The organism is Streptomyces sp. NPDC029041 (assembly GCF_040637515.1).
Classification (GTDB): Bacteria; Actinomycetota; Actinomycetes; order Streptomycetales; family Streptomycetaceae; genus Streptomyces.
Genome location: NZ_JBEZWO010000004.1, coordinates 524,259 through 579,649, shown reverse-complemented (window position 1 = coordinate 579,649; position 55,391 = coordinate 524,259). Strand labels below are relative to the sequence as shown.

54 protein-coding genes and 1 pseudogene (2 of these 55 cut by a window edge) are annotated in these 55,391 nt (G+C 71.8%); 28 read left to right on the top strand and 27 right to left on the bottom strand.

The features are described from left to right. On the bottom strand, window positions 1-124 hold the 5' end (the start) of the coding sequence (locus tag AB0F04_RS13020) for an alpha-2,8-polysialyltransferase family protein (protein ID WP_362040699.1). It extends 1,208 nt beyond the left edge of the window; 124 of the gene's 1,332 nt are visible here — the first part of the coding sequence; it begins with the start codon at window positions 122-124; its stop codon lies off the left edge, out of view. Beyond that, window positions 124-1,110 carry a glycosyltransferase family 2 protein gene (locus AB0F04_RS13015; RefSeq protein ID WP_362040698.1) on the bottom strand — a complete coding sequence of 329 codons (987 nt, stop codon included), beginning with the start codon at window positions 1,108-1,110 and terminating at the stop codon, window positions 124-126. Before AB0F04_RS13015 ends, AB0F04_RS13020 begins: the two co-directional genes overlap by 1 nt. Before the next feature lie 198 nt (window positions 1,111-1,308). On the opposite strand from AB0F04_RS13015, the gene AB0F04_RS13010 reads away from it, so the two are divergent. From AB0F04_RS13010 to AB0F04_RS12995, 4 genes are read left to right on the top strand one after another with little or no spacing between them, the layout of a single operon-like run. Further along, entirely contained in the window at window positions 1,309-2,655 is a 1,347-nt protein-coding gene (locus AB0F04_RS13010) for a DUF6716 putative glycosyltransferase (RefSeq protein WP_362040696.1), read from the top strand. Window positions 2,656-2,690: 35 nt separating this feature from the next. Further along, window positions 2,691-3,935, top strand: coding sequence for an N-acylneuraminate cytidylyltransferase (locus AB0F04_RS13005; protein ID WP_362040694.1), 1,245 nt, complete (start codon window positions 2,691-2,693; stop codon window positions 3,933-3,935). 13 nt (window positions 3,936-3,948) lie between these two features. Continuing rightward, a complete protein-coding gene (locus tag AB0F04_RS13000; RefSeq protein WP_362040692.1) occupies window positions 3,949-4,887 on the top strand; it encodes an N-acetylneuraminate synthase family protein in 939 nt (312 codons plus the stop codon). Between the two features lie 47 nt (window positions 4,888-4,934). Then, window positions 4,935-6,140, top strand: coding sequence for a hypothetical protein (locus tag AB0F04_RS12995; RefSeq protein ID WP_362040691.1), 1,206 nt, complete (start codon window positions 4,935-4,937; stop codon window positions 6,138-6,140). A gap of 30 nt (window positions 6,141-6,170) precedes the next feature. Here the strand turns inward: AB0F04_RS12995 and AB0F04_RS12990 are convergent, their stop codons facing one another. After that, the gene (locus AB0F04_RS12990) at window positions 6,171-6,860 is read right to left on the bottom strand and encodes a class I SAM-dependent methyltransferase (RefSeq protein ID WP_362040689.1); all 690 of its coding nucleotides are present in this window, start codon (window positions 6,858-6,860) and stop codon (window positions 6,171-6,173) included. A 299-nt stretch (window positions 6,861-7,159) separates the two neighbouring features. On the opposite strand from AB0F04_RS12990, the gene AB0F04_RS12985 reads away from it, so the two are divergent. From AB0F04_RS12985 to AB0F04_RS12945, 9 genes are all read left to right on the top strand, one after another. Continuing rightward, entirely contained in the window at window positions 7,160-8,392 is a 1,233-nt protein-coding gene (locus AB0F04_RS12985; protein ID WP_362040832.1) for a M20 family metallopeptidase, read from the top strand. 682 nt (window positions 8,393-9,074) lie between these two features. After that, the gene (locus AB0F04_RS12980; RefSeq protein ID WP_362040688.1) at window positions 9,075-10,118 is read left to right on the top strand and encodes a BMP family ABC transporter substrate-binding protein; all 1,044 of its coding nucleotides are present in this window, start codon (window positions 9,075-9,077) and stop codon (window positions 10,116-10,118) included. Window positions 10,119-10,399: 281 nt separating this feature from the next. Further along, entirely contained in the window at window positions 10,400-11,449 is a 1,050-nt protein-coding gene (locus AB0F04_RS12975) for a BMP family ABC transporter substrate-binding protein (RefSeq protein WP_362040686.1), read from the top strand. 210 nt (window positions 11,450-11,659) lie between these two features. Beyond that, complete coding sequence (locus AB0F04_RS12970) at window positions 11,660-13,231, top strand: ABC transporter ATP-binding protein (protein WP_362040684.1); 1,572 nt, start codon at window positions 11,660-11,662, stop codon at window positions 13,229-13,231. After that, a complete protein-coding gene (locus AB0F04_RS12965; protein WP_362040681.1) occupies window positions 13,231-14,349 on the top strand; it encodes an ABC transporter permease in 1,119 nt (372 codons plus the stop codon). The genes AB0F04_RS12970 and AB0F04_RS12965 overlap by 1 nt, the downstream gene beginning before the upstream one ends. Continuing rightward, window positions 14,346-15,611, top strand: a complete 1,266-nt coding sequence (locus AB0F04_RS12960; RefSeq protein ID WP_362040680.1) for an ABC transporter permease — start codon at window positions 14,346-14,348, stop codon at window positions 15,609-15,611. The genes AB0F04_RS12965 and AB0F04_RS12960 overlap by 4 nt, the downstream gene beginning before the upstream one ends. Beyond that, on the top strand, window positions 15,608-16,012 hold the full coding sequence (locus AB0F04_RS12955; RefSeq protein ID WP_362040678.1) for a cytidine deaminase: 405 nt from the start codon (window positions 15,608-15,610) through the stop codon (window positions 16,010-16,012). Before AB0F04_RS12960 ends, AB0F04_RS12955 begins: the two co-directional genes overlap by 4 nt. Before the next feature lie 85 nt (window positions 16,013-16,097). Beyond that, window positions 16,098-17,381 (top strand): thymidine phosphorylase, encoded by a 1,284-nt coding sequence (locus AB0F04_RS12950; RefSeq protein ID WP_362040677.1) that lies wholly within the window; start codon window positions 16,098-16,100, stop codon window positions 17,379-17,381. A 96-nt stretch (window positions 17,382-17,477) separates the two neighbouring features. Continuing rightward, window positions 17,478-18,062 (top strand): Uma2 family endonuclease, encoded by a 585-nt coding sequence (locus AB0F04_RS12945; RefSeq protein ID WP_362040674.1) that lies wholly within the window; start codon window positions 17,478-17,480, stop codon window positions 18,060-18,062. A 1-nt stretch (window position 18,063) separates the two neighbouring features. On the opposite strand, the gene AB0F04_RS12940 is transcribed toward AB0F04_RS12945, so the two are convergent. After that, the gene (locus tag AB0F04_RS12940) at window positions 18,064-18,984 is read right to left on the bottom strand and encodes an AEC family transporter (protein WP_362040672.1); all 921 of its coding nucleotides are present in this window, start codon (window positions 18,982-18,984) and stop codon (window positions 18,064-18,066) included. A gap of 155 nt (window positions 18,985-19,139) precedes the next feature. Between AB0F04_RS12940 and AB0F04_RS12935 the strand changes: the two genes are divergently transcribed. Further along, window positions 19,140-19,526 carry an STAS domain-containing protein gene (locus AB0F04_RS12935; protein ID WP_362040669.1) on the top strand — a complete coding sequence of 129 codons (387 nt, stop codon included), beginning with the start codon at window positions 19,140-19,142 and terminating at the stop codon, window positions 19,524-19,526. Here the strand turns inward: AB0F04_RS12935 and AB0F04_RS12930 are convergent. The 3 genes from AB0F04_RS12930 to AB0F04_RS12920 all read right to left on the bottom strand — a co-directional run bounded on the left by AB0F04_RS12930 (window position 19,410) and on the right by AB0F04_RS12920 (window position 23,108). After that, window positions 19,410-20,426, bottom strand: a complete 1,017-nt coding sequence (locus AB0F04_RS12930; protein WP_362040668.1) for a sigma-70 family RNA polymerase sigma factor — start codon at window positions 20,424-20,426, stop codon at window positions 19,410-19,412. The genes AB0F04_RS12935 and AB0F04_RS12930 overlap by 117 nt on opposite strands. A gap of 151 nt (window positions 20,427-20,577) precedes the next feature. Then, a complete protein-coding gene (dnaN, locus tag AB0F04_RS12925) occupies window positions 20,578-21,738 on the bottom strand; it encodes a DNA polymerase III subunit beta (RefSeq protein WP_362040665.1) in 1,161 nt (386 codons plus the stop codon). 95 nt (window positions 21,739-21,833) lie between these two features. Beyond that, entirely contained in the window at window positions 21,834-23,108 is a 1,275-nt protein-coding gene (locus AB0F04_RS12920; RefSeq protein ID WP_362040662.1) for an MFS transporter, read from the bottom strand. A 63-nt stretch (window positions 23,109-23,171) separates the two neighbouring features. Here AB0F04_RS12920 and AB0F04_RS12915 point away from each other — a divergent pair, with 63 nt between their 5' ends. After that, window positions 23,172-24,134, top strand: a complete 963-nt coding sequence (locus AB0F04_RS12915; RefSeq protein ID WP_362040660.1) for a LysR family transcriptional regulator — start codon at window positions 23,172-23,174, stop codon at window positions 24,132-24,134. Between the two features lie 86 nt (window positions 24,135-24,220). On the opposite strand, the gene AB0F04_RS12910 is transcribed toward AB0F04_RS12915, so the two are convergent. Beyond that, a complete protein-coding gene (locus tag AB0F04_RS12910; protein WP_362040658.1) occupies window positions 24,221-24,976 on the bottom strand; it encodes an alpha/beta hydrolase in 756 nt (251 codons plus the stop codon). Window positions 24,977-25,099: 123 nt separating this feature from the next. Between AB0F04_RS12910 and AB0F04_RS12905 the strand changes: the two genes are divergently transcribed. Together AB0F04_RS12905 and AB0F04_RS12900 are read left to right on the top strand one after the other, a co-directional pair. Next, a complete protein-coding gene (locus AB0F04_RS12905; RefSeq protein WP_362040657.1) occupies window positions 25,100-26,251 on the top strand; it encodes an adenosine deaminase in 1,152 nt (383 codons plus the stop codon). Window positions 26,252-26,396: 145 nt separating this feature from the next. After that, the gene (locus AB0F04_RS12900; protein ID WP_362040655.1) at window positions 26,397-26,738 is read left to right on the top strand and encodes an ATP-binding protein; all 342 of its coding nucleotides are present in this window, start codon (window positions 26,397-26,399) and stop codon (window positions 26,736-26,738) included. A gap of 80 nt (window positions 26,739-26,818) precedes the next feature. On the opposite strand, the gene AB0F04_RS12895 is transcribed toward AB0F04_RS12900, so the two are convergent. The 5 genes from AB0F04_RS12895 to afsQ1 all read right to left on the bottom strand — a co-directional run bounded on the left by AB0F04_RS12895 (window position 26,819) and on the right by afsQ1 (window position 30,668). Further along, entirely contained in the window at window positions 26,819-27,040 is a 222-nt protein-coding gene (locus AB0F04_RS12895) for a PspC domain-containing protein (protein ID WP_362040654.1), read from the bottom strand. A 62-nt stretch (window positions 27,041-27,102) separates the two neighbouring features. Beyond that, window positions 27,103-27,687, bottom strand: a complete 585-nt coding sequence (locus AB0F04_RS12890) for a VanZ family protein (protein ID WP_362040651.1) — start codon at window positions 27,685-27,687, stop codon at window positions 27,103-27,105. An 85-nt stretch (window positions 27,688-27,772) separates the two neighbouring features. After that, the gene (locus AB0F04_RS12885) at window positions 27,773-28,393 is read right to left on the bottom strand and encodes a hypothetical protein (RefSeq protein ID WP_362040649.1); all 621 of its coding nucleotides are present in this window, start codon (window positions 28,391-28,393) and stop codon (window positions 27,773-27,775) included. After that, complete coding sequence (locus AB0F04_RS12880; protein ID WP_362040648.1) at window positions 28,390-29,994, bottom strand: HAMP domain-containing sensor histidine kinase; 1,605 nt, start codon at window positions 29,992-29,994, stop codon at window positions 28,390-28,392. The genes AB0F04_RS12885 and AB0F04_RS12880 overlap by 4 nt, the downstream gene beginning before the upstream one ends. Beyond that, window positions 29,991-30,668, bottom strand: a complete 678-nt coding sequence (afsQ1, locus tag AB0F04_RS12875) for a two-component system response regulator AfsQ1 (RefSeq protein ID WP_362040646.1) — start codon at window positions 30,666-30,668, stop codon at window positions 29,991-29,993. The genes AB0F04_RS12880 and afsQ1 overlap by 4 nt, the downstream gene beginning before the upstream one ends. A 239-nt stretch (window positions 30,669-30,907) precedes the next feature. Between afsQ1 and AB0F04_RS12870 the strand changes: the two genes are divergently transcribed. Continuing rightward, window positions 30,908-31,702 (top strand): SigE family RNA polymerase sigma factor, encoded by a 795-nt coding sequence (locus AB0F04_RS12870; RefSeq protein WP_362040644.1) that lies wholly within the window; start codon window positions 30,908-30,910, stop codon window positions 31,700-31,702. 232 nt (window positions 31,703-31,934) lie between these two features. Here AB0F04_RS12870 and AB0F04_RS12865 read toward each other — a convergent pair whose 3' ends face one another. Next, on the bottom strand, window positions 31,935-32,639 hold the full coding sequence (locus tag AB0F04_RS12865) for a uridine kinase (protein WP_362040643.1): 705 nt from the start codon (window positions 32,637-32,639) through the stop codon (window positions 31,935-31,937). A gap of 56 nt (window positions 32,640-32,695) precedes the next feature. Here AB0F04_RS12865 and AB0F04_RS12860 point away from each other — a divergent pair, with 56 nt between their 5' ends. Further along, window positions 32,696-33,091 (top strand): hypothetical protein, encoded by a 396-nt coding sequence (locus AB0F04_RS12860; protein WP_362040642.1) that lies wholly within the window; start codon window positions 32,696-32,698, stop codon window positions 33,089-33,091. A gap of 1 nt (window position 33,092) precedes the next feature. Here the strand turns inward: AB0F04_RS12860 and AB0F04_RS12855 are convergent, their stop codons facing one another. The 4 genes from AB0F04_RS12855 to deoC form a co-directional block, all read right to left on the bottom strand. Then, on the bottom strand, window positions 33,093-33,290 hold the full coding sequence (locus tag AB0F04_RS12855) for a hypothetical protein (protein WP_362040640.1): 198 nt from the start codon (window positions 33,288-33,290) through the stop codon (window positions 33,093-33,095). 95 nt (window positions 33,291-33,385) lie between these two features. After that, window positions 33,386-34,273 carry an aldehyde dehydrogenase family protein gene (locus tag AB0F04_RS12850; RefSeq protein ID WP_362040639.1) on the bottom strand — a complete coding sequence of 296 codons (888 nt, stop codon included), beginning with the start codon at window positions 34,271-34,273 and terminating at the stop codon, window positions 33,386-33,388. Beyond that, window positions 34,266-35,702, bottom strand: coding sequence for an aldehyde dehydrogenase family protein (locus AB0F04_RS12845; RefSeq protein ID WP_362040637.1), 1,437 nt, complete (start codon window positions 35,700-35,702; stop codon window positions 34,266-34,268). Before AB0F04_RS12845 ends, AB0F04_RS12850 begins: the two co-directional genes overlap by 8 nt. Window positions 35,703-35,707: 5 nt before the next feature. After that, entirely contained in the window at window positions 35,708-36,670 is a 963-nt protein-coding gene (deoC, locus tag AB0F04_RS12840) for a deoxyribose-phosphate aldolase (RefSeq protein WP_053675502.1), read from the bottom strand. 135 nt (window positions 36,671-36,805) lie between these two features. Between deoC and AB0F04_RS12835 the strand changes: the two genes are divergently transcribed. Both AB0F04_RS12835 and AB0F04_RS12830 read left to right on the top strand, forming a co-directional pair. Continuing rightward, the gene (locus AB0F04_RS12835; RefSeq protein ID WP_362040635.1) at window positions 36,806-37,504 is read left to right on the top strand and encodes a PH domain-containing protein; all 699 of its coding nucleotides are present in this window, start codon (window positions 36,806-36,808) and stop codon (window positions 37,502-37,504) included. A 227-nt stretch (window positions 37,505-37,731) separates the two neighbouring features. Next, window positions 37,732-38,019, top strand: a complete 288-nt coding sequence (locus AB0F04_RS12830) for a DUF6204 family protein (RefSeq protein ID WP_362040633.1) — start codon at window positions 37,732-37,734, stop codon at window positions 38,017-38,019. A 45-nt stretch (window positions 38,020-38,064) separates the two neighbouring features. On the opposite strand, the gene AB0F04_RS12825 is transcribed toward AB0F04_RS12830, so the two are convergent. The 3 genes from AB0F04_RS12825 to AB0F04_RS12815 all read right to left on the bottom strand — a co-directional run bounded on the left by AB0F04_RS12825 (window position 38,065) and on the right by AB0F04_RS12815 (window position 41,514). Next, window positions 38,065-39,744 carry a phospho-sugar mutase gene (locus AB0F04_RS12825; RefSeq protein ID WP_362040631.1) on the bottom strand — a complete coding sequence of 560 codons (1,680 nt, stop codon included), beginning with the start codon at window positions 39,742-39,744 and terminating at the stop codon, window positions 38,065-38,067. Between the two features lie 401 nt (window positions 39,745-40,145). Then, complete coding sequence (locus AB0F04_RS12820; RefSeq protein WP_362040629.1) at window positions 40,146-40,970, bottom strand: purine-nucleoside phosphorylase; 825 nt, start codon at window positions 40,968-40,970, stop codon at window positions 40,146-40,148. A 106-nt stretch (window positions 40,971-41,076) separates the two neighbouring features. After that, entirely contained in the window at window positions 41,077-41,514 is a 438-nt protein-coding gene (locus tag AB0F04_RS12815) for a gamma-glutamylcyclotransferase (RefSeq protein ID WP_033311347.1), read from the bottom strand. Between the two features lie 86 nt (window positions 41,515-41,600). Here AB0F04_RS12815 and AB0F04_RS12810 point away from each other — a divergent pair. Together AB0F04_RS12810 and AB0F04_RS12805 are read left to right on the top strand one after the other, a co-directional pair. Then, window positions 41,601-43,058, top strand: a pseudogene (locus AB0F04_RS12810) (NAD(P)H-quinone dehydrogenase); the annotation flags it as partial. A 166-nt stretch (window positions 43,059-43,224) separates the two neighbouring features. Next, the gene (locus tag AB0F04_RS12805; RefSeq protein WP_362040627.1) at window positions 43,225-44,223 is read left to right on the top strand and encodes a DeoR/GlpR family DNA-binding transcription regulator; all 999 of its coding nucleotides are present in this window, start codon (window positions 43,225-43,227) and stop codon (window positions 44,221-44,223) included. A gap of 489 nt (window positions 44,224-44,712) precedes the next feature. Here AB0F04_RS12805 and AB0F04_RS12800 read toward each other — a convergent pair whose 3' ends face one another. Then, on the bottom strand, window positions 44,713-46,485 hold the full coding sequence (locus AB0F04_RS12800; RefSeq protein WP_362040625.1) for a biotin carboxylase N-terminal domain-containing protein: 1,773 nt from the start codon (window positions 46,483-46,485) through the stop codon (window positions 44,713-44,715). Window positions 46,486-46,822: 337 nt separating this feature from the next. Here AB0F04_RS12800 and AB0F04_RS12795 point away from each other — a divergent pair, with 337 nt between their 5' ends. Next, window positions 46,823-47,299: a hypothetical protein gene (locus AB0F04_RS12795; RefSeq protein ID WP_362040624.1), complete on the top strand. Its 477-nt coding sequence runs from the start codon at window positions 46,823-46,825 to the stop codon at window positions 47,297-47,299. Here the strand turns inward: AB0F04_RS12795 and AB0F04_RS12790 are convergent. The 4 genes from AB0F04_RS12790 to AB0F04_RS12775 form a co-directional block, all read right to left on the bottom strand. Further along, window positions 47,268-47,888 (bottom strand): nucleoside triphosphate pyrophosphatase, encoded by a 621-nt coding sequence (locus tag AB0F04_RS12790; protein ID WP_362040623.1) that lies wholly within the window; start codon window positions 47,886-47,888, stop codon window positions 47,268-47,270. The two genes, AB0F04_RS12795 and AB0F04_RS12790, sit on opposite strands and share 32 nt — an antisense overlap. A 32-nt stretch (window positions 47,889-47,920) precedes the next feature. Then, entirely contained in the window at window positions 47,921-48,049 is a 129-nt protein-coding gene (locus tag AB0F04_RS12785; RefSeq protein WP_107092457.1) for a hypothetical protein, read from the bottom strand. A gap of 111 nt (window positions 48,050-48,160) precedes the next feature. After that, complete coding sequence (locus AB0F04_RS12780) at window positions 48,161-48,370, bottom strand: acyl-CoA carboxylase epsilon subunit (RefSeq protein WP_344458318.1); 210 nt, start codon at window positions 48,368-48,370, stop codon at window positions 48,161-48,163. 25 nt (window positions 48,371-48,395) lie between these two features. Beyond that, window positions 48,396-50,000 (bottom strand): acyl-CoA carboxylase subunit beta, encoded by a 1,605-nt coding sequence (locus AB0F04_RS12775; protein ID WP_362040622.1) that lies wholly within the window; start codon window positions 49,998-50,000, stop codon window positions 48,396-48,398. Window positions 50,001-50,110: 110 nt separating this feature from the next. Between AB0F04_RS12775 and AB0F04_RS12770 the strand changes: the two genes are divergently transcribed. After that, entirely contained in the window at window positions 50,111-50,977 is an 867-nt protein-coding gene (locus tag AB0F04_RS12770) for a biotin--[acetyl-CoA-carboxylase] ligase (protein ID WP_362040620.1), read from the top strand. Window positions 50,978-51,235: 258 nt separating this feature from the next. Beyond that, window positions 51,236-52,342 carry an adenylate/guanylate cyclase domain-containing protein gene (locus AB0F04_RS12765; RefSeq protein ID WP_190902276.1) on the top strand — a complete coding sequence of 369 codons (1,107 nt, stop codon included), beginning with the start codon at window positions 51,236-51,238 and terminating at the stop codon, window positions 52,340-52,342. A gap of 41 nt (window positions 52,343-52,383) precedes the next feature. Here the strand turns inward: AB0F04_RS12765 and AB0F04_RS12760 are convergent, their stop codons facing one another. After that, on the bottom strand, window positions 52,384-53,346 hold the full coding sequence (locus AB0F04_RS12760; protein WP_362040619.1) for a hypothetical protein: 963 nt from the start codon (window positions 53,344-53,346) through the stop codon (window positions 52,384-52,386). A gap of 346 nt (window positions 53,347-53,692) precedes the next feature. Between AB0F04_RS12760 and AB0F04_RS12755 the strand changes: the two genes are divergently transcribed. After that, window positions 53,693-54,493 (top strand): enoyl-CoA hydratase-related protein, encoded by an 801-nt coding sequence (locus tag AB0F04_RS12755; protein ID WP_362040617.1) that lies wholly within the window; start codon window positions 53,693-53,695, stop codon window positions 54,491-54,493. A 236-nt stretch (window positions 54,494-54,729) separates the two neighbouring features. Next, a protein-coding gene (locus AB0F04_RS12750; protein ID WP_362040615.1) for a GGDEF domain-containing protein crosses the window boundary here: on the top strand, window positions 54,730-55,391 show its 5' portion. Its footprint extends 487 nt past the window's final position; 662 of the gene's 1,149 nt are visible here — the first part of the coding sequence; it begins with the start codon at window positions 54,730-54,732; its stop codon lies beyond the right edge, outside the window.

Genomic DNA, 55,391 nt, shown 5'->3' with positions numbered 1-55,391 from the left:
AGTTGTTGAACACCAGCAGCACCCGGCGGTCCGGCTCCTCGAACAGGCCGGAGTCGATCGCGGCGGCCAGGGTGGCGACGCCGTACAGCGTCGAGGCGCAGAAGATCTGAGTGGTCCGGGGCATCAGGCGGCCGCTCCCGTCGTGGTCACCCGGCGCCGCAGCCGCCGCAGTTTGGACGAGCGGTCCATGTCCATGGCCTCCAGTGCGTCGGCGAGCGCGTCCTGCGGCATGCGCTTGATGGCCGCCGCGCTCATCGACCGCAGCTGCCTGGCCACGGCCGGTTCGAACCTCTCTTCGTTGGAGAGGTGGTGGGCGATGATCGCGCAGTACGTGCGTACCGCCTTCGGCAGCAGCCGGTCGGCGTCGCGGTCGGCGGCCGTCTCCTCGATCACCTGGTCGAAGGCGCGGATGAAGTCGAGCTGGCGCACATCGCCGATCTGCGTGAGGGACGAGGCGACCCCGCGCCGGTAGAAGACGCCCAGCAGGCTCACCACGGCGAACGACTCCGCCTCGCGGTGCAGCTTCCAGATCCACGGCCGGTCCTCGGCCGTGCGCAGCCCGTCGGTGAAGTGGAGCAGGCCCTTGTCGACGAGCCGGCGGTGGTATGCGCCGGCCCAGGCGTAGGCGTAGTCCACCGAGGTCGAGCGGTGGGCGGGCAGGATCGCGTCGCGCGGGCTGAACACCTCCCAGCGCCTGCCGATCGGCACCCTGCTCACGGAACGGGCCCGGGCGGTGGCCTGCACATGGTCCGTGCGCACGAAGTCGCACCCCAAGTCGTCCATCGCGGACACCAGTTCAGCGAGGTAGCCGGGGGCCAGCCAGTCGTCGCCGTCCAGGAACGTCAGGTACTCGCCCTGCGCCGCGTCCAGGCCGGTGTTGCGGGCGGTGGCGAGCCCGCCGTTGCGCTCGTGACGGATGTACCGCACCTGGGCGACATCCGAAAGCTCCTCGGCCGCTCGTTCGAGAATGGCCGGAGTTTCGTCCTTGGAATGGTCGTCGACCAGGATGAACTCGAAATCCCGGTCGGCGTTCAATCGAAGGCTTCTGAGGGTGTCCGGGGCATATTGCTGCACGTTGTAGAACGGCACGATCACGGAAAGCTTAGGCACCCGCAAAACGTTAGGAGGCCGCCCGGCAGCGGAACTTTCCGATGAACGTACACCGGGTGAACTGAATGTGTCAGAACGGTGCACCGCGTGTACTTCCCGCCTGCCGACAGGCCAGTTCGGCTCTCGGTGGGCTGTTGTTAACTTTTCGTTGAGTCCCGGTTCCGCCATACCTAGGATTCGCTTCCTAGCGTCTTGGACGTGCCAGCAAGTACACCGAAGCGCCCGCGAATCGCCGTCCTCGCGGACAGCGACACCCGATGGAAATGGGGTGCGCTGACCGCGGACCGCATCGCCCCGGGACCGTCCATGGAAACCGCGCCGCGCGAAACCGCGCAAGCGGGCCCCCTCCTCGACGGATTCCTGCTGCGCGGCCGGGCGACGCCCACCCCGCGCCAGCTCAGGGAAGTGGGCGTGCGCGCCGACTCGCTGCGGGAGGTCACCGCCGTCGAGTTCCTGCGCGCCATGGCCGAGGGGTCCTACGACGTCCTGGTCCTCTCCCTGGTCGGCGGCGGCGTGCAGGCGATGCTGCACGGCCTGGCACGCGTCTGGGAGCACCGCCCCTCCCGGCCCGTCGTCGTCACCGGCTACGTCGGTGTCGTCTACGAGAAGCTCGCCGACGGTCTGCTGCTGCGGCACGGCGCGGACCTGGTCCTCGCCAACTCCCGCCAGGACGCGGACCGTTTCCGGGCCGTCTACGAAGGAGTGGGTGCCGACGCCTCCGCGGTGACCGAGGTGGCCCTGCCGTTCCTGGGAGGCGCGGCCTACGAAGGCGAGCACACGCCCTACACGGTCGTCTTCGCCGCCCAGCCCTCCGTCCCGGACAGCCGCAAGGACCGTACGTACCTGCTGAACCGGCTGGTGCAGCACGCCCGCAGGCACCCCGAACGGCAGGTGCTGCTGAAGCTGCGCTCCAAGCCGGGCGAACACACCACCCACATCGAGGAGTTGCCGTACCAGAAGCTGGTGCAGCGTCTCGATCCGCCCGCCAACTTCAGCCTCGTCTACGGCAACATGGGCGAGGTCCTCGACCGGACCGACCTGCTGGTGACGGTCAGCTCCACGGCCGCCCTGGAGTCGCTGCACCGCCGCATCCCGACCGTCGTCCTGACCGACCTCGGCATCCGCGAGTCGCTCGGCAACCACCACTTCGTGGGCTCCGGCTGCCTCGCCTCCTGGGACCAGCTCGACGCCGGGCACCGGCCCGTGCCCGACGAGGAGTGGGTCTCCCGGCAGGGCGTCGCGGCCGACGGCTCCTACGACTCCGCCTTCGACGCGGCCCGGGGGCGCATCGCCGGGCTGCTCGACCGGCCCGGCGGCCTGCCCCCGCTGACCCCGTACTACACCCCCGTCACCGCCCCCGGCTATCTGCCCGGGATCCTCGCCCGCCACCACCTCGGCCCGGACGGCACCCCGCTGCCCGGCGCGCCCGCCGCCGACAAGGACCCCGGACCGGTCCGGCAGATCGTGCGCCGGGCGGCGCGCGGCGCCTACCGCCACGGCGTGCAGCGCGTGGCGCCCGTCATCCGGCGGATGGGCGAGCTGTGAGCCGCCCCGAGACCCCTGCCCAAGGAGTAGACCCCATGTCCCACCCGGAAGCGGGCCGAGGCCCCTCGGTGCGCCGCGTGCTCGCGGTGATCCCCGCGCGCGGCGGATCCAAGGGCGTACCCGCGAAGAACCTCCTGCCCGTCGGCGGTGTTCCGCTGGTGGCGCGGGCGGTACGAGAGTGCCGGTCGGCCCGGCTGGTGACGGACGTCGTGGTCTCCACCGACGACCAGGCCATCGCGGCCGCCGCCCGCGAGGCCGGTGCCGAGGTCGTGCTGCGACCCGCCGCCATCGCCGGCGACACCGCGACCTCCGAGGCCGCCGTCCTGCACGCCATGGACGCCCACGAGGCCCTGCACGGGGCGCCGGTGGACGTGGTCCTGCTCGTGCAGTGCACCAGCCCGTTCCTCGTCCGCGAGGACATCGACGGGGTGGCGGGCGCGATCGCCGAGAACGGCGCCGACACCGCGGTGACCGTGGCCCCGTTCCACGGGTTCATCTGGCGGGACGCCGACACCGAGGCCACCTCCGGGGAGGTGACCGGCGGATACGGCGTCAACCACGACAAGTCCTTCCGGCCCCGCCGCCAGGACCGCCCCCAGGACCTGCTGGAGACCGGCGCCGCCTACGCCATGGACGCGGCGGGCTTCCGCGAGCACCGGCACCGCTTCTTCGGACACACCGAACTCGTCCGGACCGACCCGGCCCGCGTGCTGGAGATCGACGACCCGCACGACCTCGCCCGCGCCCGGGCCCTCGCGCCGCTCTTCGACGCGAACCGGCCCGGCGCCCTCCCGGCCGCCGACGACATCGACGCGGTCGTCCTCGACTTCGACGGCACCCAGACCGACGACCGGGTGCTCGTCGACTCCGAGGGACGGGAGTTCGTCTCCGTGCACCGCGGGGACGGACTCGGCATCGCGGCCCTGCGCAACAGCGGCCTGAAGATGCTGATCCTGTCCACGGAACAGAACCCCGTGGTCGCCGCCCGGGCCCGGAAGCTCAAGCTCCCGGTGCTGCACGGCATCGACCGCAAGGACCTCGCCCTCAAGCAGTGGTGCGAGGAGCAGGGCATCGCGCCGGAGCGCGTGCTCTACGTCGGCAACGACGTCAATGACCTCCCGTGCTTCGCCCTCGTGGGCTGGCCCGTGGCGGTCGCGAGCGCCCACGACGTCGTGCGCGGCGCCGCACGCGCGGTCACCACCGTCCCCGGCGGTGACGGCGCGATCCGGGAGATCGCCAGCTGGATCCTCGGCCCCTCTCTCGATTCCCTCACCAAGTAAGGAACTCTTCGCCATGAGCAACAACTCCCGCATCCGCACGTTCGGTACGCGCGAGGCCGGCCCCGGCCGTCCCGTCTACGTCACCGGCGAGATCGGCATCAACCACAACGGCGACATCGAGAACGCCTTCAAGCTCATCGACGCCGCCGCCGAGGCCGGCTGCGACGCGGTCAAGTTCCAGAAGCGCACCCCGGAGATCTGCACCCCGCGCGACCAGTGGGACATCGAGCGCGACACCCCCTGGGGCCGCATGACGTACATCGACTACCGCCACCGCGTGGAGTTCGGCGAGGAGGAGTACGGCCAGATCGACGCCTACTGCAAGAAGAAGGGCATCGACTGGTTCGCCTCCCCGTGGGACACCGAGGCCGTCGCCTTCCTGGAGAAGTTCGACGTCCCCGCCCACAAGGTCGCCTCCGCCTCCCTCACGGACGACGAGCTGCTGCGCGCCCTGCGCGCGACCGGCCGCACGATCATCCTGTCCTCCGGCATGTCGACCCCGAAGCAGATCCGCCACGCGGTCGAGGTCCTGGGCAGCGAGAACATCCTTCTCTGCCACGCCACTTCGACCTACCCGGCGAAGGCCGAGGAGCTCAACCTCCGTGTGATCAACACCCTGCAGGAGGAGTACCCGAACGTCCCGATCGGCTACTCCGGCCACGAAACCGGCCTGCAGACCACCCTCGCCGCGGTCGCCCTGGGCGCCACCTTCGTCGAGCGCCACATCACCCTCGACCGCGCCATGTGGGGCTCGGACCAGGCCGCCTCCGTCGAGCCGCAGGGCCTGACCCGCCTCGTCCGCGACATCCGCACCATCGAGGCCTCCCTCGGCGACGGCGTCAAGAAGGTCTACGAGTCCGAGCTGGGCCCGATGAAGAAGCTGCGCCGCGTCGCCGGTGTGGTCGCCGAGGCGGAGATCGCCACGGCGGCGGGCGAGCCGGTCGGCGTCTGAACGCACCACCCCCACCCCCCCCCTTACGACGGGACGGTCGTACGTCGATGAGCCCCCGCGCCGGGAACGCCGGCCCCCACACTCTCGCCTTCGTCGAGAGCCCGGTACAGCTGCTGAACGTGCTGGAGTGGGCGCACGCGCACGCCCCCGGCGTGGGGCTCACCCTCGTGGTGCTGTCGCCCGTCGACCCGATGACGCGCGGCCAGTTGCGGCGGATGTCCGACCTGGCCCGCGACGAAGGGCACCAGGTCCGCTGGGAGGAAGCGCGTGGCGGGCCCCTCGCGCCCTTCCAGACCATCGGCGGCCTGACCGGCCCGCTGCGCAGGGCACGCCGGGTCGTGCTGGGGGACCCGTTCTCCCGCTATGTCCAGCTGCTGCTGACGATCACCCGCGCCCGTGACCTGGTCGTCGTCGACGACGGCACGGCGACGATGGAGTTCGTCGGGCAGCTGGCCCGCGGCGAACGGCTGGTGCGCTGGCACCGCAAGGGCGGCCGCCCCGGCCCGCGGGACGTGGTCTTCGCCCCGGTGTCGGCCTCGGCCCGCCGCCGGCTGACCCCCGGCGACCGCCGCCGCATCGAGATCTTCTCCTCCATGCCGATGGAGGAGACACCGGCGGGCGTCACGGTCAGCGCCAACGCCTTCGCCTGGACCCGGGCCCGCTTCGGCCCGCCCCGGATCACCAAGGGCGCCGACCTGGTCGGCACGTCCCTGGTGGAGACCGGCGTGGTGGACGACGGCCGCTATCTGGAGGCCGTCCACGCCCTGGCCAGGGCCCATGGCGCCACCCGCTACTTCGCCCACCGCCGCGAGAGCACGGACAAGCTCCGCCGCCTCGCGGTCGAGACCGGCCTGGAGATCGTCCGCCCCGAGCTCCCGCTCGAACTGATCGCCCGCCGTGGCCCCATCGGCCGGACGATCCTCAGCTTCCCGTCCACGGTCGTCCACACCCTCCCCCTCGCCCTGTCCGGCACGGAGGTACGCGTCGCGGTCTGCGACATCGACCCCTCCTGGCTGACCGAGAACGCCTCCCCGCGCGCCCAGGGCTTCCTGTCCGGGGTGACGGGAACGGCCCGGGACGTGCACCGGCTCTCGCCGACAGCCCCGGAGCCCGCGCCGGAGCCGCCGCACCAGGGCACGGCGGAGCCGGCCGACCCCACGGGACCGGCGCACACGGCTCGTCTCACCGCCCCCTCACCCCCGTCGGGCCTGTCCGGCCAGGCAGGGACACCGGGAGCGGTGGCGGCCGGCTAGGAACGGGAGCCGGCCCGGCGACAGGCCGCTTCAGTCGTCCGCCGCGGACGCCCCGTCCACCGGCGGCCTGCGCGCCAGCAGGAAGGCGCGCGGCAGCTTCTCCCCGGCCTCCGGCTCGCGCAGGACGCGCGCGTGGAGGTCCAGGCCCGCCCTGGTGAGGTGCCCGGCGACCGTGTCGGGCGTGCGCCAGTAGTAGTCGAGCGAGATCTCCTGCCCGAAGCGCTCGGTCAGGCGCTGGTGCCCGTCCTCGTCCCCGGACTGGAAGCCGAGCAGCACCGGCGCCCCCGGCAGCAGGACACGGCGGAACCCGGCGAAGACGGACGGCAGGTGATCGTCCGGCACATGGATGATCGAGTAGAGCGCGACGATCCCGCCGAGTGTCGCCTCCGGCAGGTCCAGGGACGTCATCGAACCGACGTGGAAGCGCAGCTCCGGGTGGGCCCTACGGGCCAGGGCCACCATGCGGGGCGACGCGTCGACCCCGAACACCGGCAGCCCGGCCTCGTGCAGCCGCGCCGTCACGTACCCCGGCCCGCTGCCGATGTCCGCGACCGGCGGCCGCCCGGGCACCCCCGGCGCCCGGACCAGCTCCACGAAGGCCGACAGAAGCGCCCGCTCCAGCGGTCTTCCGGCCAGGCTGTCCGGATGCTCGGCAGCGTAGGCCTCGGCGATGGCGTCGTACGAGACCTGCGTGGACTCGACGAAATCGGGGGCGCGCACGAGGCGCACACTAGCGGGGGCGCGCGTCCGGCAGATGAACACGCCGGTGTTCGCCGCGCACGGCGTGGTATCCGTGGAGAGGATGGATGGATACCGGAGTCGTGACGCCGATGTGGTCGAAGTCACACTCTGGGGGGTGGGCGGCCCGGTCAGGCCCAAAAGGCAGGCGAGTTTACCCATCCCACTTGATAGCTATGCGCCGGGCGATCATATTTTCTTCCCCTATCGGGTTGAAGTTTTGTTGATCCAGGGTCGATCGAGCGCCCGGGCGCCCTACCCTTCAAAGGGTGAAGCCACTGATGTCACTGGAGTCCGAGGTCGATCTTCCCGGCGGAGCCGTGCTTCCCGGTGCCCTGCCCGACGCTCTGCGGGCCGAGCTCATCGCGTTCCGGCGCGACCTCCACATGCACCCGGAGCTCGGCAACCAGGAGTTCCGCACGACCGCCGCGATCAAGGAGCGGCTCGAGCGGGCCGGCCTCAAGCCGCGCGTCCTCGCCGTGGGGACCGGACTCGTCTGTGACATCGGCGTGGAGGGCGAGCAGTGGGACGGCGGTCCCAGCATGCTCGCCCTGCGGGCCGACATCGACGGCCTGCCCATCCCGGACACCAAGGCGGAGTGCCCCTACCGCTCGACCGTGCCCGACCGCGCGCACGCCTGCGGTCACGACGTGCACACCACCGTCGTCCTCGGCGCCGGTCTCGTCCTCGCCGTACTGCACCGGCAGGGCGCCCTGCCCCGCCCCGTCCGGCTGATCTTCCAGCCCGCCGAGGAGGTGCTGCCCGGCGGCGCGGCCGACGCCATCAAGTGCGGGGCGCTGGAAGGCGTCGGCGCGATCATCGCCGTGCACTGCGACCCGCGGGTGGACGCCGGCAAGATCGGACTCCGCGAGGGCCCCATCACCTCCGCCTGCGACCGGCTGGAGATCGGCCTCGACGGCCCGGGCGGCCACACCGCCCGCCCCCACCTCACGACCGACCTGGTCACCGCCGCCGCCCGCGTCGTCACCGACGTACCCGCCCTGGTCGGCCGCCGCTTCGACAGCCGCAGCGGACTCGCCATCACCTGGGGCCGCGTCGAGTCGGGGCACGCGCCGAACGTGATCCCGCAGCACGCCGAGCTCTCCGGCACCGTGCGCTGCCTCGACCTGGAGGCGTGGCGGCAGGCCCCCGACGTCGTGGTCGCCGCCATCGACGAGGTCGCCAACCTGCACCGCGCCAAGTCGGAGATCAACTACGTCCGCGGTGTGCCGCCCGTCGTCAACGAGCCCGGCGTCACCGAGCTGCTGCGCGACGCGATGATCGCCCGGCGCGGGGTCGAGTCCGTCGAGGGCACCGAGCAGAGCCTCGGCGGCGAGGACTTCTCCTGGTACCTGGAACACGTCCCCGGCGCGATGGCCCGCCTGGGCGTGCGCACCCCCGGCGAACGCCACATCCGCGACCTCCACCAGGGCGACTTCGACGTGGACGAGTCGGCCATCACGGTAGGAGTGGAACTCTTCACGGCCGCGGCCCTGGTCAACGGCCTCCGCTAGATCGTCCCTCTCGGGCTGCGGCGCCCCGCTCTTCTCTCGAGCGGGGCCGGTCGCGCCTGCTTCAGGGGCGCGGGGAACTGCGCAAAAAGCCACGACGGCGCTGCACGGTATCTCAGGCAGGGGCGCGGGGAACTGCGCAGAAAGCCACGACGCCGCCGCACGGCCACTCAGGGGCGCGGGGAACTGCGCGAAAGTCCACGATGCCGTCGCACGGTCACTCAGGGGCGCGGGGAACTGCGCAAAAACCACGACGGCGCTGCACGGAATCTCAGGGGCGCGGGGAACTGCGCAACAAGCCACGACGCCGCCGCACGGTCACTCAGGGGCGCGGGGAACTGCGCGAAAACCACGACGCCGCCCCACGGGCCCGACGACCTCGACCCCCACGGCCCCGGCCCGGCCCACGCCCGGGCAGCCACACCCCCGGGCCCGACGGCCGACCCTCCGGTTGCGAGCGGCGCAGCCGCACGGCAGCCTGGTGCGCGTCACGAGGTAGGCACGCGCCGTGTTCCCGACTACACCTTTCGACCCCGTTCGATCCCGTGGTTCACAAGGGCGTAACCGGCCATCGGCACGAATGGATAACGGCCCCGCGGCGAACCGTTCCCAGGAGTGTCTACGCGCGTTAATGTGCGCCGAACCGAGCACCCACTGCGGGGCTTTGGAGAATGGGGAACTTCAGATGCGTCGGATTTCCAAACTGACCCGTGTCGCGGTGGGGGTCGCGTCGCTCGGGCTCGTCGCCACGGCCTGCGGCGGAACCAGCAGTGACAGCGGCGACAGCGACAGCAGCGACCGCGGCGTCGCCATCGCGTACGACGTCGGCGGCAAGGGCGACCAGTCCTTCAACGACGCCGCCTACGCCGGCCTGACGAAGGCCAAGGACGAGTTCGGCTACAAGACGGCCGACATCGAGCCCACCGAGGGCGAGACGAACGCCGACAAGGAGCAGCGTCTGGCGTCGCTGGCCAAGCAGGGCTACAACCCGGTCATCGGTGTCGGCTTCGCCTACGGCCCGGCGATGAAGGCCGTGGCCGCCAAGTACCCGAAGACGACCTTCGGCATCGTGGACTCCGTCGTCCCGGGCAAGAACGTCGCCTCCCTCGTCTTCGCCGAGGAGCAGGCCTCGTACCTCGCCGGTGTCGCCGCCGCCAAGGCCACGAAGAGCGACGTCGTCGGCTTCGTGGGCGGTGTGGACATCCCGCTGATCCACAAGTTCGAGGCCGGCTACAAGCAAGGTGTCGAGGACACCAAGCCCGGGGTGAAGGTCCTGTCGCAGTACCTCACCCAGACGGCCGAGGAGGGCGGCTTCTCCAGCCCCGACAAGGGCAAGGCCGCCGCCGAGGGCCAGATCGAGAAGAAGGCCGACGTGCTCTACGCGGCCGCCGGTCTGTCCGGCCAGGGTGTCATCGAGGCCGCCGCCAAGGCGAAGGCCTGGGCGATCGGCGTCGACTCCGACCAGTACAAGCAGGCCGCTCTCGCGCCGTACAAGAACTACATCCTCACCTCCGCGCTCAAGGACGTCGGCGGCGCGGTCTACGCCCTGTCCAAGTCGGTCCAGGACGACAAGCCGCTGTCCGGCACCCGGACCTTCGACCTGAAGGTCAACGGCGTGGGCCTGTCGGAGTCCAACCCGGCGTACGCGAAGGTCGCGGGGCTCCAGGACGCGGTGAACAAGGCCAAGCAGGAGATCATCGACGGCAAGATCAAGGTCAACACCGAGTGATCCGGCCGGTCTGACCAGCCGGAGCGGGCGGGCACCCCCTGGGTGCCCGCCCGCTTCGCGTTCCCCGGCCGCCCCGGAAACGGATCACCCAGCGCCACGCCCCGTTTGCGGTCGGCAACGCCCCGGCCAAGCCCGGGTGATGGCTTGGCCACGGGCGCATAACAAGGTGGACAGAAGGGGTTTTCAGGCAGGTCTACGCGCGTTAATCTGCGGCGAAGCCAGCGCTGAAGCTGAACCGTCCGGCGCTGTGCACCTCGGTTGTACGACAGGAGCACCCACACATGCGCCGGATTTCCCGGATCACGGTCGCAGGCGCAGCGACCGCCTCCCTGGCCCTCGCGCTCTCCGCCTGCGGCGGCACCTCGACCTCTGCCGGGTCGTCGGACTCGAAGGGCGACAAGGGCCTCGCCATCGCCTACGACGTCGGCGGCAAGGGCGACCAGTCCTTCAACGACGCCGCTTACGCGGGTCTGGAGCAGGCGAAGAAGGAGTTCGGGTACCAGACGGCCGACGTGGAGCCCACCGAGGGCGAGACGAACGCCGACAAGGAGCAGCGCCTGGTCTCCCTGGCCAAGCAGGGCTACAACCCGGTCATCGGTGTCGGCTACGCGTACGCCGCCGCCGTGAAGGGTGCCGCGGAGAAGTTCCCGAAGACCACCTTCGGCATCGTCGACGACGCCACGATCAACACCAAGAACGTGGCCGACCTGGTCTTCAACGAGGAGCAGGCCTCCTACCTGGCCGGCGTCGCCGCCGCCAAGACCAGCAAGACCAAGGTCGTCGGCTTCGTCGGCGGCGTGGACATCCCGCTGATCCACAAGTTCCAGGCGGGCTTCGCGCAGGGCGTCAAGGACACCGACCCCAAGGTCAAGGTGCTCTCGCAGTACCTGACGCAGACCGCCGAGGAGGGCGGTTTCGCCAGCCCCGACAAGGGCAAGACGGCTGCCGAGGGCCAGATCGAGAAGAAGGCCGACGTCGTCTACGCGGCCGCCGGTCTGTCCGGTCAGGGTGTCATCGAGGCCGCCGCCGCCAAGAAGGTGTGGGCCATCGGCGTCGACTCCGACCAGTACCAGCAGGAAGCCCTTGCCAAGTACAAGGACTCCATCCTGACGTCGGCGATGAAGGACGTCGCCAAGGCGGTGTACAACCTGGCGAAGTCGGTCGAGGACGGCAAGCCCGAGACCGGTATCGTTCGTGGCGATCTGAAGTCCGGCGAGGTGAGCCTGTCGAACTCCAACCCGAAGTTCGCGGACGACGCCGAGCTCCAGGCAGCCATCAAGACGGCCAAGGAGAAGATCATCAGCGGCGAGATCAAGGTCAAGAGCAGCTGACGAGCGACTGCCTCGAAGCAGGCGGTAACCCCCGGGGTTACGTCCGCTCGACGGGGTACGGGGAGCTGCTCCTCGTGCCCCGTTGCCGCGGGGCGTCGGCCCCTTTGTATGCCGTAGGGGCGCTACGCGCGTAGACGGCCCCCGTCCCCAGGAGAGTGCGCCATCAACGCGTCCAGCAGCCCTCCGGCCGGAGCGGCGGTCAACGAATCGGTGACCGCCGTCGAACTCGCCGGGATCACCAAGCGTTTCCCCGGAGTCGTGGCCAACCACGACATCCACCTCACCGTCCGCAAGGGCACCGTGCACGCCCTGGTCGGCGAGAACGGCGCCGGCAAGTCCACGCTGATGAAGATCCTCTACGGCATGCAGAAGCCGGACGAGGGCACCATCGCCGTGGGCGGCGAGCAGGTCGCCTTCTCGTCGCCGGCCGACGCCATCGTCCGCGGCATCGGCATGGTCCACCAGCACTTCATGCTCGCCGACAACCTCACGGTCCTCGAGAACGTGGTGCTCGGCAGCGAGAAGCTCTACGGCATCGGCGCCAAGGCCCGCCGCAAGATCAAGGAGCTCTCCGAGCGCTACGGCCTCGGCGTCGAGCCCGACCTCCTCGTCGAGGAGCTCGGTGTCGCCGCCCGCCAGCGCGTGGAGATCCTCAAGGTCCTCTACCGCGGCGCCACCACCCTCATCCTCGACGAGCCGACCGCCGTGCTCGTGCCGCAGGAAGTGGACGCGCTCTTCGCCAACCTGCGGGAACTGCGCTCCGAGGGCCTGTCGGTCATCTTCATCTCCCACAAGCTCGGCGAGGTGCTCTCCGTCGCCGACGAGATCACCGTCATCCGCCGCGGCACCACCGTCGGCACCGCCGTCCCCTCCGAGACGACGCCCCGTCAGCTCGCCGAGATGATGGTCGGCAGCGAGCTGCCCACGCCCGAGACGGCCGAGTCCACGGTCACCGACCGCCCGGTCATCAGCGTCGACAAGCTCCGCCTCGCGGCTCCCGGCGGCAAGGCCCTCCTGGACGACATCAGCTTCACCATCCACGCGGGCGAGATTCTCGGCATCGCCGGTGTCGAGGGCAACGGCCAGACCGAACTCGTCGACGCCCTCATCGGGCTCCGCGCCGCCGACACCGGCACCATCCGGCTCGCCGACGAGGAGATCACCGCCTGGCCCACCCGCAGGCGCCGCGAGCAGGGCATCGGCTACATCCCCGAGGACCGGCACCGCCACGGTCTGCTGCTGGAGGCACCCCTCTGGGAGAACCGCATCCTCGGCCACGTCACCGAGAAGCCCCTCGCCAAGGGCGTCTGGCTGGACCCGAAGGCGGCCCAGGAGGACACCCGCCGGATCGTGACGGAGTACGACGTCCGCACCCCCGGCATCGACGTCACCGCGGCCTCCCTGTCGGGCGGCAACCAGCAGAAGCTGATCGTCGGCCGCGAGATGAGCCACAAGCCGCGCTTCCTCATCGCCGCGCACCCCACCCGGGGCGTGGACGTCGGCGCCCAGGCCGCCATCTGGGACCACATCCGCGAGGCGCGCCGCGAGGGCCTGGCCGTGCTGCTGATCTCCGCCGACCTGGACGAGCTGATCGGGCTGTCCGACACGTTGCGCGTGATCTACAACGGCAAGCTGGTCGCGGACGCCGACCCGGCGACCATCACCCCCGAGGAGCTCGGCTCGGCCATGACCGGTGCCGCCACCGGCCACCTCGAGCACGACGACACCCCCGAGACCTCGAAGGCCGACGCCCCCGAGTCTCCGGAAGACGAGGCCCGCTGATGAAGAAGTTCGACAAGGAGCGCCTGCTCCTCGCGGTGGCCGGTCCGGTCATCGCGCTGGCCGTGGCCTTCGTCCTGAGCGCGATCGTGCTGCTCGCCTCGGGCAAGAGCCCCTTCGAGCCGTTCGCCCTGATGTTCGAGCAGCTGGGCTTCTCCGACATCCAGGTCCTGATCATCAACCAGGCCTCGATGTACTACATCGCGGCCCTCGCGGTGGCCATCGGCTTCCGCATGAACCTGTTCAACATCGGCGTCGACGGCCAGTACCAGCTCGGCGCCATGATGGCCGCCATCGTCGGTGCCCATGTGGCCCTGCCGGCCGCACTGCAGGTCCCGCTGCTGCTCCTGACCGCCGTCCTCACCGGCGCCTTCTGGTCCGGCATCGCCGGTGTCCTCAAGGTCACCCGTGGCGTCAGCGAGGTGGTCGCCACGATCATGCTCAACGCGATCGCCACCTCCGTGATCGCCTACATGTGGCTGCCGAACGTCTTCGGCGTCAAGGCCGGCAACAACAACACCACCGGCGAGATGTCCGAGTCCGGCTGGATCCCCGGTATCAGCCTGGGCGACGCCGGTGAGATCTACGGCCTGGTGCTGCTCGCCGTCCTGCTCGGCATCGGCTACTGGGTCGTCCTCAACCGCACCCGCTTCGGCTTCGACCTGCGCGCCTCCGGCGCCTCGTCGACCGCCGCCGCGGCCAGTGGCGTCGACCCCAAGCGCATGGTGCTGACCGCCATGCTGATCTCCGGCGGCATCGCGGGCCTGGCCGGCCTGCCGATCCTGCTCGGCGACAGCCACACCTACGACCTCAACTTCCCCACCGGCATCGGTTTCCTCGGCATCGGCATCGCCCTGCTCGGCCGCAACAGCCCGGTCGGCATCGCCTTCGCCGCCCTGCTGTGGGCCTGGCTCGACAAGGCCTCGCCCGAGCTGGACTTCCACGGCTACGACAAGGAGATCGCGGTCATCATGCAGGGCCTGATCGTCCTCTCGGTCGTCGTCTCCTACGAGGCCGTCCGCGAATGGGGTCTGCGCCGCCAGCAGCGTCGCGTCGGCGCCGAACTCGCCGCCGGACACGTCCTCGGCGCTCAGAACACGAAGGAGGTGGCTGGCCGATGACCACCGCGACCGACGTCAACCAGCCCACGCTGCAGCCCGCGGCGCCGACCGGCCGCCGCCTGTCGTGGCCCGTCCTGCTGCTGATCATCGCCGGCGGACTGGCGCTCACCTCGATCGTCCGCCTCATCACCGGCGCCGACGGCATCACCAACGTCAGCCAGATGTCCACCGCCCTGCAGCTCGCCGTGCCGATCGGCCTCGCCGGTCTCGGCGGTCTGTGGGCCGAGCGCGCGGGCGTGGTCAACATCGGCCTCGAGGGCATGATGATCCTCGGCACCTGGTTCGGCGCCTGGGCCGGCTTCCAGTGGGGCCCGTGGACCGGTGTCCTGGTCGGCATCCTCGGCGGCGCGATCGGCGGTCTGCTGCACGCCTTCGTGACCGTCACCTTCAACGTCAACCACATCGTCTCCGGTGTGGCCATCAACATCCTCGCCCTCGGCGCCACCCGCTACCTCGCGCCCCTCGCCTTCGAGGGCCACACGGGCGGCTCCGCCAAGCAGTCCCCGGCGGTGGAATCCCTCGGCAACTTCACGGTGCCCGGCCTGTCCGACGGCCTCAGGGAGCTCAACGACAAGGGCTGGTTCCTGATCTCGGACATCTCCGGCCTGCTCGGCGGCCTGGTCACCAACGTGTCCTGGCTGACCCTCATCGCCATCGCGCTGATCCCCGGCACCTGGTGGGTCCTGTGGCGCACCGCGTTCGGCCTGCGGCTGCGCTCCTGCGGCGAGAACCCGGTCGCCGCCGAGTCCCTCGGCGTCAACGTCTACAAGTACAAGTACATCGCGGTCGTCATCTCCGGTGGTCTGGCCGGCCTCGGCGGTGCCTTCCTGTCGCTCGTCGCCAACCCCTTCTACCTGGAGGGCCAGGTCAGCGGGCGCGGCTTCATCGGCCTCGCGGCGATGATCTTCGGCAACTGGATGCCGGGCGGTCTCGCCCTCGGCGCGGGCCTGTTCGGCTACACCGACAGCCTCAACCTGCGCGGCGGCTCGGCCAACGTGCACGCCCTGCTGCTGCTCGGCGCGCTGCTGCTGATCATCGGGGCGATCTTCCTGGTGGTCCGCAAGAAGTACGTCCCGTCGATGATCACCGCGGTCGTCGCCGCCCTGGTGTTCGCCTGGTACGCGACCACCGACGAGGTCCCGAACCAGGTCGTCTCCGCCACGCCGTACGTCATCACCCTGGTGGTCCTCGCCATGTCCGCGCAGCGGCTGCGCATGCCGAAGGCGGACGGGCTGCCGTACCGGAAGGGACAGGGCAAGTGACCGGCACCGGCCCGGACGTCGACTGGGAGAAGCTGCGTGCGGTGGCCCGGGACGCCATGTCCCGGGCGTACGCCCCGTACTCCGGCTATCCGGTCGGCGTGGCGGCCCTGGTCGACGACGGCCGGATCGTCTCCGGCTGCAACGTCGAGAACGCCTCGTACGGACTCGGCCTGTGCGCCGAGTGCGGCCTGGTGTCCGAGCTGCACAACACCGGCGGCGGCCGGCTGACGCATTTCACCTGCGTCGACCGCGACGGCGACACGCTCGTCCCGTGCGGCCGTTGCCGCCAGCTGCTCCACGAGTTCGGCGGCCCGGACCTCCTCCTGGAGACCCCGGCGGGGATCCTGCCGCTCTCGGAGATGCTGCCCCAGGCCTTCGGCCCGGAGCACCTCAGCAAGTAATTTCCGTGCGGCCCCTCTGAGTTGCTCACGCGACCGGCTCAGAGGGGCCGTACGGCTTCTGGAAACCTCGGAAGGAAGCCAAGCCATGGCCATGGACGTCATCTCCGTCATCCGCACCAAGCGGGACCGCGGTGAGCTCAGCGACGCGCAGATCGACTGGGTCATCGACGCGTACACCCGCGGGGAGGTCGCCGACGAGCAGATGTCCGCTCTCGCCATGGCGATCCTGCTGAACGGCATGAACCGCCGCGAGATCGCCCGCTGGACGGCCGCGATGATCGCCTCCGGCGAGCGCATGGACTTCTCGTCCCTGTCCCGCCCGACCGCCGACAAGCACTCCACCGGCGGCGTCGGCGACAAGATCACGCTGCCGCTGGCCCCCCTGGTCGCCGCCTGCGGCGCGGCCGTCCCGCAGCTGTCGGGCCGCGGCCTCGGCCACACCGGCGGCACCCTCGACAAGCTGGAGTCCATCCCCGGCTGGCGTGCGCTGCTGTCCAACGAGGAGATGCTGAACGTCCTCGACACCACCGGCGCGGTGATCTGCGCCGCCGGTGACGGCCTCGCCCCCGCCGACAAGAAGCTCTACGCGCTGCGGGACGTCACCGGCACGGTCGAGGCGATCCCGCTGATCGCGTCCTCGATCATGTCCAAGAAGATCGCCGAGGGCACGGGCTCGCTGGTCCTGGACGTCAAGGTCGGCACCGGCGCCTTCATGCGGACGCTCGATGACGCCCGCGAACTGGCCTCCACGATGGTCGGCCTCGGCACCGACCACGGCGTGAAGACGGTCGCGCTGCTGACGGACATGTCCACCCCGCTGGGGCTGACGGCCGGCAACGCGCTGGAGGTCCGCGAGTCGGTCGAGGTCCTTGCGGGCGGCGGCCCCTCGGACGTCGTCGAGCTGACGATCGCCCTCGCCCGCGAGATGCTCGACGCGGCCGGCATCAAGGACGCCGACCCGGCGAAGGCCCTGGCCGACGGCTCGGCGATGGACGTCTGGCGCCGCATGATCGCGGCGCAGGGCGGCGACCCGGACGCGGCCCTGCCGGTCGCCCGCGAGCAGCACGTGATCAAGGCCCCGTCCTCCGGCGTCCTGAGCCGCCTCGACGCCTACGACATCGGCGTCGCCGCCTGGCGCCTCGGCGCGGGCCGGGCCCGCAAGGAGGACCCGGTGCAGGCGGGCGCGGGCGTCGAACTGCACGCCAAGCCCGGCGACCGGGTGACCGAGGGCCAGCCCCTCCTGACCCTCCACACCGACACCCCCGAACGCTTCGAGTACGCCCTGACGTCGATCGAGGGCTCCTACGACATCGCGGCCGAGGGCACGGACGTCACGGCGTCGCCGGTGGTGCTGGAACGTATCGCCTGAGCTGGGGTTTCCCCTTACGGGTGAACGGGATCGGTGGACCGCCGCCGGTCCCGTTCGGCATGCTGGGATCGGTGACGCACCGATGGGAGACCCGCCATGAGCGCACTCACCGTGAGCCAGGACCCCGAGCAGAGCTGGGACGACCTCGTCCGGTTCTGGGAGGAGATGGATTGGCCCGAGGGCAGCAAGGTGGAGATCATCGAGGGGATCATCACCGTGTCACCTGCTCCCGCTTACCGCCACAATGTGATCGCGGCCCGCATCCAGCGTCGCCTCTACTCCGTGATCCCCGAGAACTGGGAGATTTTCCAGACACTGGCGATCGCCGTGCCGTCACGTCTCGGCATGCTCATCCCAGATCTCGTGGTGGCCCCCGTGCGGGAGGACGCAGACACGGACACCCACATCCCGGCCGCCCTCGCCGAACTCGTAGTCGAGGTCACGTCCAAGTCCAACGCTCGCCACGACCGGGTCAGCAAGCCGGCCGCCTATGCCACTGCCGGTATTCCGCTCTACCTCCTCGTGGACCGCTGGGCTGCCGACGGCCCCACCGTGACGCTCTACGGCGAGCCCAAGGGCGATGTCTACCGCCCCCTGGGCACCGCGAAGTTCGGCGAGTCGATCAAGCTGCCGGCTCCCTTCGACCTTGTCATCGACACCGGCGAGTTCCCGGAGAACTGAGTCACCCCAGCACCGCCGCCACCACCACCAGAACCGGCACGGCAAGCACCGTCGACAGCAGGATCGCCTCCCTCGCCAGCACCTCGCCCACCCGGTAGCTGCTCGCGTAGGTGAACAGGTTCTGGGCGGCCGGCAGGGCCGACGTCACCACCACGTCGAGCAGAGACGCCCCGCGCAGGCCGAAGAGGCCCGCTGCGAAGGTCCAGGCTGCCAGAGGCTGGACCACGGATTTCAGGGACACGGCGAGGAGCACCGGGGCCCGCTCCGCGCCCCGCAGCGGAAGCGTGCTGCCGCGCAGGGAGATGCCGAAGGCCAGCAGGACCGCCGGGACCGACATGTTGCCGATCAGGGTGAGGGGGTCCAGCAGAGGTCCGGGCACCCTGAGGCCCGACGCCGAGACCGCCACCCCGGCCAGGGAACCCAGGGCGATCGGATTGCGCAGCGGCGTGAGCAGCCGCTGCCACAGCGGCCGCTTCTCCCCACCGCTCGCCAGGTCCAGGACCGTCAGCGCCACCGGCGTCACCCCGACGAGCTGGAACAGCAGCACCGGCGCGACCAGCGACGCGTCGCCCAGCACGTACACGGCGATCGGGATGCCCAGGTTCCCGGAGTTGACGTAACTGGAGCACAGCGCGCCGATCGTCGTCCGCCCCACGCCCCAGCCCCGCGCCGCACCGACCGTCACGAAGACACCCGCGGCCGCAGCCGTGCTCATCGCCGTGACCAGCAGCCGGTCGGAGAAGATCACCGACAGGTCGGCCTGCGCGAGGGTCGTGAAGAGCAGCGCCGGGGACGCCACGTGGAAGGCGAGCTTGGTGAGGACCTCGCGGCCGCCGCCGCCCAGATACCCCCGGCGGCCGATCAGATAGCCGACGCCGATGACGACGGCGATGACCGCGAACCCGCTCAGCACCCCCCGCACGGCACCTCCCCACCGGCGAGGAAGGCATCGGGCAGCGCGGCGGGGGCAGATGGTTGGGGCATACAGCCAACCCTCCGGGGAAGGCGCTGCCCCGGTCAATGTGATCTTCCCGGCGCCGATCGCCGCACGGCGGCCCGGCAGGACGGACAGCCGCGATGAGTTACAGCCGCCCGCCCGGTCTACCGATCGTGGACGCCATGACACCGCCCGTGCTCGTACTGCCCGGCCCTGTTACCCGGGACGAGGTGAGAGGGCTCAGCGAGGATGTGCGGGCACTGCTGCACCGCAGCGGTGCCCGGGTCGTGGTGTGCGATGTCGGAGGCCTGGGGCCGCCGGGCCTCACCGCCGTCGACGTCCTGGCGAGGCTCCAGCTGGCCGCCCGTCGCGCCGGGGGCCGGATCCGGCTGCGCGACCCCGACCCGGCCCTAAGCGCCCTGCTCGACCTGGTCGGTCTCCGCTTCGAGGTGGAGGGGGAGGTCGAAGAGCGGGAACCAGCGCTGGGTGTCGAGGAAGCAGTGGAACCCGGTGATCCGGCCGTCTGAGATCTCCAGCACCTGGACCGCCCACGGCACGAAGCCGCCCTTCTCGGGGTCCGGCTTGTACTGCGCGAACCCCGGCAGGCCGTTGACCTGGACGGGCACCAGCCGGGAGCCCGCGCAGGGAGCGCCCAGGGTGGTCATGAAGCCGGTGATGTCCCGCGTGCCGGTCAGCCACAGGTCGAACGGCGGCATCGTCATGACCGCGTCCTCGTGCAGCAGGGCCGTCAGGGCCGTCATGTCGTAGCCCTCGAAGGCCGCCACATAGCGGTCCAGCAGCTTCTTCTGGTCCTCGTCCAGCGGGTCGGAGACGGCCGCGTCGGCGCCCGGCTCCTGCCGGTCGGCCAGCGTGGCGCGGGCCCGCTGGAGGGCGCTGTTCACCGACGCCACCGAGGTGTCCAGCAATTCGGCGACCTCGCTGGCCTTCCAGGCCAGGACCTCGCGCAGGATCAGCACGGCCCGCTGCTTGGCCGGGAGCTGCTGCAGGGCGGCCATGAAGGCGAGCCGCACGGACTCCTTGGCGACCGCCGCCTCCGCCGGGTCACCGGTCGTGGGCAGCACGCGGGCGTCCGGCATGGGCTCCAGCCAGGTGTTGTCCGGGCGGGGGGAGAGGGCGGCCTGGGCGAGCGGGGTGGAATCGGTCAGGTCCATGGGCCGGGCCCGCTTGTTGCCCGCGGTCAGCATGTCCAGGCACACGTTGGTCGCGATCCGGTAGAGCCAGGAGCGCAGGCTGGAGCGGCCCTCGAACTTGTCGTAGCTGCGCCAGGCGCGGACCATCGTGTCCTGCACCGCGTCCTCGGCCTCGAAGGACGAGCCGAGCATCCGGTAGCAGTACCCCGTCAGCTCCGTCCGGTGTGCCTCCAGCCTGGTGTCCAGGTCCGTCGGTGCCGCCGTGCCGTTCGCCATCTCCACCCACCCCTGTGGACGTTCTGTTCACGCGCCGTTGCGCCCCAGCACTTCGGAAGCTACCGCAGCCCACTGACAACGGCCCCCCGAGTGCACGAAAGCGCAGGTGGAAGCGGGTGATCGAGACCGGCCGCCACGGGCCGTCCGGTCTTCACAGGAGCTCCTTGACCGACATGAGCAGATGCCGGTGGTGCGCCCCGGCCCCCGCCCCCGTGCCCGTCTCCCCGTCGTCCGGGGCGTCCGGCACGGCGTGCAGCAGCGCCCGCTGCCCCGCGCCCAGCAGCTCCAGCCGGATCCGCGGGCTCTCGAAGGACGTCAGCGCGTCCAGCAGGTAGGCCGGGTTGAACGCCACCGGCACCTCGTCGGCGCCGCTCAGCGTGGCGGGCAGCCGCTGGGCCGCCACGTCGTCCCCGAAGCCCGCGCGCAGCCGTACGGAGCCGTCGCCCGAGAAGTCCAGCCGCACCGGACTGTTCGCCTCCGCCACCACGGCGACCCGGCGCACCGCCTCCGCGAGCCCCTCGCGCTCCACCTCGGCGACCGCGGCCCCCGTCATGTCGAACAGCGACGCGTATCCGGGCAGCCGCCCGTCCAGCAGGCGCAGCGCGGTCCGGGTCCGCCCGCCCTCGAAGCCGACCAGCCCGCCGCCCCCGCCCGGCTCCCACCCGATCCGCACGTCCCCGCACCGTCCCAGCGACCGCGCCAGGTCCAGCAGCCGCCGCGCCGGCAGCAGGGCCCGCACGGCCCCGTCGGCGCCAAAGGCCTCCGGCTTCCACTCCAGCCGGCGCACCGCGTACCGGTAGCGGTCCGAGGCGGCCAGGGTCATGTCCCCGCCGTCGAGGGACAGCTGGACGCCCGTCAGCAGCGGCAGGGTGTCGTCGCGTCCGGCGGCGACCGCGACCTGGGCGACGGCGGTCGCGAACGCGGCCGCGTCCACGGTGCCGTAGGGCGCGGGCGGCGCAGGCGGGGACGGGTACTCGGCGAGCGGCAGCGTCGACAGCCCGAAGCGGGTGCCGTCCGCCTCCACCGTGAACCGCGAGGCCTCCAGCGCGCAGCTCACCGGCCCGTCCGGCAGCACCCGGCAGACGTCCAGCAGCCGCCGCCCCGGGACGAGCACCCGCCCGGGCCCGGCTGTCTCCGCGTCGGCCTCGACCCGGACCGCCGCCTCGAAGTCGAACCCCGTCACGGCCAGCCGCCCCGCGTCCGCCTCCAGCAGCAGCCCGCCCAGCACCGGCACCGGTGTCCGCCCGGGCAGCGCGCGTGCCGCCCGGCCCACGGCGTCGGCGAACTGCGTACGGTCGATCCGGAACTCCATGAGAAATCCCCCTGCTCGGTCCGGTGGTCAGCCGACGCGGACGGTATCCGCACCCACTGACAACCGGCCCCGGGCAGGGGGATCGGCGGCGGTGCTCAGGCAGCCGCGGCCAGGTGGCGGCGCCGCAGCCGGGCCGCCCGGGTTCCGAAGACGGTGATCGTCACGACGCCCAGGACCGCCAGCAGCCCGACCCCGACCGTCCCGGCCCAGCCGCCCGCGTGGAAGGCGATCGCGCCGACCGTGCTGCCCGCGCTGGAGCCGATGTAGTACGCGGACTGGTACAGCGCCGAGGCCTGGGCGCGGCCGTGCGTGGCCGTCTTGCTGACCGCCGAGGAGGCCACCGCGTGGCCCGCGAAGAAGCCCGCCGTGATCAGGACCAGGCCCAGCAGGACCAGCGGGAGGGTGCCCGCCAGGGACAGCAGCAGGCCCGCCGTGGTCGTACCGCCCGCCGCGTACAGGGCGCCCCGGCGGCCCAGCCGGCCGACCAGCCGGCCCGCGGTCGACGCCGACGCCGTGCCCACCAGGTACACCAGGAAGATGGAGCCGATGATGCCCTGCGGCAGGGAGAACGGGGCCTCGGTCAGCCGGTAGCCGATGACCGTGTACACGCCGCCGAACACCGTCATGAACAGCGCGCCGATCGCGTACAGCCGGCACAGCAGAGGGTTGGAGAGGTGGTCGCGGACGGTCCGGGCCAGGACGCCCGGTCGCAGCGAGCCGGCCCGGAAGTGCCGCGGGGCGGGCAGCAGCAGCCGGAAGGCCACCGCGCACGCCACCGCGATCACACCGATGACCCCGACGGCGGCCCGCCAGCCCCACTCCTGCGCGACCCAGCCGGTGATGACGCGGCCGCTCATCCCGCCGACGCTGTTGCCGGCGACGAACAGGCCGATCGCGGTGACCAGAGCCTTGGGGGTGACCTCCTCCGCGAGGTACGCGGTCGCCGACGCCGGCAGTCCGGCCAGGGCGGCGCCCTGCAGGGCCCGCAGCGCGATCAGCACGCCGAGGGAGGGGGCGAAGGGCACCAGCAGCCCGAGCGTGACGGCCACGGCCAGCGACGCGGTCATGACCGCCCGGCGTCCGAAGCGCTCCGACAGGGCGCTCATCGGCAGGACGAACAGCGCCAGTCCGCCCGTCGCGGCGGCCACCGTCCAGCTCGCGTCGCTCGCCGCCACCCCGAACTCGCCGGAGATCAGCGGGAGCAGTGCCTGGGTGGAGTACAGCAGCGCGAAGGTCGCGACACCCGCGAGGAAGAGGGCGAAACTCATCCGGCGGTAGCCGGGGCCGCCCGGGGAGACGCGTGAGTCGACGGCAGGGACAGAGGCATCGGCGCCCACGACGGTGGACGCCCCGGTACTGGCGGGAGACATGCCTCGAACCTACGGACGCCCCCACTCATCCGTCCAATGCATGGAACGTTCATAATCGTTCCCATGGTGCATCAACAGAGCTCACAGGGTCGCCTGCCACCGAGTAGTGACACAGAAGACATGGCGGAGATGTCGAAGCTGCTGGCTCCGCGCCTCGCGTACTTCGCGGGCGTCGCCCGCACCGAGCACGTCACCCGCGCCGCCCAGGAGATGAACGTCCCCCAGTCGACCCTCTCCCGCTCCATGGCCCGCCTGGAGCAGGACCTGGGTGTCGACCTGTTCGCCCGGCACGGCCGCACGGTCTCCCTCACCCCGGCCGGCCGCACCTTCCTCGCCTCCGTGGAGCGCGCCCTGGCCGAGATCGAGCGCGCCGCCGAGGAGGTGCGCGCCGACGCCGACCCGACCACCGGCAAGGTCGCCTTCGGCTTCCTGCACACCATGGGCGCCGAGACCGTCCCGGGCCTCCTGCACGCCTTCCGCGCCGACCACCCGCGCGTCCGCTTCAGCCTCGTCCAGAACTACGGCGAGGCCATGCTGGAGCGCCTGCGCGCCGGCGAGCTCGACCTGTGCCTGACGTCCCCGGTGCCGGACGCCCCCGACCTGGTGGCCCGCCGCCTGGACGAGCAGAAGCTGCGCCTGGTCGTCCCCGCCGACCACTCCCTCGCCGGGCGCCGCCGTATCCGCCTCGCCGAGGCGTCCGACGAAATGTTCGTCACCCTGGAACCCGGCTACGGCCTGCGGCGCATCACCGACGACCTCTGCAAGGAGGCCGGCTTCAAGCCCCGCATCGCGTTCGAGGGCGAGGAGGCGGAAACGCTGAGGGGCCTGGTGGCGGCGGGCCTCGGGGTGGCCCTCCTGCCGCCGCCGGCCGTGCCCCGCCCGGGCGTGGTGGAACTGACGGTGACGGCCCCCAGGGCGGTCCGCGAAATCGGCGTGGCCTGGCTGGAAGGCCACCCGGACACACCCCCGGTGGCAGCCTTCAAGAGGTTCCTGCTCTCGAGAAGGGGCAGCTTGCTGCCCACCTGAACGGCAGCGGACCTCAGGGGCGCGGGGAACTGCGCGACAAGCCACGCACAACCTGCACCCCGAAGACACGCTCAACCCCTACGGCGCTATCGTCTCCGCCCAAAGCCGGAGGCCAACGGCATCCGCAACCCCAACGGCGGCGGCGCCGCGAACGCGTCCCGCACGGGCCGCGACACCGCCCGCCCGAACAACGCCCCCAGCACGAAATCCTCGGCCAGAGCCAGCACTTCGTCCCGGTACTGGTGCAACCCGTGCCCGTCCGCGTGCACTTCGAACCGGCACACGTCCCGGTTCGCCTTCTTCGCCCGTGCCGCCAGCCGGAACGACAGCTCCGGATCCGTCCGCCCGTCGTTCGTGCCGTGCACGATCAGCACCTGGCGCCCGACCAGCTGCTTCACCGGTTCGGGTGGCGCGGTGACGTCCTCCTCCGGCAGCCAGGGGGCGAGTGCCAGCACGGAGTTGACGGCTTCGTGGCCCCCCGCCCGCAGCCCGGCCCGGCCGCCCATGCCGAGACCGACGAGGCAGACCGGGACGTCCCCGTACCGCCGGACGACCTCGTCGGCCGCCCAGGTCGCGTCCCGTGCGAGATTGGCCTCGCCGCCGTTCCAGCCGCGGCAGCGGTAGTGCACGAAGTGCGCGGCGAGACCCTCGTCCCGGCCCGCGCGGGCCAGGCGGCGCCCGACGGCACGCACCGACGCGGCCGCCAGCAGGGGCGAGGGTCTGCGGCCGGAGACCTCGTCGCCGCCGGGGAGCAGCAGCACCGCGCCGCTCACCGCCGTCGGCTGCGGACCGAGTGCCCTGCCCAGCCGGGCCCTGCGAACCGGCGTCGCTTGGAGTGCCATGACAGAACAGTGTCAGAAGCGCGGGTGTACTCGACCCGTCCTCGGGGTCACCGTTACGTATCGACGAAAACGCCAAGCGTCCGGAAAGGCGCCGTCTACGCGCGTAGGCGTTACAGTGCGGAAATGACGAGCCAGACCATTGCGAACACCCCGACACCGGACCAGATCCGCCGGGCGCCCAAGGTTCTGCTGCACGACCACCTCGACGGCGGTCTGCGCCCCGGCACGATCGTCGAACTCGCCCGCACCTGCGGCTACTCCCAGCTTCCCGACAGCGACCCCGAGAAACTCGGCGTCTGGTTCCGCGAGGCCGCCGACTCCGGTTCCCTGGAACGGTACTTGGAGACGTTCTCGCACACCGTCGGCGTCATGCAGACCCGTGACGCCCTGGTCCGGGTCGCCGCCGAGTGCGCCGAGGACCTGGCCGCCGACGGCGTCGTCTACGCCGAGGTGCGCTACGCCCCCGAGCAGCACCTGGAGGGCGGCCTGACGCTGGAAGAGGTCGTCGAGGCCGTCAACGAGGGCTTCCGGGAGGGGGAGCGGCGCGCCCGGGAGAGCGGTCTGCGCATCCGCGTGGGCGCGCTGCTCACCGCCATGCGGCACGCGGCCCGCGCCCTGGAGATCGCCGAACTCGCCAACCGCTACCGCGATCTGGGAGTCGTCGGCTTCGACATCGCAGGTGCCGAGGCCGGCTACCCGCCCACCCGGCACCTCGACGCCTTCGAATACCTCAAGCGCGAGAACAACCACTTCACCATCCACGCCGGTGAGGCCTTCGGGCTGCCCTCCATCTGGCAGGCCCTGCAGTGGTGCGGCGCCGACCGGCTCGGTCACGGCGTGCGGATCATCGACGACATCCAGGTCCACGAGGACGGCCGGGTCGAACTCGGGCGGCTCGCCTCCTACGTCCGGGACAAGCGCATCCCGCTGGAGCTGTGCCCGAGCTCCAACCTCCAGACCGGGGCCGCGTCCTCGTACGCCGAGCACCCCATCGGTCTGCTGCGCAGGCTGCACTTCCGGGCCACGGTCAACACGGACAACCGCCTGATGTCCCACACCAGCATGAGCCGGGAATTCGAGCACCTTGTCGAGGCGTTCGGTTACACGCTCGACGACATGCAATGGTTCTCCGTCAATGCGATGAAATCATCTTTCATTCCTTTCGATGAACGACTCGCCATGATCAATGACGTGATCAAGCCCGGATATGCCGAGCTGAAATCCGAATGGCTGTTCCGGCAGACCGCTTCCACCAGCGGTTCCGGCGCCTCGTAGAGCTGATCGAGGGGTAATCGGCGCACAGCGAATGCGGGCGGTGTTCACCAACCGTCCGCATTTCGATGTTTGCGGCGGACGGGGCCGCCTGAATACGGTCGCCGAACCGCTCACACCCGACATCCCGTTACGAGGACGCATTCACATGAAGCAGTCTGCTGCCAAGACCCTCGGTGTCGCCGCTCTCGGTGCCGCCTTCGCCGCCGCCGGTGCGGGCGCCGCCAACGCCGCCCCGGCCCTCCCGGACACCGCCCAGACGCTGGAGACCGTCACCGCGGCGGCCCCGGCCGAGCAGCTCTCCCGGACGCTTCCGGCGGGCGCGGGTGAGGCGCTGGGACAGGGGCAGACCCTGGCCGGCACCGGTCTCGCCGCCGCGCAGCCGGTCGCCGGGCAGCTGCTCGCCCAGGGCCCGACCGGCCCGGCCGCCAAGCTGCTCGGCGGGCTCCCGACGAAGGGCCTGCCGGTGAACGGCCTGCCGGCCGTCTGACCCTCCCGTCGAGGCGGACCCACACGCCGATGGGGCGCACCCGCGCGGGTGCGCCCCATCGGCGTTCTCACCTACCGGCGTCACCAGGCCGTCCGGGCCTTGCCGTGCGTCCTGTCCTCCGCGGGCAGCAGGATCCACAGCGCGATGTACAGCAGGAACTGCGGGCCGGGCAGCAGGCACGAGACCAGGAAGATCACCCGCATCGTCGTCGCGGAGGTGCCGAAGCGCCGTGCCAGTGCGGCGCACACTCCGCCGATCATGCGGCCGTGGGTGGGGTGGGCGAGGCGGGCGAGGCGGGACATGTGCGACTCCTTCGCGTCGGTGCGTGAGGCCTCTCGTCCGAGTACCCCATCTGCACTCCACGCTACGGAGACGAAGGGGGCAAAGCGTCGCTCCACGGGGCGATCCCGACCCTGGGAATCGTCGGGGTCCGACCCTGAGCCGGCTCCTCCGCGGGGAGGGGCGTGCGCAGCGGCCGGGCGGCGGCGCGGCGGCGCAGCCAGGAGCGGCCCGCCGGGACCAGCGCGAGGTGCGCGAGGGCCACGCCCACGGCGTTCAGGAACAGCGAGTCGACGTCGACGACCTGACCGGGCACGCCGGTCTGCAGCAGTTCGATGCCCCAGGAGAGCAGCGCCCCGGCCGCGACGGTGCGCAGCAGGGACGCCAGCGGCGAAACGTCCAGTCTGCCGCCCGCCAGCGGCAGGAGGACACCCAGCGGGGCGAGCAGGGCCAGCCCCTCCCCGATCCGGCGGGCCGCCTCGGGCCAGCCCAGGGCCAGATCGGCCCGGATACCGGCGAACGGCCGGAGATTGGCGGGCATCACCCAGGGAACGTCCAGCGGTCGCAGCGTGAGCCAGGCGACGAACGCCAGGTGTGCGACGAGGAGGACACCTCCTGTCACACGGATACGGAACGCGGCGCTGCCGCCGATGGAGCCTTGACGCTGCACGACCCCCAAGACGCCGCCTCCGGCACCTTCGGTTCCGGGAGGGGCCCCGTCGGCCCTGTGAGGCATACGCCACAGCCCCGGCGGATCACTCCGCGGCCGCGTCCTTCGACGGCGGTTCCGTGCTGCCCGGCCGGGCCCGCACCTCGTCGGTGCACTCGTAGCGGCGCGGGCTCTCGGCCCCGGGACCGCCCAGGACCACCGAGCCGTCGCCCTCGGCCGCGGCCGAGTCGGAGAAGGTGCACACGATCTGCGCCAGGGCGTACGAGGTGAGGCCGGCCGGTGCCGTGCTCAGCCGCAGCGTGTCCTCCGGGTCGCCCGGGCGCGGCCGGCCGGCCGTGATGCCGCCGCGGACGTCCGTGCTGTAGCCGGCTTCCTTCTCGGCGGTCGACGGCGGGGTGGCGAGCTGGTCCAGCAGGCCCTGCGCGACGAGCATGCGCCGCTCGGAGTCGGCCGCGCCCTCCGGGACCCGCACCGTCCGGTCGACGGTCACCAGCGAGGACCCGCACAGCAGGAACACCTGCACCGGCAGCCCCTGGGCCGCCTGGGTGGAGACGTCCGACTCGGAGAGGGAGCACTGCACCCGCGAGGGCGCGGGGCCGAAGTTCGTCGGCACTTCCGTGGCCCGGATCCCGCAGCCGGCCAGCAGCACGGCCAGCGCCGGAACGGCGAGCAGCCGGGAGGCGGCCGTCAGACGCGTGGTCGTCATGCGTTCCCCCTCGAGTCCTCGCCCTGCGGCCGGTCGGCGCCGCTCTCCTGCCCCGGCTCGTCCCCGGCCGGCTGCTCCTCCTCGGGGGAGGTGCCGCGCGGCAGCCGCAGGGTGAACACCGCACCCGAGTCGGGCGAGTTGGCCGCGGTGATCTCACCGCCGTGGATGTGGGCGTTCTCCAGCGCGATGGACAGCCCGAGGCCACTGCCCTCGGAGCGCGGCCGGGAGGCGCTGGCCTTGTAGAACCGGTCGAAGACGTGCGGCAGGACGTCCTCCGGAATGCCGGGCCCGTGGTCCTGCACCTCGATGACGATCGAATCGTCCGCCTCCCGCACGGACACCCGCACCGGGGAGCCGCCGTGCTTGAGCGCGTTGCCGATGAGGTTGGCCAGGATGACGTCCAGGCGGCGCGGATCCAGCCGGGCGTGCAGACCGCGCTCGGCGTCCAGCTCGACCGCGTCCAGCCAGGCCCGGGCGTCGATGCAGGCGGTGATCTGGTCGGCGATGTCCACGTCGTCCAGGACCAGCCGGGCGGTGCCCGCGTCGAAGCGGGTGACCTCCATCAGGTTCTCCACCAGGTCGTTCAGCCGCCGCGTCTCGCTGACCACCAGCCGCACGGCCGGCTCGATCATCGGATCCATGCTGCCGGTCTCCGCCTCCAGCTCCTCCTCGAGCACCTCCGTCACGGCGGTGATCGCGGTGAGCGGCGTGCGCAGCTCATGGCTCATGTCCGCCACGAACCGCCGGGACGCCTCGTCGCGCGCGGCCATCTCGGCCACCCGCTTCTCCAGCGCCTCGGCCGCGTTGTTGAACGTCCGCGACAGATCGGCGAGTTCATCGGTCCCCGACACCCGCAGCCGGGTGTCCAGCTTGCCCTCGCCGAGCCGCCGCGCGGCCGTCCCGAGCCGCTGCACCGGCTTCAGCACGGTCGTCGCCGCGGCCTGCGCCAGCAGCGCCGAGCCGATCAGCGCCAGTCCCGTGGCGATACCCAGCGACCAGGCCAGCGAGTTGAGGTCCTTGGCCTCCGGCTCCAGCGACTTGAGCATGTAACCGGTCGGACCGCCGCCGATCACCCGCGTGCCGGCCACCAGATACGGGGTGTCGTGGTCGACTATCCGCTGCCAGTACAGGTGGTACGGGTGCTTGTCGGCACCGTCGACCTTCTGCGTCTTGTTCACCGCTGTGCGCAGCGACTTCGGCACGTCCTGCAGCGAGAAGCCGTTCAGCCCGCCGGAGCTGCCGTAGACCGTCCTGCCCGCGGCGTCGCGGCCGACCAGCAGCACGCTGAAGCGCTGGTCGCTGCCCGCCATCTGGCCCGCGGTGTGCTGCAGCTCGTCCTGCGTGGGACGCTCGGGCAGCGCGCCCGCCCGGTTCTGCATCTCCTGCTCGAAGTCGCGCAGCACGGCGTCCTGGGTGCGGGTGAGCACGGCCTCGCGGTTGAGCCAGTACGCGATGGCGGACGCGGACACGGCGGCCGTCAGCGCCACCAGTCCGAAGACGACGACCAGCCGCAGCCGCAGGCTGGTGAAGCGCAGCCCCGACAGAACTCCCTTGCGCGTCCCGGTCCAGCCCCGGGCCCCCCCTTGGTGCGCCTGTGTCACTGAGGCGCGTCCAGCCGGTAGCCGACACCCCGCACGGTACGGATCAGCGTCGGGGACGACGGCACGTCCTCGACCTTGGCACGCAGCCGCTGGACACACGCGTCCACGAGACGCGAGTCGCCCAGGTAGTCGTGCTCCCACACCAGCCGCAGCAGCTGCTGCCGGGACAGCGCCTGGCCGGGCCGCCGGCTCAGCTCCAGCAGCAACCGCAGCTCGGTCGGCGTGAGCTGGAGGTCCTCGCCGTTCTTCGTCACGGTCATCGCCGAGCGGTCGATGACGAGGCTGCCGAAGCTCGCCGCGTCGTTCGACTCCCGCTCGCCGCGCCGCAGCACGGCCCGGATCCGGGCGTCGAGCACCCGCCCCTGCACCGGTTTGACGACATAGTCGTCGGCGCCGGACTCCAGCCCGACCACCACGTCGATGTCGTCGCTGCGCGCGGTCAGCAGGATGATCGGCAACTGGTCCGTGCGCCGGATGCGCCGGCACACCTCGAACCCGTCGATGCCGGGCAGCATCACGTCCAGCACGATCAGATCCGGCCGCTGCTCGCGGAGCAGCATCAGACCGTCCTCACCGCTGGCAGCGGTCGCCACACGGTGGCCCTGGCGCGTCAGTGAGAGCTCCAGGGCCGTCCGGATGGCGTCGTCGTCCTCGATCAGCAACAGGGAAGGCACGCGCTCATTCTGGCGTATGGAGGGGCCGGGGTTCGACCGCTGGGGCCCAGTCGATGCGGGCCGGTACCGCCTACGCGTGTGCACGGCCCGTGGCCCGCCGGTGGCCGACCCCTGTGACAGGTCTGTGACAGTCGGCGGACACGGCCATGAAAGTGCCGCGGCAAGCTTTTCGGCACAGGCAAGGAAGCCCGCCCCGAAAGGCGGGCCGCACATCGGAAGTCCACGACGGGGGGCGCGAGATGAACACGCTGCACGGCATCAGCACCAGCGCAGTTGTCACGCGTCTGCACGACGTGCACCGGGGTTCCGAGAAGTCCGGTGCCGGTGGGGGCACCTCCCTGCTCGAGCGCAGCCGAGAGCTTGGGGGAATGCGGGGGTGCGCTCACGGCACCGGGCGTCAGCACATCGGGTTCATGACGGTGGTTGACGCGCACACGGGGGAGAACACGGGGACGGGGGAGGCTCACGGGGGAGCCGCGTACGGGGAGGGCTCGGGGGAGCGTCGCTCGATGGCGGAGGCGGAGTTCACCGCCTACGTCCAGGAGCGCCGCGCCTCCCTGTACGCAACCGCCTACCACCTGACCGGTGACCGCTTCGAGGCCGAGGACCTGCTGCAGAGCGCGCTGTTCTCGACCTACCGGGCGTGGGACCGGATCAGTGACAAGGCGGCGGTCGGCGGATACCTCCGCCGCACCATGACCAACCTGCACATCAGCGCCTGGCGGCGCCGCAAGCTCAACGAATACCCGACCGAGGAACTGCCGGAGACGCCCGGCGACACGGACGCGATGCGCGGCACCGAACTGCGCGCGGTCCTGTGGCAGGCGCTGGCCCGGCTGCCCGAACTCCAGCGCACCATGCTGGTCCTGCGCTACTACGAGGGCCGCACGGACCCGGAGATCGCGGAGATCCTCGACATCAGTGTCGGCACGGTGAAGTCCAGCATCTGGCGGTCGCTCCGCCGGCTGCGCGAGGACGAGGTCCTCAGCTTCGGCCGTGACGAGGAGGACGCCTTCGGCGAGCTCGTCGCCTGAAGGTCGGGGGGAGCACCACAAGGGGGCCCACGGGGGAACTGCACGGACGCTGGGGGGCGTCTTCGCAGGAGAGTGGGGACTCGGGGGAGCTCAACGGGGGAGAACGGAAGCGGGACTGGAGGGCCGGGGGGTCCGTCCAGTCCCGCTTTCCTTGTGCCTCGTCTTCCGTGTGCGTCTTCCGTGCGCTCTTCTTCGTGCCCCGGCTGTCCGGGGCACTCGTGCCGACCGCCGCCTAGGCCGCCGTACGGAGGTTCTCGGGCCGGCCTGCCGCAGCGGCCGCCAGCCGGCCCATCGCCTCGTCGCGGTCGCAGGCGTACGCGCCCAGCGCCGTTTGACGGGAGACGATCGTGCGCTCCTGGCGCATCAGCCGCCAGCCGCGGCGCAGCAGGAACGGCACCGACTTGCGGCCCTCCTTCAGGTCCCGCAGGAAGCGGCGGCGGAACGTCTTCACCGGGCCCCGGCTCAGGCACAGCGCGTCGGCGAGGACGCCGAGTTCACGGCAGCGCGCGACGATCTCCGCGGCGAACACGCCCTCCGCGATGAACAGCGGGGTCCGTCCGATGTCGACCGTCTCGTCGCCGGTGCGGGCGCTGAGCGAGAGGTCGTAGACGGGAACGTCCGTACGGCCCGTGCGGCACAGGTCGGTGATCGCGGCGACGGCCGTGTCCGCGTCCCAGGAGTCCGGGTGGTCCCAGTCGATGTCGGAGCTCCCCGCCACCAGGGGCAGTGTCGGGTCGTCGCCCTCCTTGTAGAAGTCGTCGAGCCGCAGCACCGGGAGGCCGGAGCGGGCCGCGAGAAGGGACTTGCCGGAGCCGGAAGGGCCGCAGAGCAGCACGACTCGCGTCGGTATGGGCAGAGGAGAACTCACGGGACACCAGTGTGAGGCATCGACCGGGGACCGTACGACCCCGCGGGTCGGCTTTGATGCGCGCGTCACATCTCAACTACCCTTCGTGTCGTTCCGATTACCCAAAGCGTCAGAAGGTGGCAGCGATGGCCCGACACGACTCCCCCATGAAGCCGACCGCCCAGCGTGCCCTGGCCGTCCTCGCGACCGCCGGCATGGCGCTGGGGGTGGGTGCGGCGGAGGCCGCGGCGGGCACCGGCTCGGTCCTGGACATGGTCCACACCTCCGTGGGGAAGACCGACCCCCAAGCCGGCCTTGAGGCGGCGGGCGACACCCTCTCCCACACCACCGGCGCCGTCACGGGCCTCAAGCCCAACCCTCTCGCCGGCACGGGAGTCGACCCGACCGACAACGGCGTCGGCACCGAGGTCGCCGACTTCAAGCCGATGTCGTCCCGGGAGGTGACGGGGCCGGTGGCCCAGGCCCCGTCGATCGGGGGCATGCCGGTCGTGGAGCGTCTGAACGAGCCGCTCTCGAGGTGACTCATCGCCCTGGCGGCGGGACCTCCCGGACCAGCCACGCCACCGCGAAGGCCACGGCGCACAGCGCGGCCGTGCCGAGCGCGACGCCGTGCAGGCCGTCCACCACGCCGGTCCGGAACGCGTCCTGGGCCGGTTCGGGCAGGTCCCGCAACAGACCGGGGGAGTTCGTCTTCAGCCTCGACTGCGACCTCGACGGCATCGGGCAGCGGCTCGGGATCTGAGGCGCAGCGGACGCGGAGAAGCCCCGGGCCTCCTGGACGGAGGAGGGCCGGGGCTTCCGTATCGGGGGGTGGGCTAGTACGAGGAACCCGACGCGCCCAGTGACCCCGTGGGGTGCCAGACCGTTTTTGTCTCCAGGAACGCCGTCAGGCGGTCGATCCCGGGGGTCTCCGCGTAATCCACAGGCTGTGGACGGACGACCCGCTTTAGGTTGTCGGCCGCGGCGATCTCCAGTTCCTTCGCCAGAACCTCGTCGGCTCCCGCGAGGTCGATCGCGTTGACGTCCTGGTGGGCCGCCAGCGGGGCCGCGATCTCGGCCGTACGGCCCGACAGGACGTTGACCACGCCGCCGGGGACGTCCGAGGTGGCCAGGACCTCGGCCAGGGACAGGGCGGGCAGCGGGGACTTCTCGCTCGCCACCACGACCGCCGTGTTGCCCGTCGCGATCACCGGGGCGAGCACCGACACCAGGCCCAGGAACGACGACTCCTGCGGGGCCAGAACCGCGACCACGCCCGTCGGTTCGGGCGAGGACAGGTTGAAGAACGGGCCCGCCACCGGGTTGCCGCCGCCGACCACCTGGGCGATCTTGTCGGTCCAGCCCGCGTACCAGACCCAGCGGTCGATCGTCGCGTCCACGACGGCGGCCGCCTTGGACTTCGACAGCCCCTCCGCGTCGGCCACCTCGCGCACGAACTGCTCGCGGCGGCCCTCCAGCATCTCGGCCACGCGGTACAGGACCTGACCGCGGTTGTACGCCGTCGCCCCGGACCAGCCGCCGAACGCCTTGCGGGCCGCGACCACCGCGTCCCGGGCGTCCTTGCGGGAGGACAGGGGCGCGTTGGCCAGCCACTTGCCCTTTGCGTCGGTCACCTCGTACACCCGGCCGCTCTCGGAACGCGGGAACTTCCCGCCGACGTACAGCTTGTAGGTCTTGAACACCGACAGTCGTGCATCAGACATCGAGGTACGCCTCCAGGCCGTGGCGGCCGCCCTCGCGGCCGAAGCCCGACTCCTTGTAGCCGCCGAACGGCGACGTCGGGTCGAACTTGTTGAACGTGTTGGACCAGACGACCCCCGCGCGGAGCTTGTTCGCGACCGCCAGGATGCGCGAGCCCTTCTCCGTCCAGATGCCGGCGGACAGGCCGTACGGCGTGTTGTTGGCCTTGGCGACCGCCTCGTCCGGAGTGCGGAAGGTCAGCACCGACAGCACCGGGCCGAAGATCTCGTCGCGGGCGATCCGGTGCGCCTGGGTGACGTTCGTGAACAGCGTCGGGGCGAACCAGTAGCCGCTCTCCGGCAGTTCGCACACCGGCGACCAGCGCTCGGCGCCCTCCGCCTCACCCTGCTCGACGAGCGAGGTGATCCGGGTGAGCTGCTCCTCGGAGTTGATCGCGCCGATGTCGGTGTTCTTGTCCAGCGGGTCACCGAGGCGCAGCGTGGACAGGCGGCGCTTCAGGGACTCCAGGAGCTCCTCCTGGATCGACTCCTGCACCAGCAGGCGGCTGCCCGCGCAGCAGACCTGGCCCTGGTTGAAGAAGATGCCGTTGACGATGCCCTCGACGGCCTGGTCGATCGGGGCGTCGTCGAAGACGATGTTCGCGCCCTTGCCGCCCAGTTCCAGCGTGACCTTCTTGCGGGTCCCGGCGACCGTGCGGGCGATCTCCTTGCCGACCGCGGTGGAGCCGGTGAAGGCGACCTTGTTCACGTCCGGGTGGGACACCAGCGCGGCGCCGGCGTCGCCGTACCCCGGGAGGATGTTGACGACGCCCTTGGGCAGGCCCGCCTGGCGGCAGATGTCCGCGAAGAACAGCGCCGAGAGGGGGGTGGTCTCGGCCGGCTTCAGGACGACCGTGTTGCCGGTCGCGAGTGCCGGGGCGATCTTCCACGCCAGCATCAGCAGGGGGAAGTTCCAGGGGATGACCTGGCCCGCGACGCCCAGCGGCCTGGGGTTCGCGCCGAAGCCCGCGTGGTCGAGCTTGTCGGCCCAGCCCGCGTAGTAGAAGAAGTGCGCGGCGACCAGGGGCAGGTCCGCGTCGCGCGTCTCCTTGATCGGCTTGCCGTTGTCCAGCGTCTCCAGGACCGCCAGCTCACGGCTGCGCTCCTGGATGATCCGGGCGATGCGGAAGAGGTACTTCGCGCGCTCGGAGCCGGGCAGCGCGGACCACTTCTCGAAGGCCTTGCGGGCCGCCTTCACCGCGCGGTCGACGTCCTCGGCACCGGCCCGGGCGATCTCGGAGAGGACCTCCTCGCTCGCGGGGGAGACCGTCTTGAAGACCTTGCCGTCCGCCGCCTCCACGAACTCGCCGTCGACGAAGAGGCCGTAGGACGGGGCGATGTCGACGACCGAGCGGGACTCGGGAGCCGGTGCGTATTCGAATGCGGAACCCATGGTGATCAGTCCACCGTCACGTAGTCGGGACCGGAGTAGCGGCCGGTGGCCAGCTTCTGCCGCTGCATCAGCAGGTCGTTCAGCAGCGAGGAGGCGCCGAAGCGGAACCAGTGGTTGTCCAGCCAGTCCTCGCCCGCCGTCTCGTTGACCAGCACGAGGAACTTGACGGCGTCCTTGGAGGTGCGGATGCCGCCGGCCGGCTTCACACCGACCTGGATGCCGGTCTGCGCACGGAAGTCCCGCACCGCCTCCAGCATGAGCAGCGTGTTCGCCGGGGTCGCGTTGACGGCGACCTTCCCGGTGGAGGTCTTGATGAAGTCCGCCCCCGCCAGCATGCCGAGCCAGCTCGCACGGCGGATGTTGTCGTAGGTCGAGAGCTCGCCGGTCTCGAAGATGACCTTCAGGCGCGCGGAGGTCCCGCAGGCCTCCTTCACGGCGGTGATCTCGTCGTACACCTTCAAGTATCGGCCCGCGAGGAACGCCCCGCGGTCGATGACCATGTCGATCTCGTCGGCACCGGCGGCGACGGCGTCGCGCACGTCGGCCAGCTTGACGTCGAGCGCCGCGCGTCCGGCCGGGAACGCCGTCGCCACCGAGGCGACCTTCACGCCGGAACCGGCGACGGCCTCCTTGGCCACGGCCACCATGTCGGGGTAGACGCAGACCGCCGCGGTGGCGGGCGTCGTACGGTCCGTGGGGTCGGGCTTGACCGCCTTCGCGCCGAGCGCCCGGACCTTGCCCGGGGTGTCCGCGCCTTCCAGCGTCGTCAGGTCGACCATCGAGATGGCGAGGTCGATGGCGTACGCCTTCGCGGTCGTCTTGATCGAACGGGTGCCGAGGGAGGCGGCGCGGCCCTCGAGTCCGACCGCGTCGACGCCGGGGAGCCCGTGGAGGAAGCGGCGCAGCGCGCTGTCGGACGCGGCGACGTCCTTGAGGGGGTGAGCTGCGGTGAGTGCAGAACTGGGCATGGTCACCAGACGAGCATATCTACGCGCGTAGCGGCTGTACAGTCCCTGGTTCTTTCCGGCTTCTCTCCGGGACGGATCCGGTGGTTGCCCTCGGGCGGATGAGGGGCCCACGGGCGGGTCCGGCAGAATCGAGACATGACGAGCCCCGAACCCCAGCCGCCGGCGCCGCAGCCCTCGGAATCCAAGGACCGGGTCTACCGGTCGGTCCCCGCCATCGCCGGTGGCGTGCTGCTGCTCACCATCGCCGGGTGGCTCGGCATCGACGCCGTGATCTCCGGGGAGGGACGCACGCCGTGGCTCGCGCTCGCCGTGCTGCTCCTGGTCGCGCCGCTCGTCGTCGCCTTCACCCTGCGGCCGGCCGTGTACGCCGGCGACGACCGGCTGCGGATCCGCAACCCCTTCCGGCTCGTGGTCGTTCCCTGGGGTCAGGTCGCCTCGCTGCGCTCCGCCTACTCGAACGAAGTCCTCACCGAGTCCGGAGCGAAGTACCAGCTGTGGGCCGTGCCCGTCTCGCTGCGTGCGCGCAAGAAGGCCGCACGGCGCGAGATGCGGGCGACGGCACAGGCGCGCCGGGCCATGGGCCGGGACGAGGGCCGCGGCAGTGCGCTCGGGATGCGGGCCGGCCTGGGCGATGGCCTCGGCGGGGACTCCGTCTCCCAGGGGCCCGTACGGGCCGAGACCGACCAGATCATGGACGAGCTGCGCGGGCTGTACGAGGCGCGGCACCGGGCGGAGTCGGCGCAGGGCGAAGTGACCGTGCGGTGGGCCTACGAGGTGCTGGCGCCGGCGGTCGCCGGGGCCCTGCTGGTGCTGATCCTGGTGGCGACGGGCTGACCGCCGCGAGAAGCGGTGGAGGCGGCGCGGCCCCCGCGCCCAGTGCCGCGGCAGGCAACGTTCGCCCGGTAAGGAGCGGCGTCCGGTGCGGCGAGAGTGCGTGCCGGGCGTCGCGACGGGGCGCACGTTGCCTGCCACGGCACTAGGTTCGGGTCATGAGCACCCGTACCTTCCGTGTCACCGTGCGAGGCGTCTTCGACGGGCTGAGCCCCGAGTAGCGGGCCGAGTTGTCGGAGCGGGCCGCCGAGCACGATGTGCTGCGCGCGGCCTTCACCCCCGAGGGGAGCCTCACCTACGACGTGGCCGTGCGGCCCGCCTTCACGTTCCGCTTCCTGGACTCCGGGGAGGCCGAGGAGGACATCCTGGAGGCCGCCGAGCGGGCCGAGGCGGCGGCGCGGGCGTGGCTCGAGCAGCGCGGGTACGGCTACAAGAACCTGAGGTCCACCGCCGAGGACCTCTCCCGGGCGCCTCTCGGCAAGCGGCAGCGGCGGGAGGCCGCCCGGAAGAGTTCCTGAGCCCTCGGCGGAGGGCGGTGTGAGCGGGGTGGCGCCGGGGCCGCCTCAGATGCCCGCCGCCTCCGACAGATCGCGCTTGACCGACTCCAGCAGCGCCGTCGCCTTCACGCGGGCCTCAGGGAGGTCCTTGTGCGACCCGACCGGGATCACGACCTCCAGGTAGCACTTCAGCTTCGGCTCCGTGCCGCTCGGGCGGACGATCACCCGGGCGCCGTCCAGGGTGTAGCGCAGACCGTCCGTGGGCGGGAGTCCGGCCGCGCCCTGGGTGAGGTCGTCGGTGCGGGTGATCGGCAGGCCGGCCAGCTCCGTCGGGGGCTGCTCGCGCAGGCGGCGCATGGCGGCGGCGATGAGGGACAGGTCCTCCACGCGGACCGAGAGCTGGTCCGTCGCGTGCAGGCCGTGCTCCACCGCCAGGTCGTCCAGCAGGTCGAGGAGTGTGCGGCCCTCCTCCTTGAGCTGTGAGGCCAGTTCCGTGATCAGCAGAGCGGCGGTGATGCCGTCCTTGTCGCGCACGCCGTCGGGGTCGACGCAGTAGCCCAGGGCCTCCTCGTAGCCGAAGCGCAGGCCCTCGGCGCGGGCGATCCACTTGAAGCCGGTGAGGGTCTCCACGTGGGGGAGGCCCGCCTTTTCGGCGATGCGGCCGAGCAGGGAGGACGAGACGATCGACTCCGCGAAGGTGCCGGTCGCTCCGCGGCGGACCAGGTGGGCGGCGAGCAGGGCACCGACCTCGTCACCGCGCAGCATGCGCCATCGGGTGCCGTCCGTGCCGTCCGTGCCCTCTGCGTCCTGTGTGCCGTCCTGTACGGCGACGGCGCAGCGGTCCGCGTCCGGGTCGTTGGCGATGATCAGGTCCGGGGCGGTCCCGGCGGGGAGCGCGCGGGCCGTGGCGAAGGCCAGGTCCATCGCGCCGGGTTCCTCCGGGTTGGGGAACGCGACGGTCGGGAACTCCGGGTCGGGCTCGGCCTGCTCCGCGACGAGGACCGGTTCCGGGAAGCCGGCGCGGGCGAAGGCGGCCAGGAGGACGTCCTTGCCGACGCCGTGCATCGCTGTGTACACCGTGCGGGCCGTGCGGGGGGAGCCCTCGGCCAGGACGGCGTCGGTGCGGGCGAGATAGGCCTCGAGGACGCTGTCGTCGAGGGTGTCCCAGCCCTCGGTGGGGCGGCGGACGGTGGTGAGGGACGGGACGGCGGCGATCTCCGCCGCGATGTCGATGTCCGCCGGAGGGACGATCTGCGAGCCGTCGCCGAGGTAGACCTTGTACCCGTTGTCGCGGGGCGGGTTGTGACTGGCGGTGACCTCCACGCCCGCGACAGCCCCGAGGTGCCTTATCGCGAAGGCGAGCACGGGGGTCGGCAGGGGGCGGGGGAGGACGGCCGCGCGCAGGCCCGCGCCGGTCATGACGGCGGCGGTGTCCTGGGCGAAGTCATGGGACTTGTGGCGGGCGTCGTAGCCGATGACGACGAGGCCGTTGTCGTGGCCCTGCTTCTTGAGGTACGCGGCGAGGCCGGCGGCGGCGCGGATGACGACCGAGCGGTTCATGCGCATGGGGCCGGCGCCGAGTTCGCCACGGAGGCCGGCGGTGCCGAACTGGAGCGTGCCGCTGAAACGGGCGGCGAGTTCGGTGTGGTCCCCGGCGTCGATGAGGCGGGCGAGCTCGGTGCGGGTGTCCGGGTCGGGGTCCTCGGTGAGCCACGCCTGGGCCTGTGCGATGAGTTCTTCGTGCACGGTGTGGTGTCAGCCTCTCCGGTGTGGTGTGGGTGTGTGGCGGCGGTCTGCGCGGGGTGGTGGGGGTGCGCGGCCTCGCCCGGCGCGGGGCGGTGGAGGTGCGGCCTCGCCCGGCGCGGGGTGTGGGTCGGGGCCGCGCCGGGGGGTGTCCGTCCTCGGAACGGCGCGATGGGGTTGCGTACCGACTAACCCTCCGTCGACGCGCCAACCGCTGCGGGCGGACACCCCCGACACGGCCCCTTCTCGCCGTACGCGGGTGCGGGTGCGTCCCCGTGGCTCGTCCCCATGGCTGTGCGGGTGGCCGCGACGGCCTTCCGGTGTGGCCACTGCGACCCCCTGGGGGCGCGGGGAACTGTGCCTGTACGGGCCCGCAGCCGCCGGACGACCTGCCGAAGCCTCTCTCAGAGGCGGCCGAGGACCTGAGTGAGCAGGGAGCCCATGCGCGTCGCGGAGTCGCGGCCCGCCTGGAGGACCTCCTCGTGGTTCAGGGGCTCGCCCGTCATGCCCGCCGCCAGGTTGGTGACGAGGGAGATGCCGAGGACCTCCGCGCCCGCCTCACGTGCGGCGATCGCCTCGAGGACCGTCGACATGCCCACCAGGTCCGCGCCGATGACCCGGGCCATGCGGATCTCGGCCGGAGTCTCGTAGTGCGGGCCGGGGAACTGGGCGTAGACGCCCTCCTCCAGCGTGGCGTCGACCTCCTTGCACAGGGCCCGCAGACGCGGGGAGTACAGGTCGGTGAGGTCGACGAAGTTCGCGCCGACGATGGGGGAGGTGGCGGTGAGGTTGATGTGGTCGCTGATGAGGACCGGCTGGCCGGGGCGCATGCCCTCGCGCAGGCCGCCGCAGCCGTTGGTGAGGACGACCGTCTTGCAGCCGGCCGAGACCGCGGTGCGGACACCGTGGGCGACCGCGGCCACCCCGCGGCCCTCGTAGTAGTGCGTACGGCCCAGGAAGACCAGGGTGCGCTTGTTGCCGATCCGGTACGAGCGGATCTTGCCCCCGTGGCCCTCGACCGCCGGAGGCGGGAAACCGGGGAGCTCGGTGACCTGGAACTCGGCCTCGGGTGCGCCCAGGGCGTCCACGGCCGGGGCCCAGCCGGAGCCCATCACGAGGGCGACGTCGTGGGTCTCGGCGCCCGTCAGTTCGCGCAGGCGGGCCGCGGCGGCGTCGGCGGCGGCGTGGGGGTCGCCCTGGATGTCGTCCGGAAGAAGAGATGCGTTCACGCCGACGAGGGTAGCCGCTCTTTGCCTACGCGCGTAGATGTCGGAGCTCACGGGGTGGCGATCGTTGCCTTGTCGTTTCCGACGAGGGCCTCGCCCGGGCCGCCCCTCAGCAGGGACGCTTGCGGAGCTCCATCACATAGTCGTGCGGGGCGCCGGCCGACTCGGCCGCGTCGGCGATCTCGCCCAGGTAGCGGGCGGAGGGCAGGCCGCCCTCGTAGGCGTTCAGGGCGAAGGCCCAGGCGGTGTCCTCGCCGTCCAGGGTGTGGACCCGTACGCGCGTACGGCGGTAGATGTCGAGGCCCACGCCCTCCCAGCGGTCCAGCGACTCCTCGTCCATCGGGGCGATGTCGTAGAGCGAGACGAAGACCTGGGAGAGCGGGTCCTCGACGATCGTCGGCAGCGCGCCCTCCCAGCCCATGTGCTCGCCGCCGAAGGTCAGTCGCCATCCGTTCAGCCAGCCGGTGGCGCGCAGCGGCGAGTGCGGGGCGCGGCGGGACATCAGCCGCGCGTCGAGGTTGCCGGCGTACGCGGCGTAGAGCGACATGGGGGAAGGGTACGGCAGGTGGTCCGGCGTCACTCGTGTAACGACAGGCGCGTGGGCGGCCCCCCGGGCGGTGTCACGTTGTTGCGTGCGGGACAATGGAGTACGTGACTCGGATCGTGATCATCGGTGGCGGACCCGGCGGATACGAAGCGGCGCTGGTGGCCGCCCAACTCGGCGCGGAGGTGACCGTCGTCGACTGCGACGGTCTGGGCGGGGCGTCGGTGCTCACCGACTGCGTGCCGTCGAAGACCCTGATCGCCACGGCCGAGGTGATGACCACCTTCGACTCCTCGTACGAGGAGCTGGGAATCATCGTCGCCGACGACACCCCTCCCATGGAGCAGGCCGCCCGGGTGGTGGGCGTCGACCTGGGCAAGGTCAACCGGCGTGTGAAGCGGCTCGCGCTCGCCCAGTCGCACGACATCACGGCCTCCGTGACGCGTGCCGGGGCGCGTGTCATGCGCGGGCGCGGCCGGCTGGAGGGCATGCAGGCGCTCGACGGGTCGCGCAAGGTCGTCGTGCGCGCCGCCGACGGCAGCGAGGAGACCCTCACGGCCGACGCGGTGCTCATCGCCACCGGCGGGCACCCCCGTGAGCTGCCCGACGCCCAGCCGGACGGCGAGCGGATCCTCAACTGGACCCAGGTGTACGACCTCGATGAGCTCCCCGAGGAACTGATCGTGGTCGGGTCCGGTGTGACCGGCGCCGAGTTCGCCGGTGCCTACCAGGCGCTGGGTTCCCGGGTGACGCTCGTGTCGTCGCGCGACCGCGTGCTGCCCGGCGAGGACCCGGACGCCGCGGCCGTACTGGAGGACGTCTTCCGGCGGCGCGGTATGAACGTCATGGGGCGTTCCCGTGCGCAGTCCGCCAAGCGGGTGGGGGACCGGGTCGAGGTGACCCTCGCCGACGGGCGGGTCATCACCGGGTCGCACTGCCTCATGGCCGTCGGTGCCGTCCCCAACAGCGCGGGCATGGGGCTGGAGGACGCCGGCGTCCGGCTGCGCGAGTCCGGCCACATCTGGACCGACCGGGTGTCCCGTACGACCGCTCCCGGCGTGTACGCGGCCGGTGACGTGACCGGCGTGTTCGCCCTCGCGTCCGTGGCCGCCATGCAGGGCCGCATCGCCATGTACCACTTCCTGGGCGACGCGGTGGCCCCGCTGAACCTGAAGACGGTCTCCTCGAACGTCTTCACCGACCCGGAGATCGCCACCGTCGGCTACACCCAGGCCGACGTCGACGCCGGGAAGATCGACGCGCGCGTCGTGAAGCTTCCGCTGCTGCGCAACCCGCGCGCGAAGATGCAGGGCATCCGCGACGGCTTCGTCAAGATCTTCTGCCGGCCGGGCACGGGCATCGTGGTCGGCGGTGTCGTCGTGTCGCCGCGCGCATCGGAACTGATCCACCCCATCTCGATCGCGGTCGATAACAATCTGACCGTCGAACAGATCGCGAACGCCTTCACCGTCTATCCCTCCCTGTCGGGCTCGATCGCCGAGGTGGCGCGGCAGCTGCACACGCGCAAGGAGAACGGCGAGGCCTGAGGCCGAAACCGACTCCTCCCTGGTCACGGGGAGTATTCGACCATGCGTACGGCATAGGCGGCGGGACTAAGGCTCTATACCACTTCCCGCTGCCGAGTGCGAACATCTTCTGCTATTCAGCGCAAACTGCTGAAAGCAGACGGTCGCTGGCGTTACTGTCAGTTTCGTGTTCGCTGCAGAACGTCGCCAATTGATCCTCGAAATGGTGCGAGCGAACGGGGCCGTGTCGCTCCGTGAGCTCGCCCGCGTCGTCCAGACCTCCGAAGTGACCGTACGGCGGGACGTGCGCGCGCTGGAGGCAGAAGGACTCCTCGACCGCCGGCACGGCGGTGCGGTACTGCCGGGCGGTTTCACGCGGGAGTCCGGCTTTCCGCAGAAGTCTCATCTCGCGACCGCCGAGAAGACCGCCATCGCCGACCTCGCCGCGAACTTCGTGGAAGAGGGGGAGGCGATCGTGGTCGGGGCGGGTACGACGACCCAGGAGCTGGCCCGCCGGCTCGCCCGGGTGCCCGGGCTCACCGTCGTCACCAACTCCCTCCTCGTCGCCCAGGCGCTGGCCCATGCCAACCGGGTCGAGGTCGTGATGACCGGCGGTACGCTCCGCGGTTCGAACTACGCGCTGGTCGGGAGCGGGGCGGAGCAGTCCCTGCACGGGCTGCGGGTGTCGCGGGCGTTCCTGTCCGGGGCCGGTTTGACCGCCGAGCGCGGGCTGTCCACGTCCAACATGCTGTCCGCCTCCGTCGACCGGGCGTTGGTGCAGGCCGCGGCGGAGGTGGTGGTGCTCGCCGACCACACCAAGCTCGGCACCGACACCATGTTCCAGACCGTGCCCACGGATCTCATCACACGCCTCGTCACGGACGAACCGCCGGCTCACGACGACCGCGCGGCCACGGAACTCCAGGCGCTGGCCGACCAGGGCGTGCAGATCGCCGTGGCCGGGGGGCAGGGGGGTTCGGCCGGGTCGGGAGCGGGAGCGGGAGGGCCGGGGGGTGAGTCCCTTCCGTCGCGTCAGCAGCGGCGGGATGTGCCGGTGCCCGGGCCTCGGCGGCAGGTGCCGGGGGGTGGGGGGCAGTTGAGGTCTGCCTCCGCCTCTGCCTCGATGCTGGGTGAGCAGGGGCCCGGGGCGGAGCGGGCGAGGGTGGCGGATCTGCGGCGGCGTTGACGCCGACGGTGGGTTGAGCCGCGGTCTGCTTGCCGGTACCCGGCGTTCTGGCTGACGCCGGGTGGGTCCGCAACCCGGCGCAACGGGGTGCCGCTGCGCCCACCCGTGCCGCCCTCAGCGGCACGATTGCCCGCAGCTGGGCAGGACCGGTGCCTGTGGCTGAGCGGGACGGATGTCCGGAGCTGGGGTGCCTGCGAAGGCGCGAGCCACGACGTGCCCGCAGTCGCCGGATGACGTAAGGGGTCGTGTCGGGGGGTGTCCGCCCGCAGCGGTTGTCGCGTCAACGCACAGTCAGTCGGTGTGCAAGCCCATCGCGACGTTCCGAGGACGGACACCCCCCGGCGCGGCCCCGACTCCCACCCGGCGTCACGCGAAGACGCGCACCCTCACCCGGCGTCACGCGAAGGCGCGCACCGAGGGGTAGGCCGGAGACACCTCGGCGCGGCGCCCATCCCCGAGGGGCGGGCGCCGCGCCAGGGGGCGGAACCGTCAGTCCTTGATCTCGCAGATCGGCGCGCCCGACGTCACCGACGCGCCGATCTCCGCACTCAGGCCCTTGATCGTGCCCGAGCGGTGCGCGTTCAGCGGCTGCTCCATCTTCATGGCCTCCAGGACGACGACCAGATCGCCCTCCTTGACCTCCTGGCCCTCCTCGACGGCGACCTTGACGATTGTGCCCTGCATCGGGGAGGCCAGGGTGTCACCGGACGCCACGGGACCCGACTTCTTCGCCGCGCGGCGCTTCGGCTTGGCGCCCGCCGCGAGACCCGTACGGGCCAGCGACATGCCCAGCGACGACGGCAGGGAGACCTCGAGGCGCTTTCCGCCGACCTCGACGACGACCGTCTCGCGACCCGGCTCCTCGTCCGTGTCCGCGTCGGCCGGCGCGGCGAACGGCTTGATCTCGTTGACGAACTCCGTCTCGATCCAGCGGGTGTGCACCGTGAACGGGTCGGACGAGTCCGTCAGCTCGGGCGCGAACGCCGGGTCCTTCACCACCGCGCGGTGGAAGGGGATCGCCGTCGCCATGCCCTCGACCTGGAACTCCTCCAGCGCACGGGCGGCCCGCTGCAGCGCCTCCTTGCGCGTGCGGCCGGTGACGATCAGCTTGGCCAGCAGGGAGTCCCACGCCGGGCCGATGACCGAACCGGACTCCACACCCGCGTCCAGACGGACACCCGGACCGGACGGCGGGGCGAACGTCGTGACCGTGCCGGGAGCCGGGAGGAAGTTGCGGCCCGGGTCCTCACCGTTGATGCGGAACTCGAAGGAGTGGCCGCGCAGCTCCGGGTCGCCGTAGCCGAGCTCCTCGCCGTCGGCGATGCGGAACATCTCGCGCACGAGGTCGATGCCGGCGACCTCCTCGGTGACCGGGTGCTCCACCTGGAGGCGGGTGTTGACCTCCAGGAAGGAGATCGTGCCGTCGAGGCCGACGAGGAACTCGACCGTGCCGGCGCCGACGTAGCCGGCCTCCTTCAGGATCGCCTTGGAGGCGGAGTACAGCTCCTCCATCTGCGCGTCGGACAGGAAGGGCGCCGGGGCCTCCTCCACCAGCTTCTGGTGACGGCGCTGCAGCGAGCAGTCACGGGTGGAGACGACGACCACGTTGCCGTGCTGGTCGGCCAGGCACTGGGTCTCCACGTGCCGCGGCTTGTCCAGGTACCGCTCGACGAAGCACTCGCCCCGGCCGAACGCGGCGACGGCCTCACGGACCGCCGAGTCGTACAGCTCCGGCACCTCTTCGAGGGTGCGGGCGACCTTCAGGCCGCGACCGCCACCACCGAACGCGGCCTTGATCGCGATCGGCAGGCCGTGCTGCTCGGCGAACGCGACGACCTCGTCCGCACCGGAGACCGGGTCGGGCGTGCCGGCCACCAGCGGGGCACCGGCGCGCTGGGCGATGTGCCGGGCGGCGACCTTGTCGCCGAGGTCGCGGATGGCCTGCGGCGGCGGGCCGATCCAGATCAGGCCCGCGTCCAGGACCGCCTGCGCGAACTCGGCGTTCTCGGAGAGGAAGCCGTAGCCGGGGTGGACCGCGTCCGCGCCCGACTCGCGGGCGGCGCCCAGCACCTTCTCGATGTCGAGGTAGCTGGTGCCCGGCGTGTCACCGCCCAGGGCGAACGCCTCATCCGCGGCGCGGACATGCAGAGCGTCCCGGTCCGGGTCGGCGTATACGGCCACGCTCGCGATACCGGCATCCCGGCAGGCCCGGGCCACGCGGACAGCGATTTCGCCACGGTTGGCGATGAGCACCTTGCGCACGATTGAGGCTCCCTCCTTGAAACAAGCCGAGTTTAGGGACAGCCGACACGACACTTCGACCCGTCCCCAGTGGTGAGCTTGCCCACACGGAGCGTGATGCGAGGCTCGCTCGACCCGCGAAATCCCTTGTCGCACCGCGGTACGCAGTACTCCTTCGGGAAACCCTAGCCGTCCCCTGTGGTCAAGGTCTCTGTCATCACGTGCTGCGGGCCACTCGGTTTCTTTGTCGAGTCCCTACGAATGGCCCAATGATTCTTTGCCCGCTGCCGGACCCTTGTCCCCCGGTTTACCGGTTAGTAGCGTTCGCGATGTCTTCAGAGGGAAGAGGGTGGGCCCGGTGATACGCAGGCCGGTGGCGTGGGTCGTGGCGGTGGTGCTGTTCGCGGAGGCGTTCGGCGTCGCCGCGCTCAACTGGTTCCTGGGGATGGCCGTCGACCGGCAGAACATGTCACTGGCCGGACTGGACCCGCACATGATGTCGGTGTCGTCGAAGATCGGCGGGGTCGTCTTCGGCCTCTACTTCGCCCTGTGCGGCCTGGTGGCGCTGCTGGTGGCGCTGCGGGACCGGCCCCCGGCGGGCTTCGGACGCGTGCTGCTGATCAGCGCGGCGGTCGTGCACGGGCTGCTGGGCGCGTTCACCTGGGGGCCCGTCGGCCCGCAGGCGTTCCTGTTCATGATGCTGGTGCTCGCCCTGATCGTGCTGGTGCTGGTGACGTACGACCGCCCGGCGGAGCCCGCCGACGCCGCGCCCGGCGGCGGGAACAGCGGCGACGGGTCCCCGGTCACTTCTCCGCCGGCGCCCACAACCGGGTGATGCCGACGCCCAGGTCGGCCAGCAACCGCCGCAGGAGGGGCAGGCTGAGGCCGATGACGTTGCCGTGGTCGCCGTCGATGCCGTCGATGAACGGCGCCGAGCGGCCGTCCAGGGTGAACGCCCCGGCGACGTGGAGGGGTTCGCCGGAGGCGACGTACGCGGCGATCTCCTCGTCGGTGGGATCGCCGAAGTGGACGACCGTGGACGCGGTGGCGGAGACGTACCGGCCGGTGAGCGTGTCGTAGACGCAGTGGCCGGTCTGGAGGGTGCCGGCCCGGCCGCGCATCGACTTCCAGCGGGCGGTGGCCTCCTCGGCGTCGGCGGGCTTGCCGAGGGCCTGGCCGTCCAGGTCGAGCACCGAGTCGCAGCCGATCACCAGCGCGCCCTTGACCTCCGGCCGGGCCGCCACGACGGAGGCCTTCGCCTCGGCCAGGGCCAGTGCCAGTTCGGCGGGGGTGGGAGCGGTGACGGCGTCCTCGTCGACGCCGCTCACGATCACCTCGGGGGCGAGACCGGCCTGGCGGAGCAGGCCGAGCCGGGCGGGGGACTGGGAGGCGAGGACGAGTCGGCGGCGCGGCTGATCTGTCATGCGTTCAGCGTATCGGCGTCATCCGGCGCGTCTCACCTCACGCCGATCACGATCATCCCCAGCACCATGGCCAGGGCCAGGAGAACGCTCAGCCGCCGCAGCATGTCCTGCATGTCACGCATCTCTTCGGGCGGTTCGTTCTCGGGGTCGGACCACAGCATGTCACCAGCGTGCGGTCTGGCAGGGCGGGGCGCCTGAGTAGCGGTACTCAAATCGGCGCCCCGCGTCGTTCCACCGTGCGCGGGTTCCCCGCGCTCCTTCGGACGGGAGCTCTAGCCCGGCCAGTAGGTGCGGCCCCACGCCGACGGCCCCGGCTGGGGCAGGCGGTGGGCCGCGATGCGGGACGGGTCGGACCAGGAATCGCGGGACGTCGGCGCGCCGGGCGGGGCGGCTGCCGCCGCCGCGGCGCGGGCCCTGACCACCGCCAGGGCGGCGGCCAGCTCCTCCGGGGTCGGGTTGCCCCGTACGACCTTGATCGTCATGTGGGCCTCCTGGGCTCGCTGCGGGCTAGAGGGGGATGTTGCCGTGCTTCTTCGGAGGCAGGGATTCCCGCTTCGTGCGGAGTTGACGCAGACCCCGTACGACGTGCCGACGGGTCTCGGACGGCATGATCACGGCGTCGATGTAACCGCGCTCGGCCGCGACGTAGGGGTTGAGGAGGGCGTCCTCGTACTCCTGGATCAGCCGGGCCCGGACCGCCTCCAGATCCTCGCCGTTCGCCTCGGCCTCCGCGATCGTGCGGCGGTGCAGGATGTTGACCGCGCCCTGGGCGCCCATGACGGCGATCTGGGCGGTGGGCCAGGCGAGGTTGAGGTCGGCGCCCAGGTGCTTGGAACCCATGACGTCGTAGGCGCCGCCGAAGGCCTTGCGCGTGATGATCGTGATGAGCGGGACGGTCGCCTCGGCGTAGGCGTAGATCAGCTTGGCGCCGCGGCGGATGATGCCGTCGTGCTCCTGGCCGACGCCGGGCAGGAAGCCGGGGACGTCGACGAACGTGATCACCGGGACGTTGAAGGCGTCGCAGGTCCGCACGAAGCGGGCGGCCTTCTCGCTGGCCTTGATGTCCAGGCACCCGGCGAGCTGCGTCGGCTGGTTGGCGATGATGCCGACCGGGTGGCCCTCGACCCGGCCGAAGCCGGTGACGATGTTCGGCGCGTACAGCGGCTGCGTCTCGAAGAACTCGGCGTCGTCCAGGACGTGCTCGATCACCGCGTGCATGTCGTACGGCTGGTTCGCGCTGTCCGGGACGATCACGTCCAGCTCGCGGTCCTCGTCGTTGACCTCGAGGTCGGCCTCTTCGGGGAAGACCGGCGCTTCGGAGAGGTTGTTGGACGGCAGGTAGGACAGCAGCTGCTTGATGTACTCGATGGCGTCCTTCTCGTCGCCCGCCATGTGGTGGGCCACGCCGGAGGTCGCGTTGTGGGTCCGGGCGCCGCCCAGCTCCTCGAAGCCGACGTCCTCGCCGGTGACGGTCTTGATGACGTCGGGGCCGGTGATGAACATGTGCGAGGTCTGGTCGACCATGACCGTGAAGTCGGTGATGGCCGGGGAGTAGACCGCGCCGCCCGCGCACGGCCCGACGACCAGACTGATCTGCGGGATGACGCCGGAGGCGTGGGTGTTGCGGCGGAAGATCTCGCCGTAGGCGCCGAGCGAGGCGACGCCCTCCTGGATCCTCGCCCCGCCGGAGTCGTTGATCCCGATGACCGGGCAGCCGGTCTTCAGGGCGAAGTCCATGACCTTGACGATCTTCTGTCCGTAGACCTCGCCGAGGGCACCGCCGAAGACGGTGAAGTCCTGCGAGAACACGGCGACCGGGCGGCCGTCGACGGTGCCGTACCCGGTGACGACGCCGTCGCCGTAGGGGCGGTTCTTGTCGAGGCCGAAGTTGGTGGAGCGGTGCCGGGCGAACTCGTCGAGCTCGACGAAGGAGCCTTCGTCGAGCAGGAGCTCGATCCGCTCACGGGCCGTCAGCTTGCCCTTGGCGTGCTGCTTTTCGACGGCACGAGCGGAGCCGGCGTGTGTCGCTTCCTCGATGCGTCGCTTCAGATCCGCGAGCTTGCCCGCGGTCGTGTGAATGTCGGGCTGCTGCTGCTCTTCCGGCTCGGACATCGGGATGCGGCTCCCTGCCTGCTCAAAAGGGGGGACGGTTACTCATCCGTAGACTAGTGGGGTGCCTCCACATCGGCAGTGCGGCGTTTACCACACCTAGGGTGGCTTGCATGACGCCGCGAGATGCATCAGAGCCGAACGGGAGCCGTTGGTCCGACCTGGACCGTCCGCCCCTCAACGTCACCGCCCTGCGCCGGGGTCTGGTGCGGCCGGGAGGGCTGTGGTCGGAGGTGGACGTGGTGCAGCGCACCGGCTCCACGAACTCCGACCTGGTGGCCCGGGCGGCGAAGGGGGAGGTCGCCGAGGGCGCGGTGCTGATCGCCGAGGAGCAGTCGGCCGGGCGCGGGCGCCTGGACCGGCAGTGGACGGCGCCCCCCAGGTCCGGTCTCTTCTTCTCCGTCCTGCTCGCGCCGGGCGAGGTGCCGGTGGCGCGGTGGGGCTGGCTGCCGCTGCTCACGGGAGTCGCCGTGGCGACGGGACTGTCCCGGGCGGCGGGCGTGGACACGGCCCTGAAGTGGCCGAACGATCTCCTGGTCACGGTGGGCGAGGACGAGCGCAAGGCAGGCGGCATCCTGGCCGAGCGGGCCGGCGACGGCGGGGTCGTCATCGGGGTCGGCATCAACGTCTCGCTGAAGGACGACGAGCTGCCGGTGCCGACGGCGGGGTCGCTGGGCCTGGCGGGGGCGGTGAGCACGGACCGGGACACGCTGCTGCGGGGGGTGCTGCGCTCGTTGGAGGACTGGTACGGCAAGTGGCGCGCCGCAGGGGGCGACCCGGGGGTGTGCGGGTTGCACGAGGCATATGCGGCGGGGTGCGCGACGCTCGGGCGGGTGGTGCGGGCGGAGTTGCCGGGGGATCGCGCGATCGTGGGGGAGGCGGTGGCCGTGGACGGGGACGGGCGGCTCGTACTGGCGACGGAGGAGGGCGTGCAGGAGCCGGTGGGGGCCGGGGACATCGTGCACCTGCGGCCTGCTTGAGGCACGCATGCCCGCAGCTCGGGCCTGACCCGGCGGTTTCGGACTTCCCAGCCCGTCCGGCGATTGAGGACGAGGCCGTTCAGGCCGATCGGGGGTCCAGGGGGCGGAGCCCCTGGGGGCAGTGGGACGGTGCCGAGTCCCTTCAAAGCACCGGGCACCCACCCCTCGGCCGAACCTCACGGAGTGAGCTGGCGCACACCTGCCGTAGAGTTGAGGCCGGTCGATACATGACCGTGACAGATCGGAAGGGCAACACGCGTGACCGTCGACGACTCGGGTTCCGGCGAGGACGCGCAGGGCGCCGACTCCGGCGAGGATCCGCTCGCCCTGCGCCTCGAAGGGCTCATCCTGGGCGCCGAGCGCCGCTACACCCCGTTTCAGGCGGCCCGCAGCGCCGGTGTCTCCATGGAGCTGGCCTCCCGCTTCTGGCGGGCCATGGGCTTCGCCGACATCGGCCAGGCCAAGGCCCTCACCGAGGCCGACGTCCTCGCGCTGCGACGCCTGGCCGGTCTCGTCGAGGCCGGCCTGCTGAGCGAGGCGATGGCCGTACAGGTGGCCCGGTCCACGGGGCAGACCACCGCGCGGCTCGCCGAGTGGCAGATCGACTCCTTCCTGGAGGGGCTGACCGAGCCGCCCGAGCCGGGTATGACCCGCACCGAGGTGACGTACCCGATCGTCGAGCTGCTCCTGCCCGAGCTGGAGGAGTTCCTGGTCTACGTCTGGCGCCGCCAGCTCGCCGCCTCGGCGGGACGGGTCGTGCAGGCGGCCGACGACGAGGAGATGGTCGACCGGCGCCTGGCCGTGGGCTTCGCCGACCTGGTCGGGTTCACGCGGCTGACCCGCCGCATGGAGGAGGAGGAGCTCGGCGAGCTGGTCGAGGCCTTCGAGACCACGGCCGCCGACCTGGTGGCAGCGAACGGCGGGCGGCTGATCAAGACCCTCGGCGACGAGGTGCTCTACGCCGCGGACGACGCCGGCACGGCCGCCGAGATCGCCTTGCGGCTGATCGAGACCATGGCGCACGACGAGACCATGCCGGAGCTGCGCGTCGGCATGGCGTTCGGCACCGTGACCACCCGTATGGGTGATGTGTTCGGTACGACCGTGAACCTGGCCTCCCGGCTCACGTCGATAGCTCCGAAGGACGCCGTGCTCGTGGACACCGCCTTCGCCGAGGAGCTGATCCGTACGCAGGACGCCCCGGCCTCGGAGGCGGAGGCGGCCGAGGAGGCCGCGGCGGCGGAGAAGGAAGGCGAGGAGCCCCCGGCCTACCGGTTCGGGCTGCAGCCGATGTGGCAGCGGCCGGTGCGTGGACTGGGCGTCGTGGAACCGTGGCTGCTCACGCGCCGGGACGGCGCGCCGTAGCCGGTTGCCGGCGCTGCCCGGGACCCGTCGTCGGCGGGGCGTCAGGGCAGGTCCGCCGGCGGGTCCACGCACAGGCCGATGACCGGCACGCACAGGCCCGGTTCGTGCGGTCGCCTCGGCTCCTCGGGCTTGGGTGCCGGGGCCGGTGCGGTCCGGCTCGGTGGTGCGTGCGGGGCCGGGGCCGGAGGCCGGGCGTCGTCCTCCCGCGGGGGCGTCGGAGCCGGGGCGACCGTGTTCGGCGTGTCGGGGATGGTCGTGGCGGCGGGGGCTGCGGTGGTGCCGGTCGCCGGGCTTCCGGCCGTGGTGCGGGTGCCGGTCGTCGTGGTCGGGGCGGGCCGTGCGCCCTGGGCGACCGGTGACGCGGTCAGGCCGCCGAGGGCCGTCGGCGAGGAGGGGCTCGCGTCGGGGACGGCCGGAGAGGCCGCCGCCCCGGAGGCGTCGTCGGTGGGGGTGGTGACCGGATCGACGCGGGGCCCGGCCCCGAGGGCTCCGGTGTCGGAGCCCGGGCCGGAGGCCAGGCGCAGGAGGCTCAGGGCGCCCGCGGCGAGGGCGAGGCCGCCTGCGGCGAGCAGGACCCCGCGGGGGCGGGGCTTGCGATGGCGCCCTCGGACACGGGGGTGGAAGAAGCCGCTCTCGGCCGGGGCCTGGTCGCGGGGTGTAAGTGGCTCACGCCGGTGCGGCGCCGCAGCGGCATCGAGGGGCTCGGGGCGCTCGCGTGGATGCGGCGCCGCAGCGGCCTCCTGCGGTGAGGGCGCGCTCGGGTGAGGTGCCTCGGCGTCCTCGTGAGGTGAGGGAAGCTCACGTCGGTGCGGTGGTGTCGTGGCTTGGCGGGGCGCGTGCTCGGGGCGGTGTGCTGCCTTCGTGGCGCGATCGGGCGCGTGCTCGGGGCTGTGCGGTGCCGTTGTGGCGCGATCGGGTCCGGGCTCCGGGGGGTGTGGTGCCGTTGTGGCGCGATCGGGTCCGGGCTCCGGGGGGTGTGGTGCTGTCGTGCCGCGGTGGGGCACGGGCTCCGGGCGGTGCGGTGCTGTCGTGCCCCGGAGAGGCCCGGGCTCACGCCGGTGCGGTGCCGTGGTGGCTCTGGTGTCCCCTCGTCGCCTCGCCGGTGTGTTCGTCGTCATCGCGGCCCCTCCCCCGAAACGGTCCTTCCCCGCAGCGCCTGCGCCCCCTGTGCGCCGCGGGGACCGCACGCTATGCGCTCCCATGGGCGGTTGGGCCGGAGTTGGGGCGATGTCACCCGGACGGGTGGACGGGGGGTGGCGGAAGCCGGGCGAGTCCGCCCTTTCGCGGCTCGGGTGCGGCTGCGATGATCGAAGCGTCGACCTTGTTAACCCGCGTTAACCGGAGGGTGTCATGAGTGAGGAACGGTTCGGGGAGTTCGTGCTGGTGCGACGGCATGAGCAGGGGCATGTCGCGGAGCTCGTCCTCGACCGGCCCAAGGCCATGAACGCGGTGTCGACGGAGATGGCGCGGTCCATCGCCAGGGCGTGTGCGGCGCTCGGGGAGGACCGGGACGTGCGGGCGGTCGTGCTGACCTCGACGCATGAGCGGGCCTTCTGCGTCGGGGCGGACCTGAAGGAGCGGAACTCCTTCAGCGACGCGGATCTGCTGCGGCAGCGGCCGGTGACGCGGGGGGCCTACACCGGCGTGCTGGAACTGCCGGTGCCGACCGTGGCGGCCGTCCACGGGTTCGCGCTCGGCGGCGGGTTCGAGCTGGCACTGGCGTGCGACGTGATCGTGGCGGACCGGACGGCGGTGGTCGGGCTGCCGGAGGTGTCGGTCGGGGTGATCCCCGGGGGCGGAGGTACGCAGTTGCTGCCGCGGCGCGTCGGGGCGGCCCGGGCGGCCGAGCTGATCTTCTCCGCGCGGCGGGTGGAGGCTGCCGAGGCGGGCGAGTGGGGGCTGGTCGATCAGCTGGTCGAGGAGGGGCGGGACCGGGAGGAGGCGCTGGCACTGGCGGCGCAGATCGCCGGGAACTCGCCGGTGGGGCTGCGGGCGGCGAAGCGGGCGTTGCGGCTCGGGCAGGGGCTCGACCTGCGGGCCGGGCTGGAGGTCGAGGACGCCGCGTGGCGGGCGACGGCCTTCTCGGGTGACCGGGCGGAGGGCGTCGCGGCCTTCAACGAGCGGCGCAAGCCGCAGTGGCCGGGGGAGTGAGCCGAGGGCCGGTTGCCCGGTGCGCGGGCCCAGGGGCTCGGCTCGGCTCCGGCAGGCGACAGCTCCGTGGCCGGCGCCGTCCGCGATCGGCCGGAGCCGGTCGGTCGCCCGGCGGCACGACCGCCCCCAGCCGGGACTGCTCCCGTGTGAATGCCGCCCGCCCGCTGTGAACCCCCGTCCTCCCCGTTCGCCCCGTCAAGAGAACGGTTTGGCTGAAAACTCCCTAGCCTGGAGTGATGGGTGAGGACAGACGGCTCGCGGCCGTCGTCGCGTTGGCTCAGGGGATGGCGGCCGCGCACGGGTCACGTGAGGCGTGGCGCGCCGCGGCCACCGGGGCGTGCCGGGCACTGGGCGGGAGTTTCGCCGCGCTGTCGGTGTGGGAGCGCGAGCTCGGGCGGCTGCGGGTCCTGGTGAACGTGGGCGAGCTGGCCGAGGGGGAGGAGGAGTTCCCGGAGGACGAGGCCTACCCGGTCCACCAGTTCGCGGAGATCACCGAGTTCCTGCACGAGCAGTGGGCCGGTGGCGGGGAGCCCGACGCGTGGGTGGAGACCGCGGAGGGGCCCGGCGCGGGGCGGCCCGGGTACTGCCACCAGCGGGTCGCCGCCCTGCGCCGCCGCGGCCGCGGCTGCTGCGTGGTCGCGCCCATCGTGCTGCACGGGCGGGCCTGGGGCGAGCTGTATGTCGCCCGCCCGGCCGGTGAGGCCGTCTTCGGGCGGGGCGACGCCGACTTCGCCACCGTGCTGGCCTCCGTCGTGGCCGCCGGCCTCGCCCAGACCGAGCGGCTGGAGGAGGTCCGGCGGCTCGCCTTCACCGACTCCCTCACCGGGCTCGCCAACCGCCGCGCCGTGGACGTACGCCTGGAGCGGGCGATCGAGCGGCACCGCCGGGACGCCGCCGT

What these genes read in the sequence shown, in the direction of transcription:
- AB0F04_RS13005 (WP_362040694.1), top strand. Translation starts at nt 2,691, where the DNA reads ATGTCCCACCCGGAAGCGGGCCGAGGCCCCTCGGTGCGCCGCGTGCTC.
- AB0F04_RS13000 (WP_362040692.1), top strand. Translation starts at nt 3,949, where the DNA reads ATGAGCAACAACTCCCGCATCCGCACGTTCGGTACGCGCGAGGCCGGC.
- AB0F04_RS12995 (WP_362040691.1), top strand. Translation starts at nt 4,935, where the DNA reads ATGAGCCCCCGCGCCGGGAACGCCGGCCCCCACACTCTCGCCTTCGTC.
- AB0F04_RS12985 (WP_362040832.1), top strand. Translation starts at nt 7,160, where the DNA reads ATGTCACTGGAGTCCGAGGTCGATCTTCCCGGCGGAGCCGTGCTTCCC.
- AB0F04_RS12980 (WP_362040688.1), top strand. Translation starts at nt 9,075, where the DNA reads ATGCGTCGGATTTCCAAACTGACCCGTGTCGCGGTGGGGGTCGCGTCG.
- AB0F04_RS12975 (WP_362040686.1), top strand. Translation starts at nt 10,400, where the DNA reads ATGCGCCGGATTTCCCGGATCACGGTCGCAGGCGCAGCGACCGCCTCC.
- AB0F04_RS12965 (WP_362040681.1), top strand. Translation starts at nt 13,231, where the DNA reads ATGAAGAAGTTCGACAAGGAGCGCCTGCTCCTCGCGGTGGCCGGTCCG.
- AB0F04_RS12960 (WP_362040680.1), top strand. Translation starts at nt 14,346, where the DNA reads ATGACCACCGCGACCGACGTCAACCAGCCCACGCTGCAGCCCGCGGCG.
- AB0F04_RS12950 (WP_362040677.1), top strand. Translation starts at nt 16,098, where the DNA reads ATGGCCATGGACGTCATCTCCGTCATCCGCACCAAGCGGGACCGCGGT.
- AB0F04_RS12945 (WP_362040674.1), top strand. Translation starts at nt 17,478, where the DNA reads ATGAGCGCACTCACCGTGAGCCAGGACCCCGAGCAGAGCTGGGACGAC.
- AB0F04_RS12935 (WP_362040669.1), top strand. Translation starts at nt 19,140, where the DNA reads ATGAGTTACAGCCGCCCGCCCGGTCTACCGATCGTGGACGCCATGACA.
- AB0F04_RS12930 (WP_362040668.1), bottom strand. Translation starts at nt 20,426, where the DNA reads ATGGCGAACGGCACGGCGGCACCGACGGACCTGGACACCAGGCTGGAG.
- dnaN (WP_362040665.1), bottom strand. Translation starts at nt 21,738, where the DNA reads ATGGAGTTCCGGATCGACCGTACGCAGTTCGCCGACGCCGTGGGCCGG.
- AB0F04_RS12920 (WP_362040662.1), bottom strand. Translation starts at nt 23,108, where the DNA reads ATGTCTCCCGCCAGTACCGGGGCGTCCACCGTCGTGGGCGCCGATGCC.
- AB0F04_RS12915 (WP_362040660.1), top strand. Translation starts at nt 23,172, where the DNA reads ATGGTGCATCAACAGAGCTCACAGGGTCGCCTGCCACCGAGTAGTGAC.
- AB0F04_RS12910 (WP_362040658.1), bottom strand. Translation starts at nt 24,976, where the DNA reads ATGGCACTCCAAGCGACGCCGGTTCGCAGGGCCCGGCTGGGCAGGGCA.
- AB0F04_RS12905 (WP_362040657.1), top strand. Translation starts at nt 25,100, where the DNA reads ATGACGAGCCAGACCATTGCGAACACCCCGACACCGGACCAGATCCGC.
- AB0F04_RS12900 (WP_362040655.1), top strand. Translation starts at nt 26,397, where the DNA reads ATGAAGCAGTCTGCTGCCAAGACCCTCGGTGTCGCCGCTCTCGGTGCC.
- AB0F04_RS12895 (WP_362040654.1), bottom strand. Translation starts at nt 27,040, where the DNA reads ATGTCCCGCCTCGCCCGCCTCGCCCACCCCACCCACGGCCGCATGATC.
- AB0F04_RS12885 (WP_362040649.1), bottom strand. Translation starts at nt 28,393, where the DNA reads ATGACGACCACGCGTCTGACGGCCGCCTCCCGGCTGCTCGCCGTTCCG.
- AB0F04_RS12870 (WP_362040644.1), top strand. Translation starts at nt 30,908, where the DNA reads ATGAACACGCTGCACGGCATCAGCACCAGCGCAGTTGTCACGCGTCTG.
- AB0F04_RS12860 (WP_362040642.1), top strand. Translation starts at nt 32,696, where the DNA reads ATGGCCCGACACGACTCCCCCATGAAGCCGACCGCCCAGCGTGCCCTG.
- AB0F04_RS12855 (WP_362040640.1), bottom strand. Translation starts at nt 33,290, where the DNA reads ATGCCGTCGAGGTCGCAGTCGAGGCTGAAGACGAACTCCCCCGGTCTG.
- AB0F04_RS12850 (WP_362040639.1), bottom strand. Translation starts at nt 34,273, where the DNA reads ATGTCTGATGCACGACTGTCGGTGTTCAAGACCTACAAGCTGTACGTC.
- AB0F04_RS12845 (WP_362040637.1), bottom strand. Translation starts at nt 35,702, where the DNA reads ATGGGTTCCGCATTCGAATACGCACCGGCTCCCGAGTCCCGCTCGGTC.
- deoC (WP_053675502.1), bottom strand. Translation starts at nt 36,670, where the DNA reads ATGCCCAGTTCTGCACTCACCGCAGCTCACCCCCTCAAGGACGTCGCC.
- AB0F04_RS12835 (WP_362040635.1), top strand. Translation starts at nt 36,806, where the DNA reads ATGACGAGCCCCGAACCCCAGCCGCCGGCGCCGCAGCCCTCGGAATCC.
- AB0F04_RS12815 (WP_033311347.1), bottom strand. Translation starts at nt 41,514, where the DNA reads ATGTCGCTCTACGCCGCGTACGCCGGCAACCTCGACGCGCGGCTGATG.
- AB0F04_RS12790 (WP_362040623.1), bottom strand. Translation starts at nt 47,888, where the DNA reads ATGACAGATCAGCCGCGCCGCCGACTCGTCCTCGCCTCCCAGTCCCCC.
- AB0F04_RS12785 (WP_107092457.1), bottom strand. Translation starts at nt 48,049, where the DNA reads ATGCTGTGGTCCGACCCCGAGAACGAACCGCCCGAAGAGATGCGTGAC.
- AB0F04_RS12780 (WP_344458318.1), bottom strand. Translation starts at nt 48,370, where the DNA reads ATGACGATCAAGGTCGTACGGGGCAACCCGACCCCGGAGGAGCTGGCC.
- AB0F04_RS12775 (WP_362040622.1), bottom strand. Translation starts at nt 50,000, where the DNA reads ATGTCCGAGCCGGAAGAGCAGCAGCAGCCCGACATTCACACGACCGCG.
- AB0F04_RS12770 (WP_362040620.1), top strand. Translation starts at nt 50,111, where the DNA reads ATGACGCCGCGAGATGCATCAGAGCCGAACGGGAGCCGTTGGTCCGAC.
- AB0F04_RS12755 (WP_362040617.1), top strand. Translation starts at nt 53,693, where the DNA reads ATGAGTGAGGAACGGTTCGGGGAGTTCGTGCTGGTGCGACGGCATGAG.